The organism is Streptacidiphilus sp. MAP12-20 (genome assembly GCF_041262525.1).
In the GTDB taxonomy this organism is placed as follows: Bacteria; Actinomycetota; Actinomycetes; order Streptomycetales; family Streptomycetaceae; genus Streptacidiphilus.
The window spans coordinates 1-57671 of the sequence record NZ_JBGCCK010000032.1 but is presented as its reverse complement, the minus strand read 5'-3'; the positions used below and the strand labels follow the sequence as shown (position 1 = coordinate 57671).

The 57671-nt window shown below is 72.4% G+C and carries 40 protein-coding genes; 12 read left to right on the top strand and 28 right to left on the bottom strand.

Features of this window, described 5'->3' with window-relative positions:
* Positions 1-117: 117 nt before the first annotated feature.
* The 3 genes from rpsO to ABIA32_RS30855 all read right to left on the bottom strand — a co-directional run bounded on the left by rpsO (position 118) and on the right by ABIA32_RS30855 (position 3106).
* On the bottom strand, positions 118-408 hold the full coding sequence (gene rpsO, locus ABIA32_RS30865; protein ID WP_370102689.1) for a 30S ribosomal protein S15: 291 nt from the start codon (positions 406-408) through the stop codon (positions 118-120).
* A gap of 111 nt (positions 409-519) precedes the next feature.
* Entirely contained in the window at positions 520-1968 is a 1449-nt protein-coding gene (eccD, locus tag ABIA32_RS30860; protein WP_370102687.1) for a type VII secretion integral membrane protein EccD, read from the bottom strand.
* A gap of 211 nt (positions 1969-2179) precedes the next feature.
* Positions 2180-3106 (bottom strand): LysR substrate-binding domain-containing protein, encoded by a 927-nt coding sequence (locus ABIA32_RS30855; RefSeq protein ID WP_370102685.1) that lies wholly within the window; start codon positions 3104-3106, stop codon positions 2180-2182.
* A 117-nt stretch (positions 3107-3223) separates the two neighbouring features.
* On the opposite strand from ABIA32_RS30855, the gene ABIA32_RS30850 reads away from it, so the two are divergent.
* The 3 genes from ABIA32_RS30850 to ABIA32_RS30840 all read left to right on the top strand — a co-directional run bounded on the left by ABIA32_RS30850 (position 3224) and on the right by ABIA32_RS30840 (position 11062).
* Complete coding sequence (locus tag ABIA32_RS30850; protein ID WP_370102683.1) at positions 3224-5140, top strand: alkyl/aryl-sulfatase; 1917 nt, start codon at positions 3224-3226, stop codon at positions 5138-5140.
* A 97-nt stretch (positions 5141-5237) separates the two neighbouring features.
* Positions 5238-9203, top strand: a complete 3966-nt coding sequence (eccCa, locus tag ABIA32_RS30845) for a type VII secretion protein EccCa (protein ID WP_370102681.1) — start codon at positions 5238-5240, stop codon at positions 9201-9203.
* 458 nt (positions 9204-9661) lie between these two features.
* Entirely contained in the window at positions 9662-11062 is a 1401-nt protein-coding gene (locus ABIA32_RS30840) for an APC family permease (protein WP_370102679.1), read from the top strand.
* 243 nt (positions 11063-11305) lie between these two features.
* On the opposite strand, the gene mycP is transcribed toward ABIA32_RS30840, so the two are convergent.
* The 4 genes from mycP to eccB form a co-directional block, all read right to left on the bottom strand.
* Positions 11306-12538: a type VII secretion-associated serine protease mycosin gene (mycP, locus tag ABIA32_RS30835; protein WP_370102677.1), complete on the bottom strand. Its 1233-nt coding sequence runs from the start codon at positions 12536-12538 to the stop codon at positions 11306-11308.
* Positions 12539-12666: 128 nt separating this feature from the next.
* Positions 12667-12963, bottom strand: a complete 297-nt coding sequence (locus tag ABIA32_RS30830) for a WXG100 family type VII secretion target (protein WP_370102675.1) — start codon at positions 12961-12963, stop codon at positions 12667-12669.
* A gap of 63 nt (positions 12964-13026) precedes the next feature.
* Complete coding sequence (locus tag ABIA32_RS30825; protein WP_370102673.1) at positions 13027-13338, bottom strand: WXG100 family type VII secretion target; 312 nt, start codon at positions 13336-13338, stop codon at positions 13027-13029.
* 207 nt (positions 13339-13545) lie between these two features.
* Entirely contained in the window at positions 13546-15063 is a 1518-nt protein-coding gene (eccB, locus tag ABIA32_RS30820; RefSeq protein ID WP_370102670.1) for a type VII secretion protein EccB, read from the bottom strand.
* A gap of 242 nt (positions 15064-15305) precedes the next feature.
* On the opposite strand from eccB, the gene eccE reads away from it, so the two are divergent.
* The 3 genes from eccE (at position 15306) to ABIA32_RS30805 (ending at position 20513) form a co-directional block, all read left to right on the top strand.
* A complete protein-coding gene (gene eccE / locus ABIA32_RS30815; protein ID WP_370102668.1) occupies positions 15306-16682 on the top strand; it encodes a type VII secretion protein EccE in 1377 nt (458 codons plus the stop codon).
* 5 nt (positions 16683-16687) lie between these two features.
* The gene (locus ABIA32_RS30810; RefSeq protein WP_370102666.1) at positions 16688-17455 is read left to right on the top strand and encodes a hypothetical protein; all 768 of its coding nucleotides are present in this window, start codon (positions 16688-16690) and stop codon (positions 17453-17455) included.
* A gap of 97 nt (positions 17456-17552) precedes the next feature.
* Positions 17553-20513 carry an AAA family ATPase gene (locus ABIA32_RS30805; protein WP_370102664.1) on the top strand — a complete coding sequence of 987 codons (2961 nt, stop codon included), beginning with the start codon at positions 17553-17555 and terminating at the stop codon, positions 20511-20513.
* 56 nt (positions 20514-20569) lie between these two features.
* On the opposite strand, the gene ABIA32_RS30800 is transcribed toward ABIA32_RS30805, so the two are convergent.
* From ABIA32_RS30800 to rimP, 10 genes are all read right to left on the bottom strand, one after another.
* Positions 20570-21514: a bifunctional riboflavin kinase/FAD synthetase gene (locus ABIA32_RS30800; protein WP_370102662.1), complete on the bottom strand. Its 945-nt coding sequence runs from the start codon at positions 21512-21514 to the stop codon at positions 20570-20572.
* A 56-nt stretch (positions 21515-21570) separates the two neighbouring features.
* Positions 21571-25014, bottom strand: a complete 3444-nt coding sequence (locus ABIA32_RS30795) for a serine protease (RefSeq protein ID WP_370102660.1) — start codon at positions 25012-25014, stop codon at positions 21571-21573.
* Between the two features lie 335 nt (positions 25015-25349).
* On the bottom strand, positions 25350-26258 hold the full coding sequence (gene truB, locus ABIA32_RS30790) for a tRNA pseudouridine(55) synthase TruB (protein ID WP_370102658.1): 909 nt from the start codon (positions 26256-26258) through the stop codon (positions 25350-25352).
* Positions 26259-26265: 7 nt separating this feature from the next.
* The gene (locus tag ABIA32_RS30785; RefSeq protein ID WP_370102656.1) at positions 26266-27366 is read right to left on the bottom strand and encodes a bifunctional oligoribonuclease/PAP phosphatase NrnA; all 1101 of its coding nucleotides are present in this window, start codon (positions 27364-27366) and stop codon (positions 26266-26268) included.
* A 2-nt stretch (positions 27367-27368) separates the two neighbouring features.
* On the bottom strand, positions 27369-27824 hold the full coding sequence (gene rbfA / locus ABIA32_RS30780) for a 30S ribosome-binding factor RbfA (protein ID WP_370102654.1): 456 nt from the start codon (positions 27822-27824) through the stop codon (positions 27369-27371).
* Between the two features lie 75 nt (positions 27825-27899).
* Positions 27900-28196 (bottom strand): DUF503 domain-containing protein, encoded by a 297-nt coding sequence (locus ABIA32_RS30775; protein ID WP_370102652.1) that lies wholly within the window; start codon positions 28194-28196, stop codon positions 27900-27902.
* A 132-nt stretch (positions 28197-28328) separates the two neighbouring features.
* On the bottom strand, positions 28329-31409 hold the full coding sequence (infB, locus tag ABIA32_RS30770; RefSeq protein WP_370102650.1) for a translation initiation factor IF-2: 3081 nt from the start codon (positions 31407-31409) through the stop codon (positions 28329-28331).
* A gap of 130 nt (positions 31410-31539) precedes the next feature.
* The gene (locus ABIA32_RS30765; RefSeq protein ID WP_370102709.1) at positions 31540-31827 is read right to left on the bottom strand and encodes a YlxR family protein; all 288 of its coding nucleotides are present in this window, start codon (positions 31825-31827) and stop codon (positions 31540-31542) included.
* 50 nt (positions 31828-31877) lie between these two features.
* Positions 31878-32864 carry a transcription termination factor NusA gene (gene nusA, locus ABIA32_RS30760; protein WP_370102648.1) on the bottom strand — a complete coding sequence of 329 codons (987 nt, stop codon included), beginning with the start codon at positions 32862-32864 and terminating at the stop codon, positions 31878-31880.
* Positions 32865-32898: 34 nt separating this feature from the next.
* A complete protein-coding gene (rimP, locus tag ABIA32_RS30755) occupies positions 32899-33435 on the bottom strand; it encodes a ribosome maturation factor RimP (protein ID WP_370102646.1) in 537 nt (178 codons plus the stop codon).
* Positions 33436-33579: 144 nt separating this feature from the next.
* On the opposite strand from rimP, the gene ABIA32_RS30750 reads away from it, so the two are divergent.
* From ABIA32_RS30750 to ABIA32_RS30740, 3 genes are all read left to right on the top strand, one after another.
* Positions 33580-34500 (top strand): ferritin-like domain-containing protein, encoded by a 921-nt coding sequence (locus ABIA32_RS30750; protein WP_370102644.1) that lies wholly within the window; start codon positions 33580-33582, stop codon positions 34498-34500.
* Positions 34501-34788: 288 nt separating this feature from the next.
* A complete protein-coding gene (locus ABIA32_RS30745; protein WP_370102642.1) occupies positions 34789-35715 on the top strand; it encodes an aminoglycoside phosphotransferase family protein in 927 nt (308 codons plus the stop codon).
* A gap of 41 nt (positions 35716-35756) precedes the next feature.
* The gene (locus ABIA32_RS30740) at positions 35757-36347 is read left to right on the top strand and encodes a hypothetical protein (RefSeq protein WP_370102640.1); all 591 of its coding nucleotides are present in this window, start codon (positions 35757-35759) and stop codon (positions 36345-36347) included.
* On the opposite strand, the gene ABIA32_RS30735 is transcribed toward ABIA32_RS30740, so the two are convergent.
* The 11 genes from ABIA32_RS30735 to ABIA32_RS30685 form a co-directional block, all read right to left on the bottom strand.
* The gene (locus ABIA32_RS30735) at positions 36274-36870 is read right to left on the bottom strand and encodes a GNAT family N-acetyltransferase (protein ID WP_370102638.1); all 597 of its coding nucleotides are present in this window, start codon (positions 36868-36870) and stop codon (positions 36274-36276) included. The genes ABIA32_RS30740 and ABIA32_RS30735 overlap by 74 nt on opposite strands.
* 161 nt (positions 36871-37031) lie before the next feature.
* The gene (locus ABIA32_RS30730) at positions 37032-38843 is read right to left on the bottom strand and encodes a hypothetical protein (protein WP_370102636.1); all 1812 of its coding nucleotides are present in this window, start codon (positions 38841-38843) and stop codon (positions 37032-37034) included.
* A gap of 174 nt (positions 38844-39017) precedes the next feature.
* A complete protein-coding gene (locus ABIA32_RS30725) occupies positions 39018-39866 on the bottom strand; it encodes a GNAT family N-acetyltransferase (protein ID WP_370102707.1) in 849 nt (282 codons plus the stop codon).
* Between the two features lie 149 nt (positions 39867-40015).
* Entirely contained in the window at positions 40016-41176 is a 1161-nt protein-coding gene (ispG, locus tag ABIA32_RS30720; protein ID WP_370102634.1) for a flavodoxin-dependent (E)-4-hydroxy-3-methylbut-2-enyl-diphosphate synthase, read from the bottom strand.
* 131 nt (positions 41177-41307) lie between these two features.
* The gene (locus tag ABIA32_RS30715; protein ID WP_370102632.1) at positions 41308-42618 is read right to left on the bottom strand and encodes an RIP metalloprotease; all 1311 of its coding nucleotides are present in this window, start codon (positions 42616-42618) and stop codon (positions 41308-41310) included.
* 63 nt (positions 42619-42681) lie between these two features.
* Positions 42682-43917 carry a 1-deoxy-D-xylulose-5-phosphate reductoisomerase gene (gene dxr, locus ABIA32_RS30710; RefSeq protein WP_370102630.1) on the bottom strand — a complete coding sequence of 412 codons (1236 nt, stop codon included), beginning with the start codon at positions 43915-43917 and terminating at the stop codon, positions 42682-42684.
* A gap of 188 nt (positions 43918-44105) precedes the next feature.
* On the bottom strand, positions 44106-46541 hold the full coding sequence (locus ABIA32_RS30705; RefSeq protein WP_370102628.1) for a protease pro-enzyme activation domain-containing protein: 2436 nt from the start codon (positions 46539-46541) through the stop codon (positions 44106-44108).
* A 212-nt stretch (positions 46542-46753) separates the two neighbouring features.
* On the bottom strand, positions 46754-48709 hold the full coding sequence (locus tag ABIA32_RS30700) for an acyl-CoA dehydrogenase family protein (protein ID WP_370102625.1): 1956 nt from the start codon (positions 48707-48709) through the stop codon (positions 46754-46756).
* Between the two features lie 95 nt (positions 48710-48804).
* Positions 48805-50250 (bottom strand): aldehyde dehydrogenase family protein, encoded by a 1446-nt coding sequence (locus ABIA32_RS30695; RefSeq protein ID WP_370102705.1) that lies wholly within the window; start codon positions 50248-50250, stop codon positions 48805-48807.
* 255 nt (positions 50251-50505) lie between these two features.
* A complete protein-coding gene (locus tag ABIA32_RS30690) occupies positions 50506-52071 on the bottom strand; it encodes a PucR family transcriptional regulator (RefSeq protein WP_370102622.1) in 1566 nt (521 codons plus the stop codon).
* Between the two features lie 145 nt (positions 52072-52216).
* Entirely contained in the window at positions 52217-54346 is a 2130-nt protein-coding gene (locus tag ABIA32_RS30685) for an ATP-binding protein (RefSeq protein WP_370102619.1), read from the bottom strand.
* 320 nt (positions 54347-54666) lie between these two features.
* On the opposite strand from ABIA32_RS30685, the gene gabT reads away from it, so the two are divergent.
* The 3 genes from gabT to ABIA32_RS30670 all read left to right on the top strand — a co-directional run bounded on the left by gabT (position 54667) and on the right by ABIA32_RS30670 (position 57562).
* A complete protein-coding gene (gabT, locus tag ABIA32_RS30680; protein WP_370102617.1) occupies positions 54667-56022 on the top strand; it encodes a 4-aminobutyrate--2-oxoglutarate transaminase in 1356 nt (451 codons plus the stop codon).
* Positions 56023-56118: 96 nt separating this feature from the next.
* Positions 56119-56706 carry a C40 family peptidase gene (locus ABIA32_RS30675; protein ID WP_370102615.1) on the top strand — a complete coding sequence of 196 codons (588 nt, stop codon included), beginning with the start codon at positions 56119-56121 and terminating at the stop codon, positions 56704-56706.
* 250 nt (positions 56707-56956) lie between these two features.
* Positions 56957-57562, top strand: a complete 606-nt coding sequence (locus tag ABIA32_RS30670) for a phosphatase PAP2 family protein (RefSeq protein ID WP_370102612.1) — start codon at positions 56957-56959, stop codon at positions 57560-57562.
* Positions 57563-57671 lie beyond the last annotated feature (109 nt).

The following is a 57671-nucleotide window of genomic DNA, read 5'->3' as shown; positions in this document are numbered from 1 at the left end:
CGCGTGCCCAAGGCTCAACCACGCCGCGTGGCGTGGCCGACTGTGTCGATTGTTCGGCGGAGCCGAATGCACCGAAGGGCGGCTCTCCGAATGAGAGCCGCCCCCGAGCGGGTCGAACTAGCGAGCGGAGCCCGCGGCGCCACGGCGGATGCCGAGGCGGTCCACCAGGGTGCGGAAGCGCTCGATGTCGGTCTTGGCCAGGTACTGCAGCAGGCGGCGACGCTGACCGACCAGGAGCAGCAGACCACGACGGGAGTGGTGGTCGTGCTTGTGGAACTTGAGGTGCTCGGTCAGGTCCGAGATACGGCGGCTGAGCATCGCGATCTGGACCTCGGGGGAGCCGGTGTCGCCCTCCTTGGTGCCGTACTCAGCGATGATCTGCTTCTTGATGCTCTGGTCGAGGGCCATGCCCACTCCTTCACGATCAGTGTGCCGAGCGCCCCTGGTCTGCCTCACAGGGTCTGATGTACTCGACGGCGGGACATCCTTGACGGGCATCCCAGCGGTCCAGCCTACCAGTCAGGAAGTGAAGCCCCTGACCGTGCCGTAGACGTCCAGGACCGCGAGGGCCAGCGGGATGAGCGAGGCGAGGGTCAGACCGTCGACCAGGTCGAGGATCCGGCCCCAGAACGGCGAGACGCCCTTGTTAGGGACCACCAACGCGATCCCGACCAGGATCGCGGCGGCGACGGCGATCCCCGCCGCCATGGCCAGGGTGCGGACGTCGACGGCGGAGGTGTTCCGCATGTTCGTGTAGAGGAACAGCGGCATGTGCAGGGCGAGGCCCAGGATCAGCAGCGCGAGGCTGCCGAGGCCGGCCGCGAGCAGGCACAGCACCTGCGAGGTGTGCCGGAAGAGCCGGGCGCGCAGCATCGTGGAGACGCCGAGCGCGAGCGCCAGCAGCTCCGGCCAGGTGCTGTTCGAGAAGGCCAGCACGACGCTGCTGCCCAGCACGACGGCGGCGCAACCGCCGACCATGCCGACGAGCAGCTCGTGGCCACGGCGGGCCTGGACGGCGATCCGGCTGAGGTCGACGGCCGGACCACCCTCCTCCCCCTCGCCGCGCAGCGCGGAGCCGCGCTGCTGCGGGGCGTGGAAGCCGACGGGCAGCCGCGCGAAGCGCGAGGAGAGGGACGGCAGGAAGCCGATCAGCGCGACGGCGACGACGGCGGCCCCGGCCGCGACCTCGCGGGCGGACGCCTCGGTGAGCACGCCGGCCAGGGTGGCCAGGGTGCCGACGCCGGAGACCAGCGCGGCGGCGACGAAGACGGCGTCGCCTGCGGGCATCAGCGCGGCGAGCAGTACGCCGGCCAGCAGGACGACGATGCAGCCGACCAGGAACTGGATCCGGCCGGGCCCCTGACCCTCGGCGGGCGCGACGATGCCGGAGCCGCCGAGCAGCGCGAGCGGCAGCGCGGCCAGCCCGAGCGCGAGGGCGGAGCCCCGGTCGGCGTAGACGCGGGCGCGGACACCGGCGAGCGCGACGAGCACGGCGGCGGCGAGGCCGGCGATCAGTCCGGGGAGGGAGTGCATGTCGTGCTGCAGGTCGGAGAACCAGAGCGCGAAGCCGAGCAGCGCGAGAACGATCACCCCGCCGATGAGACCTGCGGTCCGCATGAGGGTGGGCCCCCACTGGCTGCGGTCCTCACCGACACCGGCCGCGATCGCGTCGGCGACGTCGTCGTAGACGGCGGGCGCGAGCGACTCGGCGAAGGGCCGGAGGCTGAGCAGGTCGCCGTCGCGGACCTGCTGGGCCTGCAGGGGCAGGCTGCTGTCCAGGACGCTGCCGTCACGCCGCACGAGATGAAACCCGGTGGGCGCGCCCTCCGCCTGAGTCTGCCCGGAGAGGCGGAGCACCTCGGGATAGATGTCGGCGAGCGGGACGTCCTCGGGCAACGCGACGTCGATCCGACTGTCCGGCGCGACGACGGTGACCCGGCAGAACCCGGTCGTGGCACTGGCGCTCACGTGGTGGCCTCCCCCATACCGTGACTTGACAGCGGCTCACCCTACCGGAGACCTGACGGTGGCCAGACGGCTCGGTAGGGCAACTCCTCAGGAGCGCAGGGAGAACTGTCGGCAGACGGCGCAGTTGCACCTCCAGGGGCGCGGGGCTCTGCTTGATCAACTGCGCGCGCGAACAACCACCCTGTGCGGATGGCCCTGCGCGTTCGGTGCGCTACCAGGGGGGCACCCCCGGCCGAAGGCTGGGGGAGGGTGGCTTGTCGCGCAGTTCCTCGCGCCCCTGGAGGTGCAACTTCGCCGTGTGCAAGAAGGCTTCCGCTGCTGGTGGGAGAACGCCGGGACGACGCAGGAGAGCGAGGGTGCGGCGAACCGGAGGACTGAGCGGGCGGATGACCGCATCGTCCGGGGCCAGCGCCGCAGGCACCAGCGCGGCGAGGCCGCCGGAGGTGATCAGTGGGGTGATCGCCTCACGGAAGGTTGATTCCACCGCGATTGTCGGCGTGATCCCGGCCTCCGTGAAGAGACCGTCCGTCAGTTCCCGCCAGGCCGTGCCCGGAGCTCCGACAACGAGCGGCACTCCCGCCAGCTCGTCCACGGCCATCGGTTCCCCCGGGCGGTGAGCCCCAGGCGGGAGGACCACCACCACCTCCACCTCCCGCAGCGGCTCGACCACGAGCCCCTTGCTCTCCGCCACCGGCAGGTACGACAGCCCCAGCTGCGCGTCCCCCTCCCGCAGGTCGCGGGTCAGGTACGGGGGGCGGCGCGGCTCAATCAGGCGGACGGTCACCGCCGGGTGCCGCAGGCGAAAGCGGGCCGTGAGTTCGCCCGCCGCGTCGACCGCGGCCGGTTGGACGACCAGGTCCACCCGGCCCGCGACCAGGCCGACCACCGAGGCCACCGCCTCCCGCGCGGCGATCAGGTCCAGGGCCACGCGCCGGGCCGGCGCGACCAGCGCCTCGCCCGCCGAGGTGAGGACCACACCCCGCCCGGCGCGCTGAAAAAGCTTCGCGCCGAGGTCGCGCTCCAGCGCGCGGATCGCCTGGGAGAGGGAGGGCTGGGCCAGCTGCAGCGCGTCCGCCGCGCGGGTGAAGCCGCCGTGTTCGACGACGGCGAGGAAGTAGTCGAGCTGTCGGGCGTCCACCCGTCCAGCGTCCCATAGGCGTGGCCTATCGGTCCGGTGCTCAGTCCGTATTGGACGGCGAGGTGATCACCCGGCCTTACTGAACGCAGCCACTTCCCCGCGAAGCGAAGGAGCACGATGAGCACCGACCCGCGCGCACCCAAGGGCGCGACCGAGGCCACCCGCAAGGCGCACGCCGAACTCGCAGCGCGGCTCCCCCTCGCGGACACCGCCGACTTCGTGCGCGCGGAGCGCGGCCTGCTGGCGCGTACGGAGGAGGACGCGATTCTCAACGCCTTCGGCGTACCGGCCTGGGACTTCACCGCGAGCCGCGCGCTCGCGGCGACGCCCGAGGCTCCGGAGACGGTGAATCCCTCCCTCTGGCGGCAGGCGCGTCTGAACGCCGCGCACGGGCTGTATGAGGTGACCGAGGGGATTTATCAGGTCCGCGGCTACGACCTGGCGAACATCACCTTTGTACGGGGCGAGTCCGGCTGGATCGTGATCGACCCGCTCACCGCCGCCGAGACCGCCGCCGCCGCGCTCGCCGCCGTCGACGCGCACTTCGGCGAGCGACCGGTCACCGCCGTCGTCTACACCCACTGCCACGTCGACCACTTCGCCGGCATCCGCGGCGTCGTCTCGGACGAGGACGTCGCGTCCGGCCGGGTCCGGCTCATCGGCCCGGAGGGCTTCCTGCAGCACGCGGTCAGCGAGAACGTCATCGCGGGAACCGCGATGAGCCGCCGCGCGCTGTTCATGTACGGGATGCTGCTGCCCAAGGGCGAGCGCGGCCACGTCGACACCGGACTCGGCCGTGCGGTCGCGGGCGGGACCTGGGGGCTGGTGCCGCCGACCGAGACGATCTCGGAGACGGGCACGGAGCTGACGGTCGACGGCGTGCGGATGGTCTTCCAGGTGACGCCGGGCACCGAGGCGCCCGCGGAGATGAACTTTCTCTTCCCCGACCACCGCGCGCTCTGCCTCGCCGAGAACTGCTCGGCGGTGCTGCACAACCTCTACACGCCGCGCGGCGCCGAGGTCCGCGACGCCCTCGCCTGGTCCGGCTACATCGACGAGGCGCTGCGCGACTACGCGCCCGCCGCCGACGTCGTCTTCGCCTCGCACCACTGGCCGCGCTGGGGCGAGGCCGAGATCGCCGACTATCTGACCAAGCAGCGCGACGGCTACCGCTACCTGCACGACCAGTCGATGCGGCTGGCCAACCTGGGCCTGGTCGCGAGTGAGATCGCCGAGGAGCTTGAGCTGCCGCCGGGCCTGGCGGACGAGTTCTTCCTGCGCGACTACTACGGCACCGTCAACCACAATGCCAAGGCCGTCTACCAGAAGTACCTGGGCTGGTTCGACGCCAACCCGGCGCATCTGCATCCGCTGCCGCCGGTGGACGCGGCGCGCAAGTACGTCTCCTACATGGGCGGCGCGGACGCGGTCCTGGCCCGCGCACGCGAGGACTTCGCGGCGGGCGAGTACCGCTGGGTGGCGGAGGCGGTCAACCAGGTCGTCTTCGCGGACCCCGCCAACGAGGAGGCGCGGCTGCTCCAGGCGGACACCCTCGAACAGCTCGGCTACCAGGCCGAGTCGGGCCCGTGGCGGGACTTCTACCTCACCGGCGCGCTGGAGTTGCGCCAGGGCACTCCGAAGCTGCCCGGCCTGCGGAATCCGATCCAGCCGGACGTGCTGCGCGGCATGCCGAGCTCGATGCTGCTGGACTACCTGGCGGTCCGCCTCGACGGCCCACGGGCGGCGCGGCACGCGCTGCGGCTGGAGCTCCGCTTCGACGACGCCGGAAGCACCCATCTCGTCGAGCTCTCCCACGGCACGCTGCACCACAGCACCCGCGTCACCGGCGCGACCGACGCCGTCGTCTCGCTCACCCGCGCGGGGCTCGCGCGCGTCGCGGACGACCCGTCAGCGCTGGACGAGCTGCTGGCCGATCGAACGATCGTCGTGCACGAGGGGCGCAAGGAATCGATCGCGGAACTGCTCGATCTTCTGGTCACGTTCGATCTCTTCTTCCCCGTGATCGAGCCATGACCGAGTCCCGATAGGATCGCCGCCTACAGACAGCGGTGCCACGCGGGCGCAAGCGCCTGACGGTTACCGGGGGACGAAGGACGAGGCTGGTGCCGAGTTGAGCGTGGTGACCGTCAAGCGACCGCCCAGGGCCTATCCGCCGGCGGTGCCGAACGAGGAAGTCCGGATGGAGTCTCCCCCTGAGCTCCCCCGCGACGACAACGGGGCCTGGTGGCAGTCGATGCTGCCGATGCTGGCGACAGCCGGCTCCGCCGCCTTCTTCTTCATGCCCGGCATGGCGATGATGATGAAGGTCATGGGCGGCCTGATGGTCGCCTCGACGGTGGCCATGGCCGTCGCCCAGCTGAACCAGCAGCGCAAGGGCGGCGGCGGCAGCGTCGACGACGAGCGCAGCGACTACCTCAAGTACCTGACCCAGCTGCGCAGGCAGGTCCGCCGCACGGCGCAGCTCCAGCGCGACTCGCAGCTCTACCTGCACCCGCAGCCGGACCAGCTCTGGTCGGTCGTCGCGGAGGGGCGCCGGCTCTGGGAGCGGCGTCCCAGTGACGGCGACTTCGGCCAGGTGCGCGTCGGACGCGGCCCGCAGCAGTTGCTGTCGCGGATCGTCCCGCCGCAGACGGCTCCCGTGGACGAGCTGGAGCCGCTCACCGCGGAGGCGATGCGCAACTTCCTCAAGGCGCACTCCACCCTGCCCGACCTGCCGCTGGCGATCTCACTGCGCGCCTTCTACCACCTCACGGTCTCCGGTGACCCGGAGACCGTCTACGGCCTGGTCCGCGCCACGCTCGCGCAGCTGACCACGCTGCACTCCCCCGACGACCTGGTCGTCGGCATCGCGGCCGCGCCCGGCGCGCTGCCCGAGTGGGAGTGGGCCAAGTGGCTCCCCCACGTCCAGCACTCGCGCGAGACGGACGGCGCGGGCTCGCTGCGGATGATCTGCACCTCGCTGGACGAGCTGGAGGAACTGCTCGACGACGAGCTCTCGGGCCGAGCCCGGTTCCACCGCGACGCGACGCCGGTGCCGGACCAGCCGCACCTGGTGATCGTGCTCGACGGCGCCTCAGTCGGCGTCGAGTCGGTTCTGGCCGCCACTGACGGCCTGCAGGGCGTCACCGTGATCGAGGTCGTCCCGGGCGACCTCGACGAGCCGCGCGGCGCTCTCGCGATCACCGTCACCCCGGAGAAGATGCGGCTCCGGTCCGCCTCCGGCGCCGTCTACACCGGCGCGCCCGACGTACTGAGCGCCTGGCAGGCGGAGGCGCTGGCCCGGCAGCTCGCGCCGCTGCGGGTCTCGGCGGGCGGCGACGACGAGCCGCTGCTGGCCAACCTCGACTTCACCGACCTGATGGGCGTCGGCGACGCCGCCTCGGTCGACACCGCCCGCACCTGGCGGCCACGCCCGATCCACGAGCGGCTGCGCGTCCCGATCGGCCTGGGCGCGGGTGGCGAGCCGGTGATCCTGGACCTCAAGGAGGCCTCGCTCGAGGGCATGGGCCCGCACGGCCTCTGCGTGGGCGCGACCGGCTCCGGCAAGTCCGAGCTGCTCCGCACTCTGGTGCTCGGCCTGGCGATGACGCACTCCTCGGAGACGCTCAACTTCGTCCTCGCCGACTTCAAGGGCGGCGCGACCTTCGCCGGTATGGCGGACATGCCGCACACCTCCGCGATCATCACCAACCTCGCGGAGGAGCTCACCCTCGTCGACCGCATGCGCGACTCGATCACCGGTGAGCTCAACCGCCGCCAGGAGCTGCTGCGCGCGGCCGGCAACTACGCGAACATCCACGACTACGAGCGTGCCCGCGCCGCGGGAGCTCCGCTGGAGCCGCTGCCCTCGCTGCTGCTGATCATCGACGAGTTCAGCGAGCTGCTGACGGCCAAGCCGGACTTCATCGAGATGTTCATCCAGATCGGCCGGATCGGCCGCTCGCTCGGCGTGCACCTGCTGCTCGCCTCGCAGCGGCTGGAGGAGGGCAAGCTGCGCGGTCTGGACACCTATCTCTCCTACCGCATCGGCCTGCGTACCTTCTCCGCCGCCGAGTCCCGGGCCGCGCTCGGCGTGCCGGACGCGTACCACCTGCCGCCGGTGCCTGGTGTCGGCTACCTGAAGTTCGGCACCGACGTGATGGCGCAGTTCAAGGCCGCCTACGTCTCCGGCCCCTACCGCGCCGGCGGGGCCCAGCAGTCCTCCGGGCGGGTGCGGCGCGCGCGGCCGGTGCTGTTCACCGGTTCGCCGGTGGCGCTGCCGCTGCTTCCGCTGGACGAACAGGTCGCCGAGCCGGTGGCCGCGCCGCGTCAGGACGATGCACTGGTGGACACCGTCCTCGACGTGATCGTGGACCGACTGGAGGGTCAGGGCCCGCCCGCCCACCAGGTCTGGCTGCCGCCGCTCAACGAGGCGCCCGCACTGGACCAGCTCTACGGCCAGCTGTTCGGCCGGCTCGCGGTCACCCCCGAGCGCGGCCTGACCGCGCCCGACTACACTGGGCAGGGCCGCCTGGTCGTACCGGTCGGCCTGGTCGACAAGCCCTTCGAGCAGCGCCGCGACCTCATGTACCTGGACTTCTCCGGGGCGGCGGGACACGGTCTGGTCGTGGGCGGTCCGCTCTCGGGCAAGTCGACGCTGCTGCGCACCGCGATCGCCTCCTTCGCGCTCAGTCACACCGCGTCCGAGGTGCAGTTCTACTGCCTGGACCTGGGCGGCGGCGGCATGATCGGCCTGCAGGGCCTGCCGCACGTCGGCGGGGTGGCCGGCCGTCTGGACGGCGACAAGGTACGCCGGATGATCGCCGAGGTCGCCGGGGTGCTGAACCGGCGCGAGGAGCTGTTCCGGGCCCAGCAGATCGACTCGGTCACCACCTTCCGCAACCGCCGCAAGCAGGGCCTGCTGCCGGACGAGCAGTACGGCGACGTGTTCCTGGTCGTCGACGGCTGGCTCAGCTTCCGGCAGGAGTTCGAGGCGCTGGAGCCGGTCGTCGCGGACATCGTGCAGCGCGGTCTGGCCTACGGCATCCACGTGGTGATCACCGCCAACCGTTACGGCGAGGTGCGCCCGGCGCTCAAGGACCTGCTGCAGACCCGCGTCGAGCTCAAGCTCGGCGACGCGATGGAGTCGGAGATCGACCGCAAGGTCGCCCAGAACGTGCCGTCCGGTGCGCCGGGGCGCGGCGTCACCTCCGACAAGCTGCACTTCCTTTCCGGTCTCCCGCGCCTGGACGGCTCCAGCGAGGTCGAGGACCTGGCGGACGGCGTGCTGGCGATGGTGCGCGCGGTCTCCGAGAACTGGCAGGGCCCGCGCGCACCGCAGGTGCGGATGCTGCCGGACCTGCTCCCCGCCGAGCAGCTGCCCAAGCCCTTCGAGACGCCGGAGCTCGGCATCGCGATCGGCGTGGACGAGACCTCGCTCTCGCCGGTGTACCTCAACTTCGACACCGACCCGCACTTCATCGTCTTCGGTGACGGCGAGACGGGTAAGACGGCGCTGCTGCGTCTGCTGCTCAAGGGCATCACCGAGCGGTACACCCCCGAGCAGGCACTGATCGTGATCGGCGACTACCGCCGCTCGCTGCTCGGCACCGTCACCTCCCCGCACCTGCTGGAGTACGCCGCGGCGCAGCCCGCGCTGCAGGCGTTCCTCGGGGACGTGAAGGGCTCGATGGAGCGCCGCATCCCCGGCAAGGACGTCACCCAGGCGCAGCTCCGCGACCGCAGCTGGTGGAGCGGCCCGGAGCTGTTCCTGGTGATCGACGACTACGACCTGGTCGCGACCTCCACCGGCAACCCGCTGTCGCAGCTGCTGGAGGTGCTCCCGTTCGCCAAGGACGTGGGCCTGCACATCATCATCGCCCGCCGCTCGGGCGGCGCCGGGCGTGCCCTGTTCGAGCCGGTCATGCAGCGGCTCAAGGAGCTGGGCGCGCAGGGCATCGTCCTCTCCGGCGACCGGGACGAGGGGGTCCTGCTGGGCAACATCCGCCCGCAGGTGCTGCCGCCCGGCCGGGGTGTGCTGGTCACCCGGCGCCGGGGCTCGTTCACGGTGCAGACGGGCTGGACGCCTGCTCAGTAACTGGACAGTAGGGCCGGCCGCGGGCAGGTAGCGCGATCGTTATCCGGACGGTTTGCACCGCCCACCGCTCGATCCGAAGCAGCCGAAGGGGCCGCTGAGTGTTTCGTCACTCGGCGGCCCCTTTGTTGTGGTGCGATCCAGCAGCCTTGATCACATGATCATTAACGACTGTTAGCATCAATGGCAAGGTCGAAACTCACTCTTGCTTTAGATCAGAAGGCAAGGGGAGGTTTACGTCATATCCGACATAACCCTGAGGCTGCATCAGATCAGTTGTGATAGTCGAAACCGGCAACGGAATCCGAAGCAAAACGCGCCTTGACGCCTCGTTAACGGCAGGGTTCCATGACTGAGCCAGGGAGCGACTGACAACAGCGCCAGCTACCCGCCAGGAGGCGATAGCGCTCCCCCTCGCAGAAACCCCCGTTGCACCGTTGCACGAGCCGAACGGAACGCCCATGACCGACATTCTGCGCCGTCCTGACGACGGCATCGCGGACTCAGCGCCCTCGATCGAGGCAGCGGAGCCGCAGAAGCTCAAGCGTTCCATCGGCGTCGTCGGCGGCACTCTGCTGACGCTGTCCTGTCTGACCCCGGCGTCCTCGCTCTTTGTGATCGTGCCGGCCTCGTTCGCGACCCTCGGCACGGGCACCGCCCTGACGCTGGTGATCGCGATCGTTCTCTGTGTCGGCGTCGCTTGGTGTTACTCCGAGCTCGGCACGCTGGTGCCCAGCGCGGGCGGCGAGTACGCCATGGCGGGTCACACGGTCGGACGCTTCGCCGGCTGGCTGGCCTTCATCCAGGCCATCCTGGTGGTGATGATCGTGCCGCCGGTGATCGCGCTCGGAACGGCGCAGTACCTCTCTCCGATCGTCCATATCGACCCGAAGTTGATGGGCGCGATCGTCATGGTCGCGGCCACCGTGATGGGCCTCCTCGATCTGCGCGCCAACGCCTGGATCACCGGCATCTTCCTGGTACTGGAGGTCATCGCCGCAGGTCTGGTCGCGGTGCTCGGGTTCTCCCACACTCACCGCTCGGCCTCCGTGCTGGTCCACCCGGAGCTGCCCGGCGGGCACGTCGGCGGCCTGACGATCGTGGTCGGCCTGGCGGCCGCGCTCTTCATCACCCAGGGCTTCTCCACCGCCGTCTACCTGGCCGAGGAGATGGACACGCCGCACCGCACGGTCCCTCGGACCGTCCTGTGGACCCTCGGCATCGGCTCCGCCGTGATCCTGATCCCGGTCATCGCGATCACGCTGGGCGCGCCCAGCCTGGACGCCCTGGCGGGCGGCGACATCAGCACGATGGTCACCCAGTGGAGCAACTCGGCGGTCGGCACCTTCGTCAGCCTCTGCATCGCCCTGGCGATCATCAACGCGGCGATCGTCATGGTCATCCAGAACTCCCGCGTGCTCTACTCCTCCGCCCGTGACAAGGCCTGGCCCGAGCCGGTCAACCGCGCCTTCTCCAACCTGAGCAAGCGCTACGGCTCCCCGTGGATCGCCACCCTGGCCGTCGGCATCCCCGGCGCTGCCCTCTGCTTCGTCGACATGACGCTGCTGAACCTGATCACAGGCGTCGCGGTCACCCTGCTCTACGCATGCGTCGCCGTCGCCGCGCTCGGCTCGCGCCGCGCCCACCACAAGGAGGCCAAGGCCTTCCGGATGCCCCTGTGGCCCGCGGTGCCGATCGCGATCCTGGCCGTCCTGGCCTTCGTGATGTACGAGCAGGACAACAAGGCCCTGCTGTGGACCGGCGGAATCACCGTCGTCGCCGCCCTCTACTGGGTCTTCTACCTGCGGCCCCGCCCGGACACTCGCTGGATCATCACCGTCCCCGAGGACGAGAAGGCCTGATCCGGCCCCGGTCCCGCAACGACACAGAGCCCGCCCCGCGCATCGCGCGGGGCGGGCTCTCTGCGTTGGCTGTCGCGCCCTGTACGGGGTAGCCGCGGGAGGCCGCGCACAGCCTCGGCGCGCGCACAGACGCCTCCCGGCCGAAGGCTGTGGAAAGCCGGGGCCAGGGGCTGGCGCAGCCGCGCGTCTCACAGCTGGAGCCCGACGGGAGGCACGAGGTGGCCCGGGGCCGGCTGCCGAAGCTCAGTGCGCGGGGCGCGTCCGGCGGCGGGTGTCGCGGATGACGGTGGCGGTGCCGGTGATGAGGATCAGGCCGAAGGCGCCGAGCGCCGTCGCGTACAGGGCCGTGCGCTGGTCGCGCTGCTGCTGGGTCTCGCCGACGGCGAGGGGGCGGGCGTGGACCGGGGTCGCCGCGGAGGTGCTCGCGGGAGTGGCGACCGGGGCGTCCTGGGGTGGGGAGTCGTCCGTGACGGCGGCGACCGGGTCGACCACGCCCCAGCCGATGTACGGGTTCCAGCCCGCGTCCGTGCGCAGCGCGGTCTGCTCGATCCTGGCGACGATCTGCGCGGGCGTCCAGGTCGGGTACTTCTCGCGCAGCAGCGCGGCCACACCCGCCGCGTAGGGTGCGGCGAAGCTCGTGCCGCTGTCGACGCACTGGCCGCCCTTGGGGACGGTGGAGACGATGTCCACGCCGGGCGCCGCGACGCCCACCGACTTGCCCGTCTCCGAGAAACCGTCGGCGCGCTCGTCGTTGCGGTCGGACGCGCCGACGCCGAGGACGCCGGGCAGGGCGGCCGGGTAGGTCGGCAGGGCGAGGTTCTCGTTACCGGCAGCTGCGACCACGACGACGTTCTTGGCCAGTGCCTTGCGCACGGCCACGGCCAGCGGACTGCTCGCGGTGACCGCCTGGTACGGCGCGCCGTTCTGGTCGGTGAGGTCCTGCGAGATGTTGATCACCTGGGCGCCGTGGCCGACCGCGTAGTCGACCGCCGCGGCGAGCGACTTCTCGTCGGCGTGACCCTGCCCGTCGTTCTGCCGGATCGCGAGGATCCTCGCGCCCGGCGCGAGGCCCTGGAAGCCGGTACGGCGCTCCGGGTCGGGGCGGGCGGCGATGATGCCGGCGACCATCGTGCCGTGGCCGACCAGGTCCGTGGTGGATCCGCCGTCCGGTGGATTGGTCTTGGGGAGAAAGTCCTGCCCGGCCCTGACCGAGCCTGCGAGCTGGCTGTTGGCGTCACTGACGCCGGAGTCGATCACGGCCACCGTGACGCCGCGGCCGTCGTACTTGGCGTGCAGCTGGGAGAGCAGGATCCGCTGGAGCGCCCACGGGTCACCGGCGATCGGGTCCGCCGGGAAGTGGCACTGGCCGTCCGAGGCCAGCGCGGCCGTGCCCGCGCCGACCGGCAGGATCGGCACGGCGGTGCACGCGAGGGCGCAGGCGGCGACCGCCAGCGCCCTGCGGTGGAGCCTGTTCACGGTGCGGTTCCCCCAGGGTCGGTCACACCGCCGCGCCGCCCCGCCCAACGAGGGACGGACCGGCGCGGCGGCATGCGTGGGCACGTACGCGGACGCGGGTCTCGCGTCGGGCGCGGTGGTGGGGCGGTTCAGCCCCAGATCGCAGCGTTGCGGTTCTCCGTCGCCTGGTAGTTCTGACCGGCGCTGTCGAGCGCGCCGGCGATCTGGACGAGCACGGCGTGCAGGTCCGCGGCGGCGGTGTCCCACTCTCGCTGGCGGGCCTGGTAGCCCTCCTGCGCCTTGCCCTCCCAGGACTGGGCGATGCGCTGCACGCCCGCGCGCAGGTCGTCCAGCTGCTGCTGGACCTTCGCGGCGGTCGAGCGGACGTCGGACGCGGCCTGGGACACGGTGCCGAAACTGACAAGGATGTGGCCGGGGTCAGTCATGATGTCTCCTCTTCGGAAGTCACGCAGGTGGTGGCGGTTCAGGGAGTGTCGGACGGCTCGGCGTCAGCCGAGCGCCGAGGTGATCTTGCTCATCCCCGAGTGCTGCTCCTGCTCCGTCGCGGTGTACTGCTGCGAGGTGTTGTCGATCGCGTCCTTGATCTCGCTGAGCACCTTGTTCAGCTTGGCCGCGTCCTCGTTCCACTTCTGCTGCAGCTGCTGGTACGAGGTCGCCGCCGCGCCCTGCCAGCCCGAGGTGACCGAGCTGACGACGTTGTTGAGCGAGCTCAGCTCCTGCTGGATCTGCGCGTTGACCTCGGAAATGCGGGCGGAGAAGGCCCGCATCTCATCTGCGGTAGTCCTGAACTGACCCGACATGTGCACCGTCCCCCATGAGACAGACCTGTGACGACCGGGCGTCCGGCGCGGACCGCCCCCGGTCGACATCACCGAGCGATGATGTCCCGTAGCACTTTAGCCGCACCGTCAGACACCCCCAACACCAGGTTGTGGACAGCTTCGTCCCAGTTCCGTGACAGCAGTGCCGCACCGGACCTGGCGGGCCGCAGCGCCGCTGACTGACCGTCAGGAGCCCTGCTGCTGCTCCGCGGCGTCCTTCGTCAGCGCGGGGCCGGCGGGCACGAGATCGGCCCAGCCGAGCGGCACCGGGCTGGGGTTCGTCTGCCCGTAGCCGAGCCGGGCCGCGGCGGTGTCGCTCTGCCCGGCGCCCGGTACCGATCCGGGGGCGCTCGCCGACCCGTCCGAGGCGGCCGACGGCGAGGCGCCGTTGCCGTCGCTGTTCATCTGCACCGGGTAGCGCAGGCCGGTGTCGGTGAGCAGGTAGACCTTGCCGCCGCCGCCCACGCCGCCGTTGACCGCCTGCAGCAGCAGGCCGGTGCCGGGGGTCACGTAGACGCCGGCGGTACCGGAGTTCTTGTTCACCGGGAAGTCCGACCCGAGCCAGAGCCCGAGTTGCGGCCCGTTGGCGTCCATGGCGCCGCTGTAGACGGCGCAGCTGGCCATCGCGCTACCGCTGACCCCGAGGTTCGCCTGACTGACCGTCCCCTTGGGCCAGTTCTTCCCTGACTCGAAGGGTGTCACCAGGTTGGAGTTCAGCAGCTTGTACTGGTTGACGTCGGTCTCGGCGGTGCTCAGGTGCATCGCGCCGACCAGGCCGAGGGTGAAGTCGGAGATCTTGTGCGGACCGTCCTTGAGCAGCACGTAGTGCAGCTCGCCGCCGCTCGGGTCGGCCACCTTCAGCAGGTCGCCGATGTGGTAGCCGCTGCCGCCGACATCCGGCCCGGTGTACGGCTTGCCGAAGCCGTCGATGTCCGCGCGGGGCATCGCGATCGCGTCGCCCGCGACCAGGGTCTTCAGCCAGGCGGGGGTGACCTGCTGCGGCATGCCCGCCGAGGCCCCGAAGGCGGCGACGACGAGCCTGCGCGCGTCCTTGGCGTCCGCGACCAGCTCGTGCGAGATGCCCGAGGCGTCGACCAGGTAGCTGCTGCCGTCGGGCGTCTGCACGTACAGCGCCTGGTCGGCCCTGAGCCGGCCGTGGCCGGCGACCACCGCGGCCTGGGCGCCGCCGAGGACGAAGAGCTTCTGCGCCACGCCGTCCGTGGCGGTGGCGTCCGAACGCTCGCAGGCCGCCCAGGTCTTGACCGCGGCGGCGTCCGTCGCTGTGGGCAGGTTGTCCGGGGCGTAGGGGATGCCGATGGTCGGACCGTGCTGGATCTGCGGGGAGTTGAGCACCGAGTCGTCGATGTACTGGACGCCGGAGTTGCCGCTGAGCAGCAGCCGGGCCGAGGACATGTTGAGCACCGGGTGCAGGACGCCGTCGAGCATCACGTACCGGGTCGTCGTCTGCTTGTCGACGATGACCGCGTTCGCCTTCTGCCAGCCGTGCGGCGCCGATGGCCGCAGCATCCCGTAGGCGCCGAACGCCGCGACCGCCACGGCGCCCAGCACCAGACTGGGCACGACGGCGCGCAGCGCCCTCGGCGCGTCCTCCACGCTGCCGCCGCCGCTCGGCTGCAGAAACGCCGCCACGGTGCGCTTGCGCGCGAACGTGTAGGCGCTGAGCTCATTTCGGCGTGAAGCCATCCCCTTGCTCTCCCCGTCGTCGGAATGGTCGCGGCACGGCGCTCCGGCAGCCCCTCACGACACCGCGCGCGTGCGGTACGTACGGTACGGGTACGGTGTTGCGATCAGCCAACCGGGCCGGGGTTTTGCTCCACGCCGGTTTTCCGGGAAGCTGCATTCGCCACGTACGCGCCAGTGCGCTCGCCGACGCGAGCGAGCCGCGCGGACGACCTAAGCAGACGACCTAAGGGGAGCCTCGGGGGATGCCCAGTCAGACCGCTTCGCGCCACGCGCCGCCCGGGTCCGACCCGCGCCGTCAGCACGCGTCGCCCACCGCGCCCGCCGGGGCCGGGCAGGCAGTGCCCTCCGGGCACTCGGCTCCCGGCGACGTGACGGTCCGGCTGCGGCCGCGACCCGGACTGCTCGGGCCGGTGCGACTGGTCCAGCTGATCCTGGTCGAGGCGGTCGCCGCAGCCGCGCTGATCGGCTGGGCCCACGGCCGGATGGCGCTGATCGCGGGCGGACTGCTCGGCGTGCTGCTGCTCGTACCCGTGGTGCTGCGCCTCGGCGGGCTCTCGCTCGCGGACAACCTGCGCGCCCGCGCGGCGCTGCGGAGGCGGATCCGTCGCGCCGCCCTCGCACCTCACGGCCCCGACGTGGACCCGGTGCTGACCCCGGTGCTGGAGTGCGAGCCCGCGCTGCGCGTGGTCACGCACAGCATCGAGGCGGACGGCGGCGTGGGCCGCCGCGAGCGCCGCGAGATCGGCATGGTCGGCGACGGCACCTTCCTCAGCGCGCTGATCCAGGTCGAGGCGCCGGACCGGCCGCTGCGTCCACACCCGGGCGCCGTCCCGCTGGCGCTGACGCTGCTCGCGCAGGGTCTGCGGGCCGACGACATCGTGCTCGACTCCGTCCAACTCGTGCAGTACGCCCAGCCCGCGCCCGCGCCGCACCTGCCCGAGCAGGCGCTGGCCGCCCGCGCCTACCGGGAGCTGCCGAGCGGCGCCAGCACACCGGGGCTGCGGCTCACCTGGGTCGCCGTCAGGCTCGACCCGGAGCTCTGCCGCAGCGCGGTCGCCGCACGCGGCGGCGGCGAGAGCGGCGCCCGCAAGGCCCTGCAGCGCGCGGTGGACCAGCTCGCCAGTCGCCTCATCGAGACCGGCCTGCGCGCGACGGTACTGGACGCCGCCCAGATCACCGCCGCGATCGGCACCGCCGTCTGTCCGAACCCGGTCGCCGTCACGCACGGACGCGGAGCCGCGGGCTCAGTGGACGGCGGCGCGCCCCGGCGCACGGCCGAGACGGCCAAGTCCTGGCGCTGCGACGACCGCTGGCACCGCAGCTACTGGATCGGCCAGTGGCCCAGGCTCAACCCGCAGAGCACCCCGGAGCTGGTCAACCTGCTGACCGGGACCCCGGCCCTGGGCAGCTCCTTCGCGCTGACCCTGCGCGAGGCGGGCACGGGCGCGGTCGCGCTCAGCGGCCACGTCCGGATCACCGCCCGTGGCGAGAGTGAACTGACGACTGCCGCCCGGCAGTTGGAAACCCGCGCGCGCAGCGCCGGGGCCGGCCTGGTCCGGCTGGAACTGGAACAGGTGCCGGGCGTCCTCGCGACGCTTCCGCTTGGGGGGACGTGCTGATGGCCATGCCGACTTCTCGTCAGACCCTTCAGCCTCCGGCTGAGGCACCCAGTCCGGGAGGCCGCGTCCGCCGGGCGCTGGCCGGCTTCGGCCTGCCGGGACCGCGCCGCGAGCAGCACGTGCTGACGCTGGACCAGCTCGGCTCGGTGAGCCTGCCCGTCGGCGACGACGGCGTGGTGGTCGGCACCGACGGAACCGGCGCGCCAGCGGTGCTCGGCCTGTTCCGGCCGCGTTCGTACGACGTGGTCCTGGTCGGCGGCGTCTGGACGGCCCAGCTGATCGCGCTCCGCGCGGCGGCGACGGGGGCGCGGGTCGCCGTCGAGACCGAGCGCGGGCAGACCTGGGGCCCGGTCGCGCAGGCGGCGGGCGGCGGGCAGCCGTGCATGACCGTGCATCCGATCGGCCGGCTCGGGCCGCAGGGCGCGTCCGTGGCGGGCCCGGTCCTGGTCGTCCGCGACGCGGGCCCGCGTCCGGCGCGCACCCGGCTGTCGGCGGCGCCGTGGCAGGCGATGCTCACGCTGCTCCCCTATCTCGCCGAGGGCGCGGACCGGTTGCTCACCTCGGCGGACCTGGTCGGCGTCCAGCGGGTCGCCCCGCAGGAGGCCGCGCTCATCGCGCGCGCCCTCGACCTGCCACGCGAGGAGGAGGCGGCGCTGCCGAATCTGGGCGACGGCGTGACCCTGTGGACCAACCGCCGCACCCGCACCTTCGTCCAGGGCGGACCGACGGCCTCGGAGGCCCAGGTGCTGGGGCAGGCGCGGCGCGTCGACTGAGTTCGCGGCGGGGAGGCCAAGGGTAGGAGGGGCTCCCGGGCTGTCCGGGCAGGCGATTACTCTGTGAGTCTCCGAGGCCAACGAGAGGGCGGGCACAGTGACGAGCGATCGCGACGGCGTCTACGTGGGCGACCAAGCGCCCGACGAGGACGAGGAGTGGTCGGACGCACCTGACTACACGCCTCCCGCCTGGTACATGCAGAACGCCCCCCAGGTGGGCGGGCCCGCGCCCGCAGCCGTCCCCCAGCAGGGCGGCTTTCCGCCGTCACCCCCCGCTCCTGCGGGTGAACCCGTCGCGCAGCCCGGCGCCTACGCGCCCCCACCCGGCCTGCCGCCGCAGATCAGCGGCACGTCCTTCGGCGCCCCCGCCGCGCCTCTCGCCCCGGTCGCGCAACCGCCTGCGCCGGGCCTGCCGCCGACTTCCCCTCCGGCCCCGGTGACGCCGGCGCAGAGCGGCACGTTCGGCGCACCCCTCGGGACCGCCCCGGACGTGCACGCGGGCGGCGCTGAGGTCGTTCCCGCCGCGCCCGCGCCCGCCCCTGACGCGGCGCCGACCGCTGCGGGCTCGCGCAGCGACTCCGCTCGCCCGACGTTCCCCGCCGACAACCGGCCTGCGGCCGAAGCCCCGGCCACGCCCGAGGCCACCGGCGGCTCCGCGGCGATCGGTGCGCCCGAGACCCCGGCTGCACCCGGGTTCGGACCGCCTGCCGCCCCGCACCGGCCGGGCCCGGTCGGCGGCCTGGCACCTGACGCCGGGGCCGACACCTCCGGCGCCTTCGGACCGCCGGGGACCTCCCCGGAGGGCCAAAACACCGCCACGGGCGGCTCCGCAGCGTTCGGAACGCCAGAGGCCCCAGCCGCACTTGGCTTCGCCGTACCAGGTGAGCCACGACAGCAGGGTCCAGCCGACAGCCAAGCAGCGCCTGTCGGCGCGGCTGACACCCCGGCCGGATCCGCGTTCGGCGCGCCCGCTGCCTTCGGCCCGCCGGGGACCTCCCCCGAGGGCGAGACCCCCGCCACGGGCGGCACCATCCCGATCGAAGCGCCCCAGCCCCCGACCGCACCCGGCTTCGGCCTGCCCGGCGCCTTCGGCACCCTGAGCGAGCCACAGCACAGTGCTACCGGCCACCAAGCGGCCTCCGGCCCGGCCGCCGCCTTCGGTGAGGGCCAGAACCCCGCTGCGAGCGACGGCGCGGCGGCGTTCGGTGCACCCGCTGAGCCGCAGCAACAGGCTCACGCAATCGGCCAGACACCCTTCGGCGAAGGGCAGAGCCCCGCCGCGAGCAGCGGCCCGGCACCGTTCGGTCCGCCCGAGACCCCGGCCGCGCCCGCGTTCGGCGCACCCGCTGAGCCGCAGCAACAGAGTCACGCGGTTGGCCAGACACCCTTCGGCGAAAGCCAGAGCCCCGCCGCGAGCGGCGGCCCGGCAGCGTTCGGTCCGCCCGCACCCGGCGCGCCTGGTGAGCCGCGGCAACAGAGTCACGCCGTCGGCCAGACACCCTTCGGCGAAAGCCAGAGCCCCGCCGCGAGCAGCGGCCCGGCACCGTTCGGTCCGCCCGAGACCTCGGCCGCGCCCGGTGAGCCGTGGAGCCAGGCCTCCTTCGGCGCGCCCGGCGCCCCCGCCGCACCCGGCGTGCCCGGGTTCGGCGCGGCGGCCGGGGGCGGGTACTCCGCCGGGGCCGCCGCGGAGATCGCCGCGCAGCCCGTCGTGTTCGGGCCGCCGTTGATCGACCCGAGTGGCGCGCCGCAGGGCGCGGGCGAGGTGCCGCCGTACGGCGAGAACCCCTACCGTCCTGCCTCCCCGCCGCCCGCTCACCCGGGTCAGCCGAGGCCGCCCGCCCAGGCGCCCGCGCCGCCCGCCGGGCCGCCGCAGGCGAACCCGTGGGCCACGCCGCCGCAGGCGTGGGGCGGGTCGGCGCAGCCCGTCGCGCAGGGCGCACCGCTCGGCTACACCGCCGCCGTCGAGCTCTCCTCCGACCGCCTGCTGCGCAACCAGCAGCCCGAGCGGCGTCAGGGCGCCGGCCGGTTCCGCCTCGGCGGGAAGGCCGCCGAGGCCGAGCGTCAGCAGAAGCTCGCGGTCATCCGGACTCCCGTGATGACCAGCTACAAGATCGCCGTCATCAGCCTCAAGGGCGGCGTCGGCAAGACGACCACGACCACCGCGCTCGGCTCCACCCTGGCCAGCGAGCGCCAGGACAAGGTCATCGCCATCGACGCCAACCCGGACGCGGGCACCCTCGGCCGCCGCGTCCGCCGCGAGACCGGCGCGACCATCCGCGACCTCGTCACCGCGATCCCGCACCTGCGCAGCTACATGGACGTGCGCCGGTACACCTCGCAGGCGACCAGCGGCCTCGAGATACTCGCGAACGACGTCGACCCGGCCGTCTCGACGACGTTCAACGACGAGGACTACCGCCAGGTCATCGGCTTCCTCGGCCAGCAGTACCCGATCATCCTGACCGACTCCGGCACCGGTCTGCTCTACAGCGCGATGCGCGGCGTCCTGGACCTCGCCGACCAGCTGATCGTCGTCTCGACGCCCAGCGTCGACGGCGCCAGCAGCGCCAGCACCACGCTGGACTGGCTGACCGCCCACGGCTACGCGGATCTGGTCCAGCGCAGCATCACCGTGGTCTCCGGCGTGCGCGAGACCTCGAAGACGATCAAGATCGACGACATCGTCGCGCACTTCCAGACCCGCTGCCGCGGCGTCGTGGTCGTGCCCTTCGACGAGCATCTGGCCGCCGGGGCCGAGGTCGACCTCAACCGGATGAAGCCGAAGACCCGCGAGGCCTACTTCAACCTGGCCGCACTCGTCGCGTCCGACTTCGCCCGGATCCAGCCGCAGCCGATCGGCTGGCAGCAGCAGCCCCTGCCGCCGCGCCCGAACGAGCCCTACGCGCCGCCGCCGTTCCCGCCGGCGGGCCAGGGCCAGTACCCGGCGCAGGCCCCGCAACCCCCGGCCCCCGCAACAGGGCCGCAGCCGGGCCCGCCGCAGCAGCCCTACGACCCGCGCCAGCAGTGGGGCTACGGCTACCCGCCGCCGCAGCAGTAAGGACGCAAGCAGGAGGGGCGGCCCGCACCAGCGGGCCGCCCCTCCTGCGTCTCAGCTCAGACTCCGTCGGTCAGCTCACGCGCTCGCTTCACGTCGTCGGCCATCCGGTCGAGCAGCGCGTCGATCGAGTCGAACTTCTCCATGCCGCGCAGATACGCCAGGAACTCCACGGCCGCGTGCATCCCGTAGAGGTCCAGGCCGACGCGGTCGATCGCGTAGGCCTCGACCGTGCGCTCGGTGCCGTCGAAGGTGGGGTTGGTGCCGACCGAGATCGCCGCCGGCATCCGCTCCTGATCCACCGTCAGCCAGCCCGCGTAGACGCCGTCCGCCGGGATCGCGGTGTGCGGGAGAGTGGCCACGTTCGCCGTCGGGAAGCCGAGCTCCCGGCCGCGCTGCGCGCCCCGGACGACCGTGCCCTCGACCTGGTGCGGACGGCCCAGCACCTCGGCCGCCCCGGCCACGTCGCCCTCGGCGACCAGGCGTCGGGCCAGCGTCGACGAGTACGGCGCGCCGCCGCCCGCCGTGCCGCTGATCTGCAGGTCCAGCACGTCCACGGCGAAGTCGTGCCGCTCGCCGAGCTCGGCCAGCAGCTCGACGTTGCCCGCCGCGCGGTGGCCGAAGCGGAAGTTCGGGCCCTCCACGACGACCTGCGCGTGCAGGCCGTCGGCGAGCACCTGACGGACGAAGTCCTCGGCGGAGACCTGCGAGAAGGCGGCCGTGAACGGCAGCACCAGCACGGCGTCGACGCCGAGTTCGCCCATCAGCGCGGCGCGCCGGTGGTGCGGCGCGAGCAGCGGCGGGTGGCTGCCGGGGCGGACGACCTCGCTGGGGTGCGGGTCGAAGGTGACCACGACGGAGCGGGCGCCGAGCTCGCGGGCGCGCGACACGGCATGGCCGATGATGAGTTGGTGGCCCTGGTGCACCCCGTCGAAGGAACCGATGGTGACGACGGAGCGCCCCCAGTCCCCCGGCACTTCTTCCAGGCCACGCCAGCGCTGCACTCTGACCGCTCCTCGTCCGTCCTGCTCATGACGCAGGCACTCGTGGTTCCAACCCCCTATACCTTGCCATGGGCTTGGTCATCGATCCGCATCGGACTCGTCACACGAGACGCCAGCAGTCCGCCCAGCTCCCTTCCGAGCGGCGTTTCGACTGTCGCGAGCGCGTCGGCGAAGGCCCGGCGGACGGGCTCGGGATGTTCGGCCGCGAGGTCGCGCACGAAGGCGAGCAGGCTCTCGCGCTCGGCCGGGCCGTGCCCGGTTCTGGCCCGCAGCCACTGCGCGACCTGCCGCGCGGCCTCGGGGCGCCGCTGCAGGTGCTCGCGCACCAGACGTGCGGCGGCGACCCTCGCATGCGGCGCGGGAGTCGCTCCGAGTGCGGCGAGGACGGCGGCTGCCTCCTCCCCCGGCTCGCGCAGCCGCGCGGCGTAGCCGGCCAGCACGTGCACCGGATCGCTGTCGAGGGCCGAGGCGAGCGCGGCCGCGCCCAGCAGCGGGTCTCCGGCGATGTAGCGGGCGACGGCCGCCCGCAGGTGGCGGGGGCGCGCGGCGGGGTCGCGGATCAGCGCCGCGAAAGCCGCGCCGTGCAGGGCCTCCTCGTCGGCGCGGGCGAGCAGCGCCTCGGCGGCGAGCCGGACAAGCGTCCGATCGGCCTCGCGGGCCGTCTCGCCCTGCGCGGCCCGGGCGACGAGCGGCAGTAGGGACGCGGCGGCGACGTGTCGCTCCGGTCGCGGGTCGTGCGCCCAGCGGTCGACGGCCCGACCGAGCGCGGAGGGCTCCACCCCGGCGAGGGTGCGCAGCAGCGCGTCCGCGCGCGGGTGCGCGGCGGAGACCAGCGCCTCGGCCAGGTCGTCCAGCGCGAGGTGCCGGTGCGCGAGCAGGGTCTCGACGGCGACGCCGGCGACCCGGTCGTCGTCCAGCCAGCGGCACAGGGCCGGCAGGGCCTCCGCCGGCTGCTGCGCGATCAGTTCGCCCACGAGCCGGAGCGGCTCGGGGGCGGCGGTGCGGGCGAGCAGCCGCAGCACGTCCAGGCGCGCCTCGACGGTGAGCGGGACCCGGCGCCAGAACTCCCAGGGCAGGAACGGCGGGGCGTCGCCGCCCCGGTAGGCGATGCGCTCCGCGACGGCGCGCAGCAGGGGCGCGTGGGCCCCCGCGTCGGGCAGCCGCTCCAGCGTCCCGGTGAGCAGGCGCTCGGCCCACCAGCGGGCGTCCGTCCCGGGCGGGGCGGCGTCGGGGCCGTCCAGTCGCAGCACGAGCCTGCCGAGAACCGGATCGAAGCCGCTGGGGTCTGCTGCGGCGGCGAGCCCCAGCAGCGCCTCGCGCAGCACCCCGATCCGCCAACGCGGCACGCCTCCGCGCACGCCGACCGCGCCGCCCGGCAGCGGCACCGGCGGCGTCCACCCCAGCGGCCCACCCCGCCGATGCGCGCCCACCGCGCGCGAGCCGAGCGGCGGCGCGGCCGGGCCGGGGCCTGGGCCAGGGGCGAGGCCGGGGCCGGGGTCGGCGTGACCAGCGTCGGCGGGGACACCACCCTGGGTCCAGGTCGCCGACTGCTGCCCGCCCCGCCGGGGGGCCGGGACCGCACGGCCGCCGAGTGGTGGCGTCGAATCAGGGCCGCGATACCCGGCGTCCGTCGCCGCGGCCTCCGGGTCCGGCGTGGCCCGGCGCTGCGGCACGGCTCGACGCCGTGCCCCGGACGCACGCCCGTCGAACTGCTGCGGCGGCGCAGGCTTCGGGCCGGAGCCGGGATCGGTCCCGGCCGACGGGTGCTCGGGACGGCTTCCGCGCGGCGCGCCGGCGGCGGGTTCGGCCAGGACGAGGGCGAGGGCCGGGGTGAGGTCGAGGTGGGTGCTCTGGAGCCAGTCCGCCAGGACGGCCGACGCGAAGCGGTAGCCGGAACCGGCGGAGGTGAGCAGGCCCTCGCCGAGGACGGCCTGGGCCCAGCCCTCGTCCCAGGGGAAGAGCTCGTCGAAGTCGGTGGCGGCGAGCCCTCCGCTCACCGCGCCGAGCATCCGGCGTGCCGCCTCGTGGCAGCGCCCGGCGACCTGCGCCGCGAGGCGCCGCACGGCGGTCCCCGCCCCAGCGGGGAGCAGTCGCTGCGCGATCCCGAGGCAGGCGAGATCAAGACGCGCGCCGAGCAGATCGGCACGGGTGGGGACGCGCGCGTCGGACAGCGCCAGCGCGGGCTGCGCCGAGCGCAACTCGCCCAGCAGCCGCAGAGCGACCGGATCTCCGGCAGCAAGCAGGGCGACCGGTGCAGGTGCCTGCCACCCGGCCGCGTCAGCGCGGGCGGCCAGAGCCGCCGCCGTCGGGCGGTCGAGGCGGCCCAACGGGTGGCAGCCGTGGAGATCGTCGGGTCCGAACGCCGCGCCCATCCGCTCCCAGAACTCCGGCAGGCAGCCAAGCACCAGCCTGCCGTCCAGGCGTCGCAGCCGCCGCACGGTCTCCGTGCACCACGCGCGCCAGCGGGCGTGCAGTTCCGGCGGGGCCTCCTCCGGGGAGTCGACCACGATCAGCAACGGCCGGTGCGCGGCTGCGGCCACGCGCGCCACCTGACCGGCCAGTGGACCGACCCCGCCGTTGCCGAGCAACGCGTGCGCGCGCCGCAGCGCGCGGTCGACCGCGTCCAGCAGGCTGGCGTCGCCCGCCTCCAGCTCCGCGCCGCGCAGCCAGAGCGTCGGCAGCCGGTACGCGGCCCGGGTCCGCTGCAGCGCGAGCGCGGCGAGCTCGGTGGTGCGGCCGCTCCCGGCGTCCCCCACGAGGGCGAGCACCGGCCGAACCGGGTCCCAACCCTCGGCCGCCTCCGGCAGCCCGTCCGGGCGGGGAACGCGTCGCGCGGCGGCGACGGTCGCGGCCGGGCCGATGCCGGCGGCGGCCAGCTCCAGCACTCCGGCGAGGTTGAGCGCGCGCCCGTGGGCCGGGACGGTCTCGGCATTGCGGGCGAGCAGGTCCGCGAGCACGGCCTCGGCGGCTGCGGTACCGAGCGGCACGGCCAGCACGGCGCCCCGTCGCCTGCTGCGCAGGGCGACGGTGGCGACCCCGACGACGGCCCCGCTCTCCGCGTCGACGACGGGCCCTCCCGCAGCGTGGACGGGCAGGCCGTAGGGCGCCTGCCCTACCGTCAGCAGCCAGACATCGGGCACCAGCCAGAAGCGCTCGGATGCCTCGTAGCGGGCCGTCACCAGCCCTGCGATGCCGCCCTGGAGGGCCGGGCCCAGCCCGTGCAGGGCGACGAGCCGCGTCCCGGCCCCACCGGCCAGCGGCCACGGCCCGCCGGGCGGGGGCGTTTCTGAGCGGATCAGCGCCAGCCCGAGGGAGGGCAACGCGACGATCCGCTCGGCGCGGACGCGGACGGAGCTGCCGTCCGCGTACGTGAGGACGACCCCGGTGAGGCCGTCGACGACCTCGTGCGCGGTGAGCAGCGTCCCTTCCCGGTCCCCCGCGAAGGCGAGGCCGCGCGGGGCGCCTCGCGTGTCCCCGACCCGCACCAGCCCAGGCCCCACGACCCCCCCTCCCGCCTACGGCGCGGCCCCGCGCCGATTCAGGAGAAAGCTGCCCACGAACGAACGCCGCGCCACCGAGGCCCCTCCCACCCGCCCCCACTACGCTCCGCGCGCCTCCCCGATGGAGTGGAAAACGTTTTGGCACACGGCCCGGTGGCAACACCAGGGGCGCGGGGCTCTGCTTGATCAACTGCGCGCGCGAAAAGCCACCCGCGGAGGTGAGTCCCCGAACGAGCAGGGCCATCCGCACAGGGTGGTTGCTCGCGCGCGCAGTTGATCAAGCAGAGCCCCGCGCCCCCGGGTAGTGCAACCTGGCCAGTTGCCGAACGTGCCGCTCAGACGAAGACGGCCAGGGACTTCGCCTTGCCGCCGCGCTCCTCGATCAGCGCGAGGAAGCGGCCGTCCGGGTCGAAGACCGCGATCGGGTCGGTGACCTTCAGCCCCGGGGCGTCAATGCGGATGCCGTGCGTCAGCAGGCGGGCCTGCTCCGCGTCGACGTCCCAGCGGGGGAACGCCGCGGCCGCGGCGTCCGCGATGGGGAGGACGCGGTCAGCGAAGGACTCCTCCAGTTCCTCCAGCGTGTGCGCGAGCTCGATGCCGTACGCGCCCACCCGGGTCCGCCGCAGCGCGGTGAGGTGGCCGCCGACGCCGAGGTCCGCGCCCAGGTCGCGGGCGAGAGCGCGGATGTACGTGCCGGAGGAGCAGTCCACCGTCACGTCCAGGTCCACGACCGCCGTCCCGTCCTCCGCAACCGCGGCCCGCCGCGCATGCAGGTCGAAGCGGGAGACCGTCACCGCGCGCGCGGCCAGCTCGACCTCCTCGCCGTCCCGCACCCGCGAGTACGAGCGCTTGCCGTCGACCTTGATCGCGCTGACGCTCGACGGCACCTGCTCGATCGCGCCCGTCAGCTTCGCGATGCCCGCCGTGATCGCCTCGTCCGTCACGTCCGCCGCCGGGACCGACGCGGTGACGTCGCCCTCCGCGTCGTCGGTGACAGTCGTCTGGCCGAGCCGGATCGTCGCCTCGTAGGTCTTCGTCGTCAGCGCCAGGTGCCCGAGCAGGCGCGTCGCGCGCTCGCTGCCGACGACCAGGACGCCCGTCGCCATCGGGTCCAGCGTGCCGGCGTGGCCGACCTTGCGGGTGCCCGCGAGCCTGCGGATGCGGGCGACGACGGTGTGGGAGGTGATCCCGGCGGGCTTGTCGACGATGATCAGACCGTCGGGGCCGGTGCCCTTGCGCTTCAAGAGGTGATCAATCTTTCGTTTGAGAAGAGATCGCGCTGCGGAACGCCGCGACTGTCGCGGTCACGCCGATGCGCGAGGTGAAGCCGGCCGCGTACGCGTGGCCGCCGCCACCCAGCGCCGCGCACGCCGCCGCGACGTCGACCGAGCCGTTGGCGCGGGAGGAGCCGCGCAGGCTGCCGTCCGGGTCCTCTTTCAGGACCAGGGCGACCTCTGCCTCGGCGGCCTTGCGGACCACGTCGATGAGGCCCTCGATCTCCTCCGGCGGGACGCCGTGCGCGAGCAGGTCGGCCCAGGGCACCCACGTCCAGACCAGGCCGAGGCCGCCTGCGGCCTGCGGTTCGAGCTGCGCCCGCTCCAGCGCCGCGGCCAGGACCTTCAGGTAGCCGAAGGACTGGGTGTCCCAGAGCCGACGCGAGATCGCGTCATGCCGGACGCCCGCCGCGAGCAGCCGGGAGGCGAACTCGTGGGTGGCCGGCGTCGTCGCCGCGTAGCGGAAGGAGCCGGTGTCGCTGGCGACCCCGGCGTAGAGGCAGGTGGCGATCGCCTGGTCGAGCGGGACGGCAAGCCGCCGAAGCAGCTCGTCCACGAGGACCGCCGTCGCGGGAGCGAGCGGATCGATCAGTCGGCGCGTGCCGAATCCACCGTTCGAGGCATGGTGATCGATCACGATGAGCGTTCGAGCGGATTCGGCTTTCGTCTGAAGCAGACCCAGCCGTCGCGGATCGGCGACATCGAAGCTGATCATCAGCTCCGGCCGCTCCGGCACCGCGGAGACCGGCACGATCAACTCCTGGCCAGGCAGGAAGGCGATCGAGGCCGGCACCACCTGCGGATCGTCCCCGAAGGAGACGCGGACCTCGACGCCGCGCTGCCGCAGCGCCAGCCCGACCGCGAGCGCGGAACCGAGCGCGTCGCCGTCGGGCAGCACATGGGCGACCAGGTCCACCGACGCGGCGGAGTCGATCGCGTCGAGCACCGCCTGCCAGTCGGCGTCCGTCGGGCGCCGCAGCTCAGCGCGTGGCGCAGGCAGCGACGCCTGCACGGGCAGCGCGGAAGCGCCCACCGCTCCGGTGGGCGCTTCCGCGCTGCCTTCCTGCCGGCCGAGCACGGCTACTCGTCCTCTGCCTCGTCGTCGAGCTCATCGTGCTCGCCGGGCTTGCGGTACGGGTCTGCCTCGCCGGCGAAGGTCTTGCCGACGGCCACGCTGCGCACCTCGGCGTCCTGCGCCCGTGCCTTGACGAGCAGGTCGTCCAGGTGACGGGCGGTGTCCGGGATCGCGTCCATGACGAAGGTGAGCGTCGGGGTGAACCTGACCCCCGTCTCCCGGCCGACGGTGGAGCGCAGGATGCCCTTGGCGCTCTCCAGCGCCGCAGCGGACGCCTCGCGCTCGGTCTCGTCGCCGTGCACGGTGTAGAAGACGGTGGCCTGCTGCAGGTCACCGGTCACCCGCGCGTCGGTGATGGTCACGAAGCCCAGGCGGGGATCCTTGATCCGCCGCTGCAGGGTCTCCGCGACGACCACCCGGATGCGGTCTGCGAGCTTGCGCGCCCTCGCGGTGTCGGTCACTGGTCCTCCTCGTGCTCTGGGCACCAAGGAACGGTACCCGGACACGCCCTCCTTGGGGCGCTCTGTCTGATTGTCCTACTCGTCCTCGTCATCGCGAAGCCTCCGCCTCGCAGACAGCAGCTGAACCTCGGGTCTCCCCGAGACCAGCCGCTCACAGCTGTCCAGGATCTCGGCGACGTAGGACGCATCGCCCGACACCACGGCCAGGCCGATCTCGGCCCTGCGGTGCAGATCCTGGTTTCCGGTCTCGGCAGCGCACACGCTGTACTTGCGCTGCAGTTCGGCCACGATGGGCCGCACGATCGATCGCTTCTCCTTGAGCGAGTGAATATCACCCAGAAGAAGATCGAACGTAAGTGTTCCCACGAACATGTGTGACAGGTCACGCCGACCTGTGAGGCCTCGGGACACCAGCGGAACAGCTGATGCGATCACCGTACCGAGCGAGCAGGGGGCCGGTCGACGGGAATTCCCGCCGACCGGCCCCCAACCGATCAGTGCGACTTACGAGCGCGGCTTCTCGCGCATCTCGTAGGTCTCGATCATGTCCTCGACCTTGATGTCGTTGAACGACCCGAGGGTGACACCGGCCTCGAAGCCCTCGCGGACCTCGGTCGCGTCGTCCTTGAAGCGGCGCAGACCCTCGATGGTGAGGCTCTCCGCCACGACCTTGCCGTCGCGGATGAGGCGGGCCTTGGCGTTGCGGCGCAGCAGGCCCTCGCGGACCAGGACACCGGCGATGTTGCCGAACTTGGAGGAGCGGAAGACCTCGCGGATCTCCGCGGCGCCGAGGCGCACCTCCTCGTACTCCGGCTTGAGCAGGCCCTTGAGCGCCGCCTCGATCTCCTCGATCGCCTGGTAGATGACCGAGTAGTAGCGGATGTCGACGCCCTCGCGGTCCGCGGCCGTGCGGGCACGACCCTCGGCCCGGACGTTGAAGCCCAGGATGATCGCGTCGGAGCCCATGGCCAGGTCGACGTCGGACTCGGTGATCGCACCCACACCGCGGTGCAGGATACGGAGCTCGACCTCCTCGCCCACGTCCAGCTTGAGCAGCGCGTCCTCCAGGGCCTCCACGGAACCGGAGACGTCACCCTTGATGATGAGGTTGAGCTGCTGGATGTCGCCGGCCGCGATGGCCTTGTCCAGGTCCTCGAGCGAGACGCGGACCGGACGACGCGCGAACATCGCGTTGCGGTCGCGGGCCGAGCGCTTCTCGGCGATCTGGCGGGCCGTGCGGTCCTCGTCGACGACGATGAAGCTGTCGCCGGCGCGGGGCACCGAGGTGAGACCGAGCAGCAGCACCGGACGGGACGGACCCGCCTCCTGGAGCTGGTTGCCGTTCTCGTCGAGCATGGCGCGGACGCGGCCGTAGCTGTCGCCGACCACGATCGAGTCGCCGACGCGCAGGGTGCCGCGCTGGACGAGCAGCGTCGCCATGGCGCCGCGGCCCTTGTCCAGGTGCGCCTCGATCGCGATGCCCTGGGCATCCTGCTCCGGGTTGGCCCGCAGGTCGAGCGAGGCGTCCGCGGTCAGGACCACGGCCTCGAGCAGCGAGTCGATGTTCAGACCCTGGCGCGCGGAGATGTCGACGAACATGGTGTCGCCGCCGTACTCCTCGGCCACCAGACCGAACTCGGTCAGCTGGCCACGGACCTTGACCGGGTCCGCGCCCTCGACGTCGATCTTGTTGACCGCGACCACGATCGGCACGCCGGCGGCCTTGGCGTGGTTGAGCGCCTCGATCGTCTGCGGCATGACGCCGTCGTTGGCCGCGACCACCAGGATCGCGATGTCGGTGGACCGGGCACCACGGGCACGCATGGCGGTGAACGCCTCGTGACCCGGGGTGTCGAGGAAGGTGATGGCGCGCTCGGCGCCGTTCACCTCGGTCACGACCTGGTAGGCACCGATGTGCTGGGTGATGCCACCGGCCTCGCCCGCGACCACGTTGGTCTTGCGGATCGCGTCGAGCAGGCGGGTCTTACCGTGGTCGACGTGACCCATGACGGTGACGACCGGGGGACGCGCCACGAGGAACTCCTCGCCGCCCTCGTCCTCGCCGAAGTCGATGTCGAAGGACTCGAGCAGCTCGCGGTCCTCGTCCTCACGGCTGACGATCTCCAGCGTGAAGCCCATCTCGCCGGCGAGCATCTGCAGGATGTCGTCGGAGACGGACTGCGTGGCAGTGACCATCTCGCCGAGGTTGAACATCACGGAGACGAGCGCGGCCGGGTTGGCGTTGATCTTGTCCGCGAAGTCCGTCAGCGAAGCGCCGCGGGAGAGACGCACGGTCTCGCCGTGGCCCTTCGGCAGCATGACGCCGCCGACGGACGGGGCCTGCATGGCCTCGTACTCCTGGCGCTTCGCACGCTTCGACTTACGGCCACGGGCCGGACGGCCACCGGGGCCACGGCCGAAGGCACCCTGCGTGCCACCACGGGCACCGGGACCGCCGGGACGACCGCCGAAGCCGCCGCCACCACCGGGACGGGCACCGCCGCCACCGAAGCCACCGCCGCCGCCACCACCGGGACGCGGGCCGCCGAAGCCGCCGCCGCCACCGGCCGGACGGGCGCCGGGACCTGCCGGACGACCCTGGAAGCCGGGACGCGCGCCGCCGGGACCGGCCGGACGGCCGCCGGGGCCGCCGGGGCCACGACCGCCGCCGCCGGGGCCCGGACGCGGGCCGGGGGCCGGACGCTGCGGCATCATGCCCGGGTTCGGGCGCGGCATGCCGGACGGGCTCGGGCCGCCGGGACGCGGAGCGCCCTGCGGACGAGGCATCCCACCGGGAGCACCGGCGCCACCGGGACGGGGACCACGGTCACCGCGGTCGGCACCCGGGGCACCGCCCGGACGCGGACGGTCGCCACCGGGACGGGGACCACGGTCACCGCGGTCGGCGCCAGGGGCGCCGGCCGGACGCGGGGCACCCGGACGCGGCGGACGCTCGCCACCAGCGCCGCGGTCGGCGCCGGGAGCACCGGCCGGACGCGGGGCGCCCGGACGGGCCATGCCCGTGTTGCTGGACGTGAAGGGGTTGTTGCCCGGACGGGGACCGGCCGGACGGGCACCCGGCGTGGCCGCCGGACGCGGGGCACCGGGACGCGGCGCGTTCGAGGCCGGACGCGGCGCGGCGGGGGCCGCGGGGGCCTCCGGCTGAGCCGGGGCCGGAGCCGAGAAATCGGCGGCGGGCACGGCGGGACGCGGCGCGGCCGGGCGCGGGCCCGGAGTGGCCGGACGCGACGCGGCGGGCGCAGCCGGGGCGGCCTGCGCCACGGGCGCGGCCGGGGCAGCCACTGCGGGCTTGGGGGCCGGCGGCTTCGGGGCCGCAGGCGTGGCCGGGCGCGGGGCACCCGGCTTCGGGCCGGCACCGGCCGGCTTGGGGGCGGCAGACTTCGCCGCGGACTTGGCGGGGGCGGAACCCCCACCGAATGCAAGCTCAAGCTTGCGGACAACAGGCGCCTCGATGGTCGACGACGCCGAACGGACAAACTCACCGAGCTCCTGGAGCTTGGCCATGACGACCTTGCTCTCGACGCCCAAATCCTTGGCGAGTTCGTATACCCGGACCTTAGCCACTTCGCTCCTTCTAGGTCCGGGTTCTCCGCCGGACCGTCGCTACTTCATGCTCGTACTCATCGCGTACTCATCGAGTGCTCATCGCAATCTCGACCTACTTTCGACTTCGCGAGGTACCTGTTACCTGACTTCAACTCTGGACAACTGCGGACGCCTCGACGTACCGCTCAAGCGCTGCGGTGTCGAGCGGACCCGTCTGGCGGAACGCCCGCGGGAACGCCCGTCGGCGCACGGCCGACACGAGGCAGCCCGGCTCGGGATGCAGGTACGCGCCCCGACCGGGCGACGTGCCCAGGGGATCGGGGACGCAAGCGCCCTCGACCGCCGTGACACGCAGCAGATCGTGTTTGGCCGCTCGCTTCCGACACCCCACGCAAGTGCGTTCCGGGCATGGTTCTGTGCGCGTCCGGCCAGACACGTCCAAGTCTACCCCTCTGATGCTCTTCGTTCCGACTCGGTTAAACGCGCTCAGACGTCGGAAGCTTCCACATCCGGGCGGATGTCGATGCGCCAGCCGGTCAGCCGCGCCGCGAGGCGGGCGTTCTGGCCCTCCTTGCCGATGGCCAGCGAGAGCTGGTAGTCCGGCACGGTCACCCTGGCGGAGCGGGCGTCGTAGTCGACGATCTCGACGTGCGTCACCCGCGCGGGCGACAGGGCGTTGGCGACCATCTCCGCCGGGTCGTCCGACCAGTCGACGATGTCGATCTTCTCGCCCATGAGCTCGCCCATCACCTGGCGCACCCGGCCGCCCATCGGGCCGATGCAGGCGCCCTTGGCGTTGAGGCCGGGCTTGTCCGTCCAGACCGCGATCTTGCTGCGGTGGCCGGCCTCGCGGGCGATCGCGGCGATCTCGACGCTACCGTCGGCGATCTCGGGAACCTCCAGCGCGAAGAGCTTGCGCACCAGGTTCGGGTGCGTGCGCGAGAGCGTCACGGACGGGCCGCGCACGCCCTTCTTCACCGAGACGACGTAGCACTTGAGCCGGAGCCCGTGCTTGTACTCCTCGTTCGGCACCTGCTCCTGGAGCGGCAGGATCGCCTCGATCTTTCCGATGTCCACCAGCACGTTCTTCGGGTCCTTGCCCTGCTGCACCACGCCGGTCACGATGTCGCCCTCACGGCCGGCGTACTCGCCGAAGGTGACCTCCTCCTCGGCGTCGCGCAGGCGCTGCAGGATGACCTGCTTGGCCGTGCTCGCCGCGATCCGGCCGAAGCCGGTCGGGGTGTCGTCGAACTCGCGGGGGGTCGCCCCCTCCTCGACCTCGTCAGGGTCCTCGGTCGCCCAGACCGTGACGTGGCCGTTCTCACGGTTCAGCTCGACGCGGGCCTTGTGCCGCGAGCCCTCAGTGCGGTGGTACGCAATGAGGAGGGCCGACTCGATCGCCTGGACCAGCAGATCGAAATTGATCTCGCGCTCGCGAACGAGTCCGCGCAGGGCGCTCATGTCGATGTCCATGGCTACGCCTCCTCTTCTCTCTTCAGTTCTCGGGTCACGCCTCGTCGGAGACGTCGTCCAGCTCTTCCATATCTACGTCATCGGCGGCGGAGTCCTTGCGGTTGAACTCCACCTGCACCCGGGCCTTCGCGATCTCGGCATAGGCGAGGCGGCGCTGGGTGGCCTTGCCCCGGCCCTTGACCGGCGCGATCTCCAGCAGCACGCCCTCGTCGTCCGACTCCAGCACCCGGCCGACAACCTCGCCGCCGACGGCGAGCTGGGCCTTCACGAGCCGCGTCGCGGCGCGACGCCAGTGGCGCGGGTGGGTGAGCAGGCGCTCGACGCCCGGGGAGCCGACCTCCAGCCGGTACTCGCTCTCGCCCATCACGTCGGAGGCGTCCAGCGCCTCGCCGAAGAGGCGGCTCAGCTCGGCCACGGTGTCCAGGTCGACGCCTCCGTCGGCGTCGACGACCACCTCGAGCACTCGGCTGCCGCCGACGCGGGTGAGCTTGACCTCTTCCAGATCGGCCCCCGCCTGTGCGGCGAGCGGCTCCAGCAGTTCGTGCAGCCGATCGTTCTGGGTGGTGCTCATCCGGATACTCCTCGGCCACGTCTGCTGTTGTCTGAAGGTCGCAAGTGCGCCCATAGCCTATCCGGTCGGCAGGGCTACCGCCGATTCGGCACAAATCACCAGCCCGCTCCCACACGTCTGGATCACGCGGTAACGTCCCTGCTCATGGCCGTCCCCTTTCGCCGCCGCAGCCTGCTCACGGCCGGGCTGCTCGCCTTTCTCACCGCCTGCGGGAGCAACGGATCCCTCGCCGACCCCAGCTCGAGCGGACGGCCGAGACCGACGCCGGCCGACCCCGACGTGACGGCCGGGCAGAAGATCGTCGCCGCGATGACGCCGCTGCTCGCGGGGTACGACGGCGCTGCCGCCCACGCCCCCCTGCGGCGACAGCTGGCCGCCGAGCGTGCCGCGCTCCAGCCGGGTACTGCGACGCCCTCAGCCACTGCGTCAGCCTCGCCCGCCGCGACGACCGGGCCCAAGCCGTCCGACGCGGCGCTCGGCGCGCGCGAGCAGGAGTTGGCGTCGCTGTGTGCGACCGAACTGCTGGTCACCTCGCCTGCCCTGGCTCGGCTGATCGCCTCCGTCGCTGCGGGCGCGGCCCAGCGGGCGGTGCTGCTGGGTGCGAAGCCGGTCGCCCCTGCGACACCGGCGACGGACCGGATTCGTCCCAGCGCCGCCGAGCTCAGCGCGCTTCAGGCCGCGCTCGGCGCAGAGCACGCGACGGTCTACGGCTACGGCGTCCTCGGCGCTCTGCTCAGCGGCGCGCGCCGGGCCCAGGCCACGGCCGACTACCAGCTGCACCGCGCGCGGCGGGACGCACTGGCGGCGAAGATCACCGGGGCGGGCGCGCAGCCCGCAGCCTCCGCGGCGGCCTACGAGCTCCCCTTCACCGTCAGCGACGCCGCCTCGGCGCGACGGCTCGCCGCGCTGCTCGAGGAACGCCTTGCGGCGGTGTACGCCAACGCGGTCCAGGCCGGCGAGAACGAGCTGCGCGACGAGTCGGCGACCCAACTGCGCCTCGCGGCCCTCCGGGCCCTGTCCTGGCGCGGCACCTCAACGCCCTTCCCCGGCCTGCCCGAGCGCTGAGCGGCTGCGCCGCAGGGCCCGGCCCACAGGGGTTCCGAGGGTGGCGGCGCCACACGTCGACCCGAACGACCGCCGCCGCCCCTGCGGTGACCCCGCCGCCTGCCGTGATTGCCGCACGCACGGCGGCGTGGGGTGACGTGGGGGGCCGGGAGGGGTCACGTCGGGCCTGGTCGCGGCACCGCGGCACCCGTCCGCGGCAGCTCGTCGGCCGCGCCTTCCGGGCCTGTGCCGGGAGTCGCTCCGGGATGGCCGACAATGGAACGGCACCATCCACCACGAAGGGCGAGCATGACGGCACCAGGCTTCAGCATTCCCGCCCGGCTCAAGGACACGGTCCGCCGTTGGACCTCCGACGCCGGATGCGAGTGGCTCGACGCGCTCCCCGGGCTCGCCGCGGCCTACCTGGACCGTTGGGAGCTCAGCCTGGAGCGGGTCTGCGAGCCCGGCGGCCAGATCAGCCTGGTGCTGCTGGTGCGCCGCGCCGACGACACCCCTGCCGCGCTGAAGATCGGTTACCCCGACCCCGAGGGCGCACAGGAGCACGCGGCGCTCGCGCACTGGGACGGCCACGGCGCCGTCCGGCTGCTCGAGGCCGCGCCGCAGGACCGGGCCATGCTGCTGGAGCGCGCGAACGGCGACGTCCCGCTGCGTTCGCTGCCCGAGAGCAAGGCCATGCTGGAGGCGCTCGGCGCGCTGCGGCTGCTCTGGGTCGCGCCGCCGGAGGGTCACCCGTTCACCCTGGTCACCGACTACGTGACCGACCTGCGAGAGATCCTGGCCCGGCGTCGGGAGATGCCTGCCGCGGCCGAGCTGCAGCCCCTCGTCGACGAGGCGCTCGAGCTGTCGGCCGCGCTGCTCGACGACTCCACCGCTCGCGAGGAGCGACTGCTGCTGCACGGGGACTACCACCACGGCAACGTCCTCGCCGCCGAACGCTCCCCCTGGCTCGCCATCGACCCCAAGCCGCTCGTCGGCGAGCGCGCCTACGACCTGGCCTGGCTCGCGCAGGACCGGCTTGAAACGCTGGCCGGCTCCCCGGGCCCGCAGGCCGCCGCCCGGCGACGGCTGCAAAGACTCGCCGCGGACGCCGCCGTCGACCCCGACCGGCTCCGCGGCTGGACCCTGTTCCGCACGGTCGAGGCCGGCCTGTGGAGCCTCGACGTGGGCGACACCCAACACGCGTCGCTCTACCTGGAATTCGCCGCCATGCTGTGACGCCTCCCCTCCCCAGTCCCGACGCCCGGAGTGATGAACCTGTGGCAGAACCGCCACGCCGCCGACGCCTGACCGACGACGAGATCGCTCGGGCCCCCCGCTTCAGCCCGTACCTGATGCTGCCCTGGGTCCTGCTGACACTCGTCCCGCTCTCCTCCGACGTGCTGCACGGTGAATACCCGCGGCCTTCGCTGGCGCTGCTGGCGCTCGCGGTCTTCGTGGTCCTCTACTGCGGCACGGTGGTCACGGCGCTGCGTCCGCGCCTGCACCACACGCGCCTGCCGATGGTGCTGGCCGCCCTGCTGGTACCGGTGACGAGCGGGCTGGCCGGAGCGCTGCCGCACGCGTTCCTGCTCTTCCCGCTGCTTGCGGCGGCGGGCGCACTGGTGGTGCCGGGACGATGGTCGCTGCTGGTGCTGCTCGGTGTGCCGGCCCTGTCCGCGCTGACAGCGTTCATGCGAGGACAGTACGACGTGATCGTCTACGGTCCGCTCGGCAGCTTTCTCGCCGCCGCGCTGGTCCTGGCACTGTTCCGGCTGTCCATGGTGACGGAACAGCTCAAGGAGGCGAGAAGGGCCCGCTCCGGCTCTGATCCTGACGCCGGCTCCGACTCGGCGTCGGATTCGGAGTAGGCAGCGGCAGGGTCGCGCCCATCACCGCGTACGGGAGCGGCGTGTTGGGGAAGAGCACGCGCCGCGCCAGGTCGCGGTAGCCGAGCGAGCGGTAGAGCGCGCGGGCGGGCGTCTCTCTGTCGACAGCGGACAGGATGCTGCGCGGCAGCGCGCTGGCCCCGCAGAGCGTGGTGATCAGCGCGCGGCCGAGCCCGATGCCCTGGAAGCGCGGGTGGACGTGCAACTCGGTGACGGAGAAGGCGTCGTCGAGCCAGCCCTCGTTGCCGTTGGCGGCGAGGTAGGGCTCGATCACGGAGCTCCACCAGTGGGCACGGTCGTTGGGCATGCCGTAGCCGAACCCCACCAGCCTCCCGGCTCGGAACGCGCCGAACGCGCGGACACCGGGGAGCTGCGCGTGACGCTCGACGATCTGCAGCCGCACCGCGAGCTCGTCGGGCGTGAGCCCGAACGCGGCAGCCTGCACGTCGAGCGCGGCTGCCGCGTGCATGGCGAGATCGATGGGCTCGATCGTGACTTCGTCCATATGCGGACGCTATCGCCTACGCCTGACGCTGAGCCATGCCACGCTGCTCGCGCCTGCGGCAGCGGCGGGCGGTCCGGGGGGTCGCGCGTCCTTGTCCATCCGGTCGGACGACGTCGAGCGGTTGGACGAGAACGCGCAACCCACCTGCTCCCGTCGCGGGCTCAGCGGCGGCTGCGGAGCAGCAGGATCACGGAGCCGGCCAGGAGCAGCAGGGAGCAGGCCAGACCGGCGAGCGGCGGGAGGCTGACGCTCCTGCCGGTGGCGGCGAGCATGCGCGTCACGGGCGGACTCGGAGCGGGCGACGTGACGCGCGCGGTCGCCGCTCCGATCAGCGTCGGACCCGTCGCCGGAACGACGTCACCGACCGGCGCGAGAGCGGGAGCGACGACCGAAGGAGCCGATGTGAATGGAGTCGGCGTGGGTGAAGTCGGCGTGGGCGCTGCGGCCTGACGCTCCGTCGGCGGAACGAGACCCGGCCCGGTGCGGGCGGTTCCGCCTGGTGACGCGGGCGCGCCGAGGGTGTCCGCCGCCGTTGCGGGAGCGGTGCCGGCGGGCGGTGAAGCCGGGGCTCCCGTTGCCACGGTTGCCGGCGCACCCGGCCCGCTCAACGGGGACGACCCGCCGGAGGAACCCGCCGCTGCCGCCCCCGCCGTGCCACTCGGCGCCGGTGTGGCCGACGTCCCCGGCCCCGCCGCCGTGCCACTCGGCGCCGGTGTGGCCGACGTCCCCGGCCCCGTCGCCGTGCCGCTGGGCGCCGGAGGCGACACCGCGCAGCCCAGGGTCGTCAGCGAGGCGCTCAGCCTGGCCGTCAGGAAGTCGAACAGGTTCTGTCCGTCCACCGGTGACGCCGCGCCTGCAAAGATCGACTGGTCGGCCCGCAGGCGTGCCGTGCCCACGCGGGCGAGGTTCGCGCAGTACGCCGCTCCGTCGCCGTGGTCCGGGGCGGGGCCACGGCCGAGCGCGGGCTGGTCGACGCCCGCGCGGTAGAGGTCGGTCTTGGCGTGGCTGGGCGCGCCGTCACGGCCGAGGACCATCGGGTCCGTCAGCGGGACCAGCGCCACCGGCGGGCGTTGGCCCGCCGCCGCCTGGATCTCGTCCAGGGCCAGGGAGGTCGCCGCGTGGCCTGGGTCGGCGAGGTCCGGCGCGGTCCAGGGCGTGCAGCCGAGGGCCGGGTCGACGAAGGCGGTGAGCAGCAGGTTGTCGCTGCCGTTGAGAATCGTGCCCGTGCCGCCGCCCAGCGCCGCCTCGTTCGGCGCGGTCCGCTGCGCCGTGCGGCCGTTCGCCGTGGTCAGGTAGGCGGTGGTCACGTTGTCGCTCTGGTCCTGGTCGACCAGGCCGAAGTCCCTGGTGCTCGGGCAGGGCGCGCCGTCGCGGCCGACGCCGAGCGGCGGGACCTTCAGCCGTCCCGCCCGCTCCGCACCTCGCGCAGCCGCGAAGAACGCCGGGGCGTTGCAGTACGCGAACTGCCCGAACAGCGAGCCGGCCGAGCCGTTGACGCAGCGACCGGGCGAAAGCGCCCCGCGCAGCGTGAGGTTGTTCCCGTTGAAGCCGAACCACAGGGCCACGACCGCCCGCGCGGGCAGCTTCGGCCGGGCGGAAGTACGCGCCGGGTGGGTGCCCCGGTCGACGACGAGCGGGTCGTAGACGGAGAGCGCACCGGTGGCCGGGTCCAGGATCGTCGCCTGGACGAAGGCCGACTGTGCCGGATCGGCCTCGTGGCACGGGCCCTTGGCCGGGTCGGTCGCGGTCAGCCGGTAGGGGGTGGCCAGGCCGGTCGCGGTCAGCGGATTCGGCGGGACCAGGAGCGCGCAGTCGGCGTCGGGGGTGGCCGGCGGGGCTGCGGCGAGGGGCGCCGCCCCGGGAGTGATGGCAGCGAGGGCGGTGCCGAGGAGGGCCACCAGGCCGAGCAGGCCGGTGAGCACACCGGCCAGCAGTGGGAGCCGGCGGCGGGTCTTGCGTCGATGGGTTAACACGCGCCGTCCTAAGGTCGGGGGCGCCAGGGAGACCGTGGGAAGCGTGGGGACAGGCCACCCGTGGCGAGGACGGCGCGAGTGTATGCACGCCGAGCAGCCGTGCGAGCGGGGAACCACGACACCCGCCACGCCCGCACCACAACTGCGCACCCGACGCTCACAACCCGCTTGGGTTCAGAACAGCACGCTCATGAACGCGCCGATTTCGGTAAAGCCCACCCGACGGTACGCCGCGCGCGCGATGGCGTTGTAGTCGTTCACGTAGAGGCTGACGACCGGCGCGACCTCGCGCAGCGCGACCTCGACGACGGTGGCCATGCCGCTCTCGGAGTGGCCGCGACCACGGAACTCCGGTGCCACCCAGACGCCCTGGATCTGGCAGGCCCGCTCGGTCGCCGCACCGATCTCCGCCTTGAAGACGACCCTGTCGCCCTCGAAGCGCGCGAACGCCCGTCCGTTGGTGACGAGTTCGGCGACCCGGGCCCGGTAGAGCAGGCCGCCGTCGCCGGCCAGCGGCGAGACCCCGACCTCCTCGGTGAACATCGCCACGCAGGCCGGCAGCAGCAGGTCCATCTCATCGCGGCGGACCCGGCGCACGCGCGCGTCGGCGGCGATCGCACGGGACGGCTCCCAGGTGGCCATCAGCGGCTGATGTGCGCGGACCTCGCGGGCGGGGCCCCAGTGGGGTTCGAGTAGCGACCAGAGCTCGGCTGTGGCCTCGGCCGGACCGACGATGGAGGAGCAGCGCCGTCCCTGGCGGCGGGCGCGCTCGGCGAAAGCCCGGACGGCCGCGGAGGAGGCGCTGAGCGGGACCAGGTTGGCGCCCGCGTAGCAGAGCGCCTCCAGCCGGCCGCCGTCGAACCAGCCCCACATCTCGCCGCCGAGGCGCCACGCGTCGAGGCCCGCGACATGGACCCGGGCCGCCACGAAGGCGTTCTCGACGGGGTCACGGTCCAGCACTTCGAGCGCGGCCGAAAGGTCCGCGGGCGTGAGTACTCGCGTCGTCGCCACCGAACTGCTCAACACGGGGGCACCCTATCTCCTCATCCCGCCCTGGCGACCCCCTCGGCCCAGGACGAAGCACTCACGGAAACACGTCAACCTGGGGTTGACGTTGTCCCGAAATACGCGACAACGTCAACCCCAGGCTGACAAGCATCACAGCAGACTCGCTACTCGCTGACGGCGACCGTCGGCGCTCCGCTCTCGACACCCTCGTCCTGCATCTGCTCGGCGAGCTTCAGCGCCTCTTCGATCAGGGTCTCGACGATCTTCGACTCCGGCACGGTCTTGATGACCTCGCCCCGCACGAAGATCTGGCCCTTGCCGTTGCCCGACGCCACACCCAGGTCCGCCTCACGCGCCTCGCCCGGACCGTTCACCACGCAGCCCATCACCGCGACGCGGAGCGGCACCTCCATGCCCTCGAGCCCGGCGGTGACCTCCTCGGCGAGCTTGTAGACATCCACCTGGGCGCGCCCGCAGGACGGGCAGGAGACGATCTCCAGGCCGCGCTTGCGCAGGCCCAGCGACTCCAGGATCTGGTTGCCGACCTTGATCTCCTCCGCCGGGGGCGCCGACAGCGAGACCCGGATCGTGTCGCCGATGCCCTCGGCCAGCAGCGCGCCGAACGCCACCGCCGACTTGATCGTGCCCTGGAACGCCGGACCGGCCTCGGTCACACCCAAATGCAGCGGGTAGTCACACGCCGCGGCGAGCTTGCGGTACGCGGCCACCATCACGACCGGGTCGTTGTGCTTGACCGAGATCTTGATGTCGCGGAAGCCGTGCTCCTCGAACAGCGAGCACTCCCACAGCGCCGACTCGACGAGAGCGTCGGGGGTGGCCCGGCCGTACTTCTCCAGCAGGCGCTTGTCGAGCGAGCCCGCGTTCACGCCGATCCGGATCGGGACCCCGGCGTCACCGGCGCGCTTCGCGATCTCCTTGACCTGGTCGTCGAACTGCCGGATGTTGCCCGGGTTCACCCGGACCGCCGCGCAGCCCGCGTCGATCGCCGCGAAGACGTACTTCGGCTGGAAGTGGATGTCCGCGATCACCGGGATCTGCGACTTCTTCGCGATGATCGGCAACGCGTCCGCGTCGTCCTGCGACGGGCAGGCCACCCGCACGATCTGACAGCCCGACGCGGTCAGCTCCGCGATCTGCTGCAGCGTCGCGTTCACATCCGAGGTGAGGGTCGTCGTCATCGACTGCACCGAGATCGGCGCACCGCCGCCGACCGGCACGCTTCCCACCATGATCTGACGGCTCTGACGGCGCGGGGCCAGCGGCTCCAGCGGAACGGACGGCATTCCCAGCGAGATCGCGGTCATTGCTTGCGTAATCCCCAAGGTGAGGCGACGGCCACCCGGTCGCTCCGGGCGAGCCGGGTGCGCTGCGTATCGGTCGGCGCACCCGGATCAACGTTACCGGAACAACATGTGCGGACTGCTCAGCGACTGCCTCAGCCGAGGCGGACCGGGTTCACCACGTCCGCGACCATCACCAGCACGGTGAAGCAGACGAAGATCCCGGCCACCACGTAGGCGACGGGCATCAGCTTCGCCACGTCGAACGGGCCGGGGTCCGGCTGCTTGAACAGCTTGGCCGCGCGGCGGCGCACGCCCTCCCAGAGCGCACCGGCGATGTGACCGCCGTCGAGCGGGAGCAGCGGCAGCATGTTGAGCAGGAAGAGCGAAAGGTTCAACCCGGCCAGCAGGTTGAGCATGGTCGCGATCCGCGCGCTCGCGGGAGCGTGCATGGCGAGCACGTCGCCGCCGACCCTGGCCACGCCGACGACGCCGACGGGCGAGTCGAGCGTGCGCTTCTTGCCCTCGAAGGCCGCACCCCAGAGCGCCGGGATCTTGGACGGCAGCGCCAGGATCGAGGAGACGCCCTGCTTGGCCATACTGCCCATCTTGTCCAGGCTCTGCCCGAGGCCGAGCTGGACGGTGGGCGTGATCGGCTGGATGCCGAGGAAGCCGGCCTTGACCGTCTGATCGGTCGGGTTGCCGTTGGAGTCGATCGCGTAGAGCGTGTTGGTGGTCAGCGTGACCGACTGGGTGAGCGACTGACCGTTTCGCGTGATGCCGAGCGTCACGTGATCGTTCGGGTGCTTGCGGATCTCGTTCTGCAACTGGTCGTAGCTGCTGATCGCGACGCCGTTGAACGAGGTGATCGTGTCGCCCGCCTTGAGGCCGGCCTTCGCCGCCGGGGTCGGCGGGTCGTTCGTGCCACAGGTGCCGCTCTGCGCGGTGGTGGAGTTGCTGGCGACCACGCACTTGGAGACGGCCGAGATCGTCGGCTGCGCCTGCGGCGCGCCGAAGCCCATCAGCACGACCAGGAAGAGCACGAAGGCCAGGATCAGGTTCATGAACGGGCCGAAGAACATGATGATGATCCGCTGCCACGGCTTGCGCGTGTAGAACAGACGGCTCTCGTCCCCGGGCTGCAGGTCCTCGAAGGACTGCTCGCGGGCGTCCTCGATCATGCTGCGCCAGGGCGAGGTGGAGCGGGCGGTGACCTTGCCGTCCGCGCCGGGCGGGAACATTCCGATCATGCGGATGTAGCCGCCGAGCGGGATCGCTTTGACGCCGTACTCGGTCTCGCCCTTCTTGCGCGACCAGATGGTCGGCCCGAAGCCGACCATGTACTGCGGCACCCGCACCTTGAAGACCTTGGCCCAGGTGAGGTGGCCCAGCTCGTGCCAGGCGATGGAGAAGAGCAGGCCGAGCACGAAGACCACGATGCCCAGGATCGTCATCAGTGTCGTCATCGGTGCGCTGCTCCCTCTGCTGCCGCTCGGACCGCTGCTGCGGCCGCGCCGTACATCATGCCGTCACCCGGCCGCGATCGCCCGCGCCCGCGAGCGGGCCCAGCTCTCCGCTGCCAGGACGTCCTCGAGGGTGAGCGAGGTTCCCCGCGCGGGCGTGCCATGTTCGGCGACGACCTTGGCCACCGTATCCACGATCCCTGTGAAGGCCAGCCTGCCCTGCAGAAACGCCTCCACGCACTCCTCGTTCGCGGCGTTGAAGACGGCCGGCGCGGTACCGCCGAGCGAGCCGACCTCGCGGGCCAGACCGACCGAGGGGAAGGCTTCGGTGTCGAGCGGGAAGAACTCCCAGCTGGCCGCCTTGGTCCAGTCGCAGCCGGGCGCGGCGTCCGGCACCCGGTCCGGCCAGCCGATGCCGAGCGAGATCGGCATCCTCATGTCCGGGGGGCTGGCCTGGGCCATCGTGGAACCGTCGGCGAACTCCACCATCGAGTGGACGACGGACTGCGGATGGACCACGACCTCGATCTGCTCGAACGGGATGTCGTAGAGCAGGTGCGCCTCGATCACCTCCAGGCCCTTGTTGACCAGGGTGGCCGAGTTGATCGTGATGACCGGGCCCATCGCCCAGTTCGGGTGGGCCAGCGCCTGCTCCTTGGTGACCCCGGCCAGCTTCTCCCGGCTCCAGCCACGGAAAGGCCCGCCGCTGGCGGTGACGACGAGCTTGCGGACCTCCTTGCGGGTACCCGCCATCAGCGCCTGGAAGAGGGCGGTGTGCTCGGAGTCGACGGGGACGATCTGGCCGGGCTTGGCCAAGGCCTTGACCAGCGGGCCTCCGACGATCAGCGACTCCTTGTTCGCCAGCACCAGCACTCGCCCGGCGCGCAGCGCGGCCAGCGTCGGGGCCAGGCCGATGGAGCCGGTGATCCCGTTCAGCACGGAGTGGCACTCCATGCCCGCGAGCTGTGTGGCCGCGTCGGGGCCGACCAGGATCTCCGGCAGCGCGGCGCCTGCCGGCGCGGCGGCGGCGAGCGCCTCCCGCAGCGGCGCGGCCGCCTCCGGCTGGGCGATGGCGACGACGTCGACACCGAGCTGAAGCGCCTGCTCGGCCAGCAACCCGACTCGCCCGCCGGCGGCGGAGAGCCCCACCACCCGGAAGCGGTCGGGGTTGCGCAGCACCACGTCGATCGCCTGGGTCCCGATGGACCCGGTGGATCCGAGGATGACCAGCTCCCTCGGACCGTCCGGATCGGCGGTGACGACAGGCTCGAAGCGCAGGTGCGGGTCGGCAAGAAGTGTCATACGGCCATTCTGCCCTCCACCCCACCGACAGTTGCACCATCCAGGGGCGCGAGGAACTGCGCGACAAGCCACTGAGGTGGTGGGTCGCCGAGCGAGCAGGGCCATCCGCACAGGGTGGTTGTTCGCGCCCGCAGTTCATCGAGCAGAGCCCCGCGCCCCTGAAGGTGCAACGGACCCTCACTGCGGAGCTACTGGCCCGTCGGGTGGTCCTTGAACCAGGTGATGAAGCCGTCGGCCGGGCTCCCTATCCCGGTGACGTTGTCGTAGCCCTTCGCGGTCGTCAGACTGCTGTCCTTGTTCTCCAGCAGCAACAGCGGGTTGCCCTGCTGGTCCGCCGCGCCGAAGCTCGGCTCGTGGCCGAGGGCGCCCGCGCCAGGGACCACGTCGTGGAAGGAGCCGGTGTTGTACTGCTTGTAGAGCGCCGGGTTGGCGAAGCCGAGAGGCGTGCCGCTCGCCTGGACGGCCAGCGCCTCGGTCGCGCTGAACAGCGGGCAGGCCAGGCTGGTGCCGCCGACCGGCATCTCCTCGTACTTGCCGCCGCTCATCGCGAAGGTCACCCCGCCGTCGGCCGTCGGCCGGGACACCGCGCTGCCCACGGTCTGCCCGACGACCAGGCCGGTGAGGCTGTCCGCCTCCATCGCCACGTCGGGGAGCACGCGCTGCGTCTTGCCGGCCGCCGACGAGAGCGAGCCCGGCACCACGGACGACTGGTAGAACGGCTGGGGGAAGACCGCGCTGGTGCCGCCGCCGCCCCCGGCGTCGAAGGCGCCCTGACTGGACCAGCCGCTGCCGCTGGACGGGTAGACCATGGTGCCCCAGCCCGTCTCCCACAGGTAGTGACCGGACGCGTCCAGGCCCAGCGTGGTCCCGCCCACGCCGGTCACCCAGGGGTCGGAGGACGGGTAGCTGGCCGCCGGGGTGTCGGAGTGCGGCTGCTTGCTGAGCGTGTAATCGCCCTGGTCGCCCGTCGAGAAGTTGAAGTTGATCCCCTCCACCGCGCCCTGCTGGAAGATCTGCTGACCGGCCTGGAAGTCGGCGGAGTCCGTCGAGGCCTCGGTGCCGCCCCAGGAGTTGGAGACGATGTCGGCGCTGTGCGTGGAGACGATCTTCTGGAAGGCCCGGAAGAAGTCCGCGTCGTCCGGTGACTGCACGCCGTAGTAGACGATCTTCGCCTCGGGGGCGATCGCGTGCACGGCCTCGATGTCCAGCGTCTCCTCGCCCCACCAGCCGCTCGCGTCGGCGGCTGTGGAGCGCGCGGGGTCGTAGGACTTCGGCACGTCCTGCACCAGCTGACCGGACCTCAGGGCCGGCAGGCCCATCGACTGCGACCAGCGGTTGACGTCGGCCTCGATGGTCGGGGAGGCGTAGGCGTCGACGACGGCGATGGTGACGCCCTGTCCGGTCATCCCGCTGGCCTCGGCGCCGTAGGCGGTGCGCAACTGCTTCGCGGTGTAGCCGCACAGCATCTGCTGCGGCACGCCGGTCGGCCCGGCGGGCAGGCCGGAGGGGCGCTGGCCGTAGTAGCTGCTGCAGTTGGGATTGCCGCTCCGCAGCAGGTGCGGCTTGGTGACCGGGCTGGAGGTGGTGAGACCGGAGACGGCCGACACGTAGTCGCCGACGTTGGAGGGGTACTGCGGCTGCGAGGTCGGCGCGATGTCGACGCGGCCCGCGTGCCGGTACCGGTGGATCTGGACCTTGAGCGTCTCCTCGACCTTGCCGATCGTGGTGGAGACGGTGATCGACTGCGGGTCCTGGCTCAGGATCTTCATCCCTGACTGCTGGACCCAGGCCGTGACGGCGGCACCCGCGCCCTGACCGGTCGAGAAGGTCGTCCCGAACGCGTCCGCCGAGAGGAACTTGTGGTAGTTCGGGTCGCCGGGCGTGCCGACGGAGGTCGCGTACTGCTCCAGGTTCTGCGGCCTGGCCTTGGCGAACCAGACCTGGCCGGTGACGACCGTCCTGGAGTTGGCCGAGCCGATGTCGTTGGCCGGCACGGCCCAGGCGGGCGGGGACCACGAGGTCGAGCCCTGGAAGGCCATGGTGCCGTCGTTACTGCTGCTGTTGCCTCCGCTGACGGGCTTTCCGCCGGGTCCGTGGTTGGCGACGACGACCGCGGTGACAGTGACGGCGAGCGCGACGAGGGCACCGCCGACGACCAGCCCACGCCGCCGACGCGGCGGCCGCCCGGACCCACCAGGACCGGTCGGCCCCGCAGGCCCTCCGGGACCGGACGGCCCGCCCGGACCGCCGGGACCGCCCGGACCACCCGGACCGCCGCCGTAGGGCGGCTGCTGCGGGGGACGGGGCGGCTGCTGCGGCGGGTAGCCCTGAGGCGGGCGCGGCGGCGCGCCGTAGGGCGGCTGCGGCGGCTGCTGCGGCGGGTACCCCTGCGGCGGACGCGGCGGCGCGCCGTACGGCGGCTGCGGCCGCGGAGGCTGTTGCGGATACGGCTGCTGCGGGTACTGCGGCCGAGGCGGCTGCTGCGGAGGCTGCTGCGGCGGGTATCCCTGCGCGGGGCGCGGCGGCTGCTGCGGGTACGGCTGCGGCTGATCGCCGTAGGGGTTCTGCGGCGGGTAGCCACGCGGCGGCTGCTGCGGGTTCTGCCCGTACGGCGGGTAACTCACGCTGGACCTGTCCTCGTCGATGGGAAACACCGGGAGCGCCGTCCGTGCGGTGGTCCTCGGCGCGCGAGCCCCCGGTGATCCTTCTCCTTCGCACGCCCGTGCGCATCGTATCGGTGAGCGGGCGTCAGGTGTCCAACGACGGATCGGCTCAGCCGTTGTGGCCGTCCGGGCGCGACGCGCCGAACGGCCCGGCCTCCCGGTGCACGTCCGAGTCAGTCGATCGGGCGGTGAACGTTCGGTCGCTTCGCCGGTCCCGGCGTCGCGTCGGCGATCCACGGACCCTCCCCGGACGGGTCCAACACGCCCTCCTCCAGCCAGGTGTAGCGACCGTCCAGCACGCCCTTGCTGATCGTTCGATCGTCGTGATCGGTATTCGTCCAGAGCCGGTCGAACAGCTCCTCCGTCCGAATCCGCGCCTGCTTGCAGAAGACATCCGCCAGCTCGTACGCCCCCTGCCCCGCCTGCGCGCCCTCCCTGGTCCGCAGCATCTCGGCCCGGACGCAGGCCGCGCTCATCGCGAACAACTCCGCGCCGATGTCCACGATCCGCGCGAGGAAGCCCTGCTTGGTCTCCATCCGGCCCTGCCAGCGCGACATGGCGTAGAAGGTGGACCGGGCCAACTTCCTTGCGCTGCGCTCGACATAGCGCAGATGCCCGGAGAGGTCACGGCAGCCGGCCGGGTGGAACTCCCGGTACGCGGTCGGCACCTGCCCCGGCCCCGTGACCAGCCTCGGCAGCCAACCGGCGTAGAACGCACCGGCCTTGGCCGCCGCCCTGCCCTTTCGTCGCAGGTCCGCGTCCGGCTCGATCAGGTCACCGGCCACCTTGAGGTGCGCGTCCACCGCCTCGCGGGCGATCAGCAGATGCATGATCTCGGTCGAGCCCTCGAAGATCCGGTTGATCCGCATGTCGCGCAGCACCTGCTCGGCCGGGACCGCCCGCTCCCCGCGCGCGGCGAGCGAGGCCGCCGTCTCGAAGCCGCGTCCGCCGCGGATCTGCACCAGTTCGTCGGCCATCAGCCAGCCCATCTCGGAGCCGTAGAGCTTGGCGAGCGCCGCCTCGATCCGGATGTCGTTGCGCTCCTCGTCGGCCATCTGGCCGGAGAGCTCCAGCACCGCCTCCAGCGCGAAGGTCGTCGCCGCGATGAAGGAGATCTTCGCCGCGACCGCCTCGTGCGCGGCGATCGGTTTGCCCCACTGCTCCCGTGCCGCCGACCACTCGCGTGCGATCTTCAGGCACCACTTCCCCGCGCCCACGCACATCGCCGGCAGCGAGAGCCGGCCGGTGTTCAGCGTGGTGAGCGCGATCTTGAGGCCCTCCCCCTCGCGCCCGATCCGGTTCTCCGCCGGGACGCGGACGCCGTCGAAGCGGGTCACGCCGTTCTCGATCCCGCGCAGGCCCATGAAGGCGTTGCGGTTCTCCACGGTCACACCGGGCGAGGTCGCCTCCACCACGAAGGCGGTGATCCCGCCGCGGCGGCCCTCCGACTTCGGCACCCGCGCCATCACCACCAGCAGGTCCGCCACCACGCCGTTGGTCGTCCAGAGCTTCACGCCGTCGAGGACGTACTCGCTCCCGTCCTCGCTGGGCGTGGCCGTCGTCGCCAGCCGGGCGGGGTCGCTGCCGACGTCCGGCTCGGTGAGCAGGAAGGCGGTGATCGAGGTGGTCGCGCAGCGCGGCAGGAAGGCGCGCTTCTGCTCGGGTGTCCCGAAGAGCTTGAGCGGCTGCGGTACTCCGATCGACTGATGCGCCGAGACCAGCGCCGAGATCGCCGGGCTCACGCTGCCGATCAGCGCGAGCGCGCGGTTGTAGTGCACCTGGGTGAGGCCGAGGCCGCCGTACTCCCGGTCGATCTTCATACCGAAGACGCCGAGTTCCTGAAGACCCTTGACCACCTCGTCGGGGATCTGCGCGTCGCGCTCGATCACCGCGCCGTCGATCTTCTTCTCGCAGAACTCGCGCAGTCGGGCCAGGAACTCCGCGCCCTCCTGCTCCGCGGCGGCGTCGGGCAGCGGATGCGGGTGGATCAGGTCCAGACGGAAGCGGCCCAGGAACAGTTCCTTGGCGAAGCTGGGCTTTCGCCAGTCCTGTTCCCGGGCCTCTTCCGCGACACGACGAGCCTCGCGCTCGGTGACCTTGGGGGCAGCCTGAGGGGCGGAGCCGGACATGGGGCATCACCTCACGGTGGGTTACCTGCCAGTATGCCCCGACCGTACGCTGCGTGCCCCCAAGGTCACCAGGGGTGAGACGCGAATGTGCTCCGTCAGAGCGCCAGCCCGGTCAGCACCAGCACGCGCTCGTAGGTGTAGTCGGTCATCGCGTAGATGACGCCCTCGCGGCCGACGCCGGAGTCCTTGACCCCGCCGTACGGCATCTGGTCGGCGCGGTAGGACGGCGCGTCGCCGACGATCACGCCACCGACCTCCAACTCGCGGTGGGCGCGGAAGGCGAGCTGCACGTCGTGCGTGAAGACACCCGCCTGCAGCCCGAACTTCGAGTCGTTGACGGCGGCGAAAGCCTCGTCCGCGCCGTTGACCTTCTGCAGCGACAGGACCGGGCCGAAGACCTCCTCGGTCGCCAACGTCACGCCGTCCGGCACGGAGGCCAGCACGGTCGGCGCGTAGCTGGCGCCGTCCCGCTTGCCACCGGCGAGCAGCTGGGCGCCCGCGTTCACGGCCTCGTCCACCCAGGACTCGACGCGCTTGGCGGCGTCCTCGCTGACCAGCGGGCCGACGTCGACGGCGTCGTCGACCGGGTCACCGGTGACCTGCGCGCCGACCTTGGCGACGACCTTCTCGACGAGGCGGTCGTAGACCGACGCGTCGGCGATCACGCGCTGCACGGAGATGCAAGACTGGCCGCCCTGGTAGTTGGCGAAGGTCGCGATGCGGCCCGCGGCCCACTCCAGGTCCGCCTCGGAGGACCAGTCGGCGAGCACGACGGCCGCGGCGTTGCCGCCCAGCTCCAGGGTGACGTGCTTGCGCGGCACCGAGTCGAGGATCGCGTAGCCGACCTTGTCGGAGCCGGTGAAGGAGATGACAGGCAGACGCGGGTCCTGCACCAGGGCGGGCATCCGGTCGTTGGGGACGGTCAGCACGCTCCAGGAGCCGGCCGGCAGCTCGGTCTCGGCCAGGATCTCGCCCAGGATCAGCGCGGAGATCGGGGTGGCCGGGGCCGGCTTGAGGATGATCGGCGCGCCGACGGCGATCGCGGGGGCGACCTTGTGCGCGACCAGGTTCAGCGGGAAGTTGAACGGCGCGATACCGAGCACGACACCGCGGTTGAATCGACGCACCAGCGCGAGGCGCCCGGTGCCGCCGGCGTCGGTGTCGAGCCGCTGGCCCTCACCGCTGTTGAACCGACGCGCCTCCTCGGCGGCCCACCGGAAAACGCTGACCGCGCGGGCGACCTCGCCACGGGCCCACTTGATCGGCTTGCCGTTCTCGGCGGTGATCAGCTGCGCGATCTCCTCCGTGCGCTCGGCGAGCCGCTTGGAGACGTGGTCGAGAGCGGCGGCGCGCACGTGCGCGGGCGTGGCGGCGAACTCGTCCTTCACCGCGTACGCGGCGGCGACCGCCTCCTCCACCTGCGCGTCACTGGCGACACTCACCTTCGCGACGACACTGCCGTCGTACGGGTGGTGCACGTCGAGGGTCTCGGGACCGGTCTCCTGCCGTCCCGCCAGCCAGAATGCGTAGGTGGTGGTCACCGCGGTCACCGGCCCTTTCCGTCGGATTTCAGAGGTCTCTACGGGTTCAACGGTAGGCCGAACGGGCATCGATGAAGCTTGTCCGGACCGTATGACTTGGGTCAGCCGAATGCGCCACAGCGGCCACTTCAGGGGCGCGGGGAACTGCGCGACAAGCCACCCTGCGAGGTGAGCCGCCGAACGCGCAGGGCCATCCGCACCGAGTGGATTCTCGCGCAGTTCCTCGCGCCCCTGGGTGATTGCAACTGGCCCAAGTCACTCGCCTGAAGCGCGGAGCGCCATCCAGAGCTCCATCCGAACGTCCGTATCGTCCAGCGACCGCCCCAACAGCTCCTCCACCCGCCGCATCCGATAGCGCAGCGTATGCCGGTGCACGCCGAGATCCGCCGCCGCCGCGTCCCACTGGCCGTGGCGGGAGAGCCACGCCCGCAGGCTCGCCTCCAGGTCGCCGCGCGACGTGCGGTCGTGCTCCCGGAGCGGCCGCAGCAGGCCCTCGGCGAAGGCCTGCACCGCCTCGTCCCCGAGCAGGGGAAGGAGCGAACCCGCGCCCACCTCCGCGTGGTCCACGCTCCGTCGCCCGCTCCGCAGCGCGACGGCCAGCGCGCGCTCCGCCTCCGCCGCCGCCGGGCCCGCCGCCTCCAGCGTGGTCGGCGCGGAGACGCCCACCGCGACCGTGTCCAGATCCGCCGCGAGGTCCGTGCAGACCTGGTGCACCATCCCGCCGTCCACGGCGACCAGCACCAGCCGCTCGCCCTCCGGCGCCAGCAACAGCGCCTCGCCGGTCCGCGCGGCGGCCTGCTCCGCGCGGTCGCCGAGCTCGGCCAGTCCGTCACCCTCGGCGATCAGGACCCGGACGGTGCCCTGCGGGAGGCCACCCAGCAGCGCCCCGGCCACCTCCTTGGCGATCACGGTCTCGCCGGCCAGCACCAGCCGCAGCAGCGCCGTCCGCATCCGGTCCTCCGCGCTGCGCAGGTCGCGCGACCGCTCCAGGGTCAGCGTCAGCAGCGCGACCGCCGCGTTGACGACGTAACGCTCCCCCGAGGTCAGCCGGTCCTCGGTGCCCACGGCGAGGAAGCCACGGGCGCGCCGGTCCGCGCCCAGCGACTGCAGCACGACGTAGTCCTGCGTGTCCTGGGTGTCCCCCTGGAGCGCCATGCTCGCGGGCGCGGGCCGACTGCGCAGCCGCTCGACCTCGGGACGCAGCCGTCCGGCCCGTCGCGCGGCCCAGTCCGGCGCCGCGACGACGACTGTGCCCGACGCGTCGTAGAGCGCGGCCCAGCCGCCGAGCCGCGCGGCCAGCTTCGCGACGACAGCCGTGGTGCCGTCCTTGCCGAGCGCGGCGCGGGTCAGCTCCTCCTGCGCCTCGAAGCTGGTGGAGACCGCCTTGTACTGCTCCGCCGCGAGCGCGGCAGTGACCGCCTTGCTGATCGCGATGAACGGAGTCGGCTGCGGCACCTCCAACAGCGGCAGCCCACGTTCCGACGCCGCCTCCACGAGCGTGGCGGGCACTTCGTCATAGGTCAGCCCAACACCGATCCCGAGGCCGGCCACGCCCGCGTCCGCCAGCCGGTGGACGTACTGGCGCAGCTTCTCCTTGCCCTTGCCGAGCTTGAGCCCGGTGGTGAGCAGCAGCTCGCCGCCCTCCAGATAGGGGACGGGGTCGTCCAGCTCGCTGGTGTGCACCCAACGCACGGGCCGGTCGAGCGACGCTTCGCCGGCCCGGACCACCAGACCCAGGCCCGGCATCGCCACCAGCGCGGCGACCGTGACGCTGCTGTGCCGCACCTCGTCCTCGAGGGGCGGCGGCTTCTCTTGAGACATGACACCTTCGGCGGGCGCAGGGCGGCGAACCGCGTCGTTGCGGCACGCCGGTCGGGCAGGGTTGGACGACACGTCCAAGCCCTCTCCGTCGATTCTGCCTCAGCGGCGTACCTACTCGCGCGTCAGACCGATTTCTCGCTCGCGGTCACTGCAGTCGGATCATCAAGGGCGGGACCTGCGTGCCGTCCACCGAGGTCAGCGAGACGACGGCGTGCCCGTGCGGCAGCACCTGGGCGAGGTCCGAGGCCGACCAGCGGCGGCGCTCCACCCGCCGCGTCGTCACGCTCTCCGTCTGCGCCCGCTCGCCTTCCAGCAGCGCGCGCACGCCCCGGAACCCGCGCCGCAGCAGTCCGCCGGACGTGTCGAGCGCGCGCGTCACATCCCGCTCGTCCACCCAGACGGTGCCCCAGGCGTCCTCGAAGAGCTTGCCGTCCCAGGGTGCGATCCCGGGGAAGGCCATCCGCCCGCCGACGGCCCCGAACAGCGGCGTGCGCAGTTGCTCCGGCAGATCGACGAGCGTGCGCAGGCCGAGGACCGCGCCGGCGTTGGCCGCGCGCAGCCGCTGGAGCGCGCGGACGGTGTGGCTGTCGACCGCCGCTGACGCGTCGTCGACGACCAGCCCGGCGAAGAGGGAGCGATCCCTGCGGCTCGCGGCCGCGTGCAGGAACTGGCCCACCGCCAACCGGGCCAGGATCCGCGCGGCCTCCGGATAGCTGTGGTCCGGCAGGGCGATACGCACCCGCAGCGGGTGGTCCAGTGCCCGCAGGGCAAAGAGCGGCAGCGGCTCGGCGTCGCCGGCGGACGCGTTGAAGCAGCGCGCGAAGACCGGCCGGTCGAGCAGGGCCAGCCGGTCGGCGAGCAGGGCCCCCGGGTCGTCCGCGTGCCCGTGCATCCGCTCGCGCTGGGCCAGCTCGTGCTGGTGCCGGTCGAGCGAGCCGCTCTCGCGCACCGCCTTGAGCAGCCCGTACCAGGCCTGCTCGTCGCCGCGCAGCAGCAGGACCAGCTCCCGCACGCCGGGCGGCCGCCCGTGCGCGGCTTGGAAGGGTCCGACGATCTGTTGCAGCGCCAGCCGCGCGCTGTCGGCGCGCAGCGCGAGTTCGTCCGGCAGCAGGGCGTCGGCCAGCCGCGCCGCGGCCTCGTCGAGCTGGCGCGCCCCGCCGAAGAGGTCGAGTCCGTATGCGGAGCTCGGATCGCCCGGGGCGACCACGACGTCGTACCAGGAGGCGGGACCCAGATCGGCGTCAGCTGCGCCGATCACGGTGACGACCGTGGTACCCGTCAGCGCCTGCAGGCACAACGCCTCGGCGACCGGCCGACTGAGCCGCGACGTCTTGCCACTGCCGGGCGGCCCCACGGCGAGGAGCGCGGTGCCGAGCAATGCGGGATCGAGGGCGAACTCCGCACCTCGGTAGTCGGCCGGGTTCTTCGGCACGTCCTCGACGGCCCCGAGGCGCACCTGACGCAGCAGCAGATCGTGCGCCGGGCCCCGGCCCGGCAGATCACGCGCACCGGAGGGATGCGCGCAGGCCGCGGCACCGTGCTCGCGCACGGCGCCGAGCAGCGCCCCGAGCCGGTCCATGTCGTGCCGCACGATGTCGAGCGCCCACAACAGTCGCTGATGGTCGACATCGCTCACCCGCCGCTGCGCGGTCTCGGCGTCGAGCACGGCGAGCGTGCCGGGGTGAGAGACGGCCCGCATCGCCGCCCACACATCGGCCGGCTCCTCCGCACTGACGCTCGGCCCGGCCGTGCGGGCGGCGTGCGCGGTGCGCGCCATCGCGAACAGACTGCGCGCCGCAGGCAGCACATAGCGTCGCCCGACCGCACGCCACCGCCCCATGCGCCCGAAGATCCAGATCAGCACGAGCGCGAGCAGGAGGTAGAGGATGTTTGCGAGGGCGATCGCCCACGCGTCCTGCCGATTCGCGGCTGCAATGAACCCGGGGAACACCGCGCCGAACAGCCAACCGATGGGCGGGACGAGGTAGATGAAAAGCTCCCAGGCCACCAGCGCGTTCAACCCCGCGCGCAACAGCAGCTTCCAGCCGGGAATCCGGTCCTCGGCGAGGGTCTTCTCGTCGGTCGACTGAGGTTCCGGGCCCAGTCCGAAGACGGCAGCCGGTTCGCGGTGGCGCCGCGCGGTGACCCAGCCGACCAGGTCGAAGCCGGACCCCTGCTGCGGAGGGATGGTCCCGGCGAACGGCGGCTGCGCCTGGCCTGGCAACTGCCCTGGCGCCGACCCCGGAGGAACCGCCGTGTGCCCGTCGAGTGACATCACAGTCCCGCTCCCTTGCGCCCGCACACAAGCACCGCCGTCTGAGACCGACCGGCAGATGGAGGGCGGCGTCGCGGCGCGATTGCTCCCGCGCCCCGCACCTTCCTCCGCCCCCCATCTGCCAGTCGGTCTTGGCTCTCAATCTAGTGGAGCGGACCACTCCCTCGTGGGGAAGCGCGCGTGTCATGATCAGTATCCGCGCCGGACAATTCCGCCCCCCGATCACTCCCCTTCGGCGTATGCCGGAGCCACCTCCCCGCCGTAGCCTGCTGAAAGGGGACGATCCCCTCGCCGACCACACACGCATGGGAGACCACCTCATGAGCGCTGCTCAGCTTCCCGGCGGCCCTTCGCTTCCGCAGGAGCGCCGCCTCGTCACCGCGATCCCCGGGCCGAAGTCGCAGGAGCTGCACGCACGCAAGCTCGCCGCGGTGGCCGCCGGTGTCGGTACCACCCTGCCGGTGTACATCACCCGCGCGGGTGGCGGCGTCGTCGAGGACGTCGACGGCAACTCGCTGATCGACTTCGGCTCCGGCATCGCCGTAACCAACGTCGGCAACGCGGCCGAGCTGGTCGTCGAGCGCGCGGCCGCGCAGCTCGCCGCCTTCACGCACACCTGTTTCATGGTCACGCCGTACGAGGGCTACGTCGCCGTCGCCGAGCAGCTCAACGAGCTGACCCCGGGTGACCACGAGAAGCGCACCGCGCTCTTCAACTCCGGCGCCGAGGCCGTCGAGAACGCCGTCAAGATCGCGCGTGCCTACACCAAGCGCACCGCCGTCGTCGTCTTCGACCACGGCTACCACGGCCGCACCAACCTGACCATGGGCATGACCGCGAAGAACATGCCCTACAAGCAGGGCTTCGGCCCGTTCGCGCCCGAGGTCCACCGCGTTCCGCTGGCCTACCCCTACCGCTGGCTGACCGGCCCGGAGAACTGCGCCGCCGAGGCCGCGGCCCAGGCCATCGAGATCATCACCAAGCAGATCGGCGCGGAGAACGTCGCCGCCATCGTGATCGAGCCCATCCAGGGCGAGGGCGGCTTCATCGAGCCGGCCAAGGGCTTCATGCCCGCGATCGTCGAGTTCGCCAAGGCGAACGGCATCGTCTTCGTCGCCGACGAGATCCAGACCGGCTTCTGCCGCACCGGCCAGTGGTTCGCCTGTGACGACGAGGGCATCGTCCCGGACCTGATCACGACCGCCAAGGGCATCGCGGGCGGCCTGCCGCTCGCCGCCGTCACCGGCCGCGCCGAGATCATGGACGCCGCCCACGCGGGTGGCCTCGGTGGCACCTACGGCGGCAACCCGGTCGCCTGCGCCGCCGCGCTGGGCTCGATCGAGACCATGAAGACGCTCGACCTCAACGCCAAGGCCCAGGCCATCGGCGAGACCATGCTGGCCCGCCTGCGCGCGTTCCAGGAGAAGTTCGAGGTCATCGGCGACGTCCGTGGCCGTGGCGCGATGATCGCCGTCGAGCTGGTCAGGCCGGGCACCAAGGACGCCAACCCCGAGGCCGCCGCCGCACTCGCCAAGTTCTGCCACAACGAGGGCCTGCTGGTCCTCACCGCCGGAACCTACGGCAACGTGCTGCGCTTCCTGCCGCCGCTGGTCATGCCGCAGGAGCTGCTGGCCGAGGGCCTGGACATCCTCGAGAACGCGTTCGCCGCGCTCTGATCCCTCGCTCGCTCAACGCGCTGTGCCCCCGTCGGATACGTCCGACGGGGGCACACTGCTGTAGGAACGGGTCCGAAGCGGGTAGTCATCACCCGCATGAAGCTCCGCCGACTGCTGATCCCACTCGTCCTCGCCCTGGTCCTGGGGGCAGGCATCCCCGCGCGCGCCGCCGATACCGCCGACACCCTCGAGCGGCTGCGGGGTTTCCAGGCCGTGCAGTCGGCGCTCGCCGAGCTCGGTGTCCCCTATGCCTGGGGCGGTGGCAGCCTCGTCGGCCCGACGCTCGGATTCTGCGACGGCACCAACGGCTATCTGGGCGACGCCTGCCTGGCCGACCACACGATCGGCTTCGACTGCAGCGGCCTGGTCCGCTACGCCTGGTACCAGGCGAGCGGCGGGGCGGTGATCCTCCCCCACTACAGCGCGGGCCAGGCCCAGCTGGGCCACCCCGTCACGGACCGTCGCGCACTGCTCCCGGGTGACCTTCTCTTCTTCGCCGAGCCGGGTGGCCGGATCCACCACGTCGGCCTCTACCTCGGCGGCGGCGCGATGATTCACGCGGAGCACACGGGCACCCGGGTGACGGTGCTGCGCAACGTTTTCGCTGATCCGAAGTGGGGCGGGCGACTTGTAGCGGCCACGAGGCCCGTCCCTGGGATCAACGTCCCCGCCGAAGCTGCGTGAAGAAGCTGTGCGGACCTGATGGCGGGTGGGTGAGGCGGACCTACAGGGGGCTCGCCGTGACGTACTGTCATTGCAGATGGAGAAGCACGACATCACCGAGGACACCACTACGGACTCGTCGCGGAGTCCCCTCAGCCGATCGACAGCACGCCGAGCTCAAACCCCCCGGGCCAAGCGGAACGTCGATCACATCAGCCGCCCCGGAGCTCTCCCCCCTGCTCCGGGGCGGCTACATGCTGTCCTGACATCGGTGTGGTTCCCGGTGATTCTGCTGGGCGTCCTTGTGGTCCTCACCGAGCAGGTGCTGACGGACGGCCCACTGCTGGCGGTGGACCGCTGGACCCGTGAGACCGTGCAGGGCTGGGTGGCGGACATGCCGTGGCCCTGGGTGAACAGCCTGGCCGAGTGGTGGACGGACCTCGGCCTGGCGAGCTGGTCCGGTTCGGTGCTGGCAGTCATGGCGGTCTTCGTTTCCGTCCGCCGGCGCTCCTGGCGCCCGCTCGCGGCCGCGCTGCTCGCGGCGATCGCGCTGTTCGGAACCGTCATTCCCGGCAAGATCCTCATCGGCCGCCCCGGCCCCCAGGGCGACCCGGTCGCCTCCGGCGCATGGGGCTGGTTCCCCTCCGGCCACACGGCGACCGCCTCGATCTGCCTCGGGACGGCGGCCCTGATCTACGCGACGGCCTTCTCGCGCTTCCGCCGGACAGTCTGTGCCGCAACTGCGTTTCTCTGCGCAGGCGTCGGCTTCTGCCTGATCTGGCGGGACTACCACTGGCTCTGGGACGTGGTCGCGAGCGGCTGCCTGACGGGGATCGTTCTCTGGTGCCTCAACCGCTTGATCCTCAAGCGTGAATAGCCTGATCCGGGCATTGAGTCCTTAACGCAGTGAAGCCCCCTGACCGATAGTCAGGGGGCTTCACTGGAAAGGTTGTTCGGCGGTGTCCTACTCTCCCACAGGGTCCCCC

What these genes read in the sequence shown, in the direction of transcription:
- nusA (WP_370102648.1), bottom strand. Translation starts at nt 32,864, where the DNA reads ATGGACATCGACATGAGCGCCCTGCGCGGACTCGTTCGCGAGCGCGAG.
- gabT (WP_370102617.1), top strand. Translation starts at nt 54,667, where the DNA reads ATGAGCGCTGCTCAGCTTCCCGGCGGCCCTTCGCTTCCGCAGGAGCGC.
- ABIA32_RS30810 (WP_370102666.1), top strand. Translation starts at nt 16,688, where the DNA reads ATGCCGACTTCTCGTCAGACCCTTCAGCCTCCGGCTGAGGCACCCAGT.
- rpsO (WP_370102689.1), bottom strand. Translation starts at nt 408, where the DNA reads ATGGCCCTCGACCAGAGCATCAAGAAGCAGATCATCGCTGAGTACGGC.
- ispG (WP_370102634.1), bottom strand. Translation starts at nt 41,176, where the DNA reads ATGACCGCGATCTCGCTGGGAATGCCGTCCGTTCCGCTGGAGCCGCTG.
- eccE (WP_370102668.1), top strand. Translation starts at nt 15,306, where the DNA reads ATGCCCAGTCAGACCGCTTCGCGCCACGCGCCGCCCGGGTCCGACCCG.
- ABIA32_RS30750 (WP_370102644.1), top strand. Translation starts at nt 33,580, where the DNA reads ATGGCCGTCCCCTTTCGCCGCCGCAGCCTGCTCACGGCCGGGCTGCTC.
- ABIA32_RS30675 (WP_370102615.1), top strand. Translation starts at nt 56,119, where the DNA reads ATGAAGCTCCGCCGACTGCTGATCCCACTCGTCCTCGCCCTGGTCCTG.
- ABIA32_RS30735 (WP_370102638.1), bottom strand. Translation starts at nt 36,870, where the DNA reads ATGGACGAAGTCACGATCGAGCCCATCGATCTCGCCATGCACGCGGCA.
- dxr (WP_370102630.1), bottom strand. Translation starts at nt 43,917, where the DNA reads ATGACACTTCTTGCCGACCCGCACCTGCGCTTCGAGCCTGTCGTCACC.
- ABIA32_RS30690 (WP_370102622.1), bottom strand. Translation starts at nt 52,071, where the DNA reads ATGTCTCAAGAGAAGCCGCCGCCCCTCGAGGACGAGGTGCGGCACAGC.
- ABIA32_RS30685 (WP_370102619.1), bottom strand. Translation starts at nt 54,346, where the DNA reads ATGTCACTCGACGGGCACACGGCGGTTCCTCCGGGGTCGGCGCCAGGG.
- ABIA32_RS30850 (WP_370102683.1), top strand. Translation starts at nt 3,224, where the DNA reads ATGAGCACCGACCCGCGCGCACCCAAGGGCGCGACCGAGGCCACCCGC.
- ABIA32_RS30825 (WP_370102673.1), bottom strand. Translation starts at nt 13,338, where the DNA reads ATGTCGGGTCAGTTCAGGACTACCGCAGATGAGATGCGGGCCTTCTCC.
- ABIA32_RS30840 (WP_370102679.1), top strand. Translation starts at nt 9,662, where the DNA reads ATGACCGACATTCTGCGCCGTCCTGACGACGGCATCGCGGACTCAGCG.
- ABIA32_RS30775 (WP_370102652.1), bottom strand. Translation starts at nt 28,196, where the DNA reads ATGTTCGTGGGAACACTTACGTTCGATCTTCTTCTGGGTGATATTCAC.
- ABIA32_RS30700 (WP_370102625.1), bottom strand. Translation starts at nt 48,709, where the DNA reads ATGTCCGGCTCCGCCCCTCAGGCTGCCCCCAAGGTCACCGAGCGCGAG.
- ABIA32_RS30830 (WP_370102675.1), bottom strand. Translation starts at nt 12,963, where the DNA reads ATGACTGACCCCGGCCACATCCTTGTCAGTTTCGGCACCGTGTCCCAG.
- ABIA32_RS30745 (WP_370102642.1), top strand. Translation starts at nt 34,789, where the DNA reads ATGACGGCACCAGGCTTCAGCATTCCCGCCCGGCTCAAGGACACGGTC.
- eccB (WP_370102670.1), bottom strand. Translation starts at nt 15,063, where the DNA reads ATGGCTTCACGCCGAAATGAGCTCAGCGCCTACACGTTCGCGCGCAAG.
- rimP (WP_370102646.1), bottom strand. Translation starts at nt 33,435, where the DNA reads ATGAGCACCACCCAGAACGATCGGCTGCACGAACTGCTGGAGCCGCTC.
- ABIA32_RS30715 (WP_370102632.1), bottom strand. Translation starts at nt 42,618, where the DNA reads ATGACGACACTGATGACGATCCTGGGCATCGTGGTCTTCGTGCTCGGC.